Below are 55,158 nucleotides of genomic sequence, written 5' to 3' on the forward strand. Positions count from 1 at the left end.
ATCACGCCACTGCCCGCCACGCCCACCCGAGGGTGGCAACAACGGTCCGATCCGCTCCCACGCCGCGTCCGTCAACTCACCACGTCCAACCACGCCAGCATCATCGGTAACACCGACTCACATCATTCGCAGGACACGCCCTAGCCCGCCACTCGATTCGCGAGGAGCCGGAGCAAAAAACGCAGCCGGAGCAAGAAAACTCAGTGGTATGCCGGGGCAACCTTGTTCTTGGCGTCGCCCATCCGGTGCACCCGCAGCGCGTTGGTGGAGCCGGGGATGCCGGGCGGGGAGCCGGCCACGATGATGACCAGGTCGCCCTCCTCAGCGCGGCCTTCGGCGAGCAGCGTCTCGTCGACCTGCATCGCCATCATGTCGGTGTGCTTCACCTCCGGCACGAGATAGGTCTCGACGCCCCAGACCAGCGCCAGCTGCGAGCGGGTCGACTGCTCGGGTGTGAAGGCGAGCATCGGGCGGGAGCTGCGGATGCGCGCCATCCGCTTCGCGGAGTCGCCGGACGCGGTGAAGGTGACCAGGTAGCGCACGTTCAGCAGGTCGCCGACCTCGGCAGCTGCCGCGGTGACGGCGCCGCCCATGGTGTGCGGGCGGGTGCCGAGGGCCGGCACCCGGTCGAGACCGTGCTCCTCGGTGCTGTCGATGATGCGGGCCATCGTCTGCACCGCTTCGATCGGCCAGGCGCCGACGCTCGTCTCGCCGGACAGCATGATCGCGTCTGCTCCGTCGAGGACGGCATTCGCGCAGTCGCTGGCCTCGGCGCGCGTCGGCCGGGAGTTCTCGATCATCGACTCCAGCACCTGGGTCGCCACGATGACCGGCTTCGCGTTGCGCCGGCACAGCTCGACGGCGACCTTCTGCACGATCGGCACCTCTTCGAGCGGGAGTTCCACCCCGAGGTCTCCGCGCGCCACCATCACCCCGTCAAATGCGTTGACGATGGCGGCGAGGTTCTCGACGGCCTGCGGCTTTTCGACCTTCGCGATCACGGGCACGCGTCGGCCTTCCTCGGCCATAATCTCGTGCGCCCGACGTATGTCGGAAGCGTCCCGCACGAAGGAGAGCGCGACGACATCGGTGCCGAGTTGCAGCGCCCATCGCAGGTCCGCCTCGTCCTTCTCCGACAGCGCGGGCACGCTCACCGCGACACCGGGCAGGTTGATGCCCTTGTTGTTGGAGACCGTGCCACCTTCGACGACCTCGGTGTGCACGTCGGTGTCGGTCACCTCCTGGGCGCGCAGACAGACCTTGCCGTCATCGATGAGCAGCAGGTCACCGGCCCGCACGTCGCCCGGCAATCCCTTGTAGGTGGTAGAAACTCGGCTCTGATCCCCCAGCACATCGTCCACCGTGATGGTGAACTCGTCGCCCTTCGCCAGCTCGATCGGGCCGTCGGCGAATCGTCCGGTGCGGATCTTCGGGCCCTGCAGGTCACACATGACGCATACCGCCCGGCCCGACTGGTTCGACGCCTCGCGGATCGCCCGGTAGATCTTCTCGTGGTCTTCGTAGGCCCCGTGCGAGAGGTTCAGCCGGGCGACGTCCATACCGGCGTCGACGAGAGCACGGATCTTTTCGGGGCTGGAAGTGGCAGGTCCAAGAGTGGCAACGATTTTGGCTCGACGCATATCCGCAACCTTAGTGAGCCGACCGCATGCCGAGCACGTGGTCTCGGCATACGTCCCGGCATACGAGTGAGTAGTGTCGGCACGCGAAATCAGCGCTGCGGCGTCCCGAAGGCGCAACCGTCGAGAGTCCGGGACCAAAACACCGAGCAATCCCGTCCCGAAGGCGCGACCGCCGAGAGTTCGGGACGCAACCCCGCACCGCGCAACCCCGCGCCCCGCAGGCCCGCCGCTCAGACAGTGAGCGGGCGGTCGGTCGGCGCGATCGGTGCCGGGAGGTCGGAATGCCCGCCGGACAGGAACGCGTCGACACCACGCGCGGCGGCGCGACCCTCGGCAATCGCCCACACGATCAGCGACTGGCCGCGCCCCGCATCACCCGCGACGAACACGCCGGGCACCGACGACATGAAGTTGCCGTCCCGGCGCATGTTCGAGCGCTCGTCGAGTTCGACGCCGAGCTCCTCGACCAGGCTCTCAGTCAGCGGTCCGAGGAAGCCCATCGCGAGCAGCACCAGGTCGGCGCGCAACTCCCGCTCCGACCCTTCGATCTCCTCGAAACCGCTTGCGCCGGAACGCACTTCGACGACGCGCAACGCACGGAGCCGGCCGGTGCCGTCGTTCAACGCCTCCTTCGTGCTCATGGAGTAGACCCGCTCGCCACCCTCCTCGTGCGCGGTCGCGACCCGGAAGATCATCGGATAGGTCGGCCACGGGTGCTGCGGGGAGCGCTCCTCCCCCGGTCGCGGCATAATCTCCAGCGAGGTCACCGACGCGGCGCCCTGCCGGTGCGACGTGCCGATGCAGTCCGCGCCGGTGTCGCCGCCGCCGATCACGATCACGTGCTTGCCCTCGGCGGTGACCTGGTCCGCGACGTGCTCACCCAGGGCGGCCCGGTTCGCCGGCGGCAGGAAGTCCATCGCCTGCACGAAGCCGTCCAGCTCCCGTCCGTCCACCGGCAGGTCCCGCGCGACGGTCGCACCGATCGCGACGACGACGGCGTCATACCGGGACCGCAATTGCGCCCAGCTGATGTCCGTGCCGACCTCCGTGTTGCACCGGAAGCGGGTGCCTTCGGCGGTCATCTGCTCGATGCGGCGGTCGACGACAGCCTTCTCCATCTTGAACTCGGGGATCCCGTAGCGCAGCAATCCGCCTGGCTTGTCTGCACGTTCGAAGACCGCGACCGTGTGACCCGCACGCGTGAGCTGCTGCGCGGCGGCAAGTCCGGCCGGCCCGGAGCCGACGACGGCGACGGTGCGCCCGGTCAGCCGTTCCGGTGGCAGCGGTATGACGGTGCCGGTCTCGAATGCCTCCTCGATCGTGGTCAGCTCGACCTGCTTGATCGTGACAGCCGGCTCGCTGATGCCGAGCACGCACGCCGTCTCGCACGGCGCCGGGCACAGCCTCCCGGTGAACTCGGGGAAGTTGTTGGTGGCGTGCAGCCGATCGATCGCGTCCGGCCAATCCCCGCGCCAGGCAAGGGTGTTCCACTCCGGGATCAGGTTGCCGAGAGGACAGCCCGAATGACAGAACGGGATGCCACAGTCCATGCAGCGGCCGGCCTGCTCCTGCAGATCCGCGCGCTGCTGCTCTTCGTAGACCTCTTTCCAGTCGCGGATGCGCACCGGCACCGGGCGACGGGCGGGGAGGCTACGCTCCCGGACCTTCAGGAAACCGCGTGGGTCAGCCACGGGACACCTCCATGATGCGTTCCCAGACGGCTTCGCCGTCCGGGTCGAGTCCTTCGTCTGCCGCGTGTGCGCGCACGTCGAGCACCTGCTGGTAGGCCCGCGGCAGCACCAGTGAGAATCGCTCGGCACTGACCGGCCACTGCGCGAGCAGCTTTGCGGCCACTGCGGATTCGGTCCACTCGAGATGCTTCTCCAGCAAGCCGTGCAGTGCCGCGAGGTCCTGCTCGCGCAGCGGGCTGACGTCGACCAGCTCCCGGTTGACCAGGTGCTCGTCGAGGTCCAGCACGTAGGCGACGCCTCCCGACATACCGGCACCGAGATTGCGTCCGGTCGGGCCGAGGATCACTGCCGTGCCGCCAGTCATGTATTCGAGGCCGTGGTCGCCCACGCCCTCGACGACCGCGGTCGCGCCGGAGTTGCGCACGCAGAAGCGCTCCCCGACGATCCCGCGCAGGAAGAGTTCGCCGGTCGTCGCGCCATACCCGATGACGTTGCCCGCGACGACGTTCTGCTCGGCAACCAGCGACGCGTCACGTAGCGGCCGCACGACCACCCTACCGCCCGAAAGGCCTTTGCCGACATAGTCGTTCGCTTCGCCGAAGAGCCGCAGGGTGATGCCTGCCGGAAGGAACGCCCCGAGCGACTGACCAGCCGAACCGGTCAGTGCGATATCGATCGTCTGGTCCGGCAGGCCCTCCGGGTAGCGCTTGGTCACCTCGTGACCGAGCATGGTGCCGACGGTGCGGTTGACGTTGGCGACCGGCAGGTCGATGCGCACCGGGGACCGGTCTTCGAGTGCGTCGCGGCTCATCGTGATCAGCTGCTGGTCGAGTGCCTTGGCCAGGCCGTGATCCTGCGCGACGGCGTGCCGCCGCAGCGTGCCCGCGGGCAACTCGACGTCGGCGAGGATCGGCGAGAGGTCCAGGCCGGCAGCCTTCCAGTGGTCGATCGCGCGCTCGGCATCCAGCGCGCCGACCTGCCCGACAGCTTCCTCGATGGAGCGGAAACCCAACTGGGCCAACAGTTCTCGCACTTCCTCGGCGATGTACTCGAAGAACTTCTCGACAAACTCCGGCTTGCCGCTGAACCGTGCGCGCAGCTCCGGGTTCTGCGTGGCGACGCCGACGGGGCAGGTGTCGAGGTGGCAGACCCGCATCATGATGCAGCCGCTGACCACGAGCGGTGCGGTCGCGAAACCGAACTCCTCCGCGCCGAGCAGCGCGGCCACCACCACATCGCGTCCGGTCTTCAGCTGGCCGTCGGTCTGCACGACGATGCGGTCGCGTAAACCGTTGAGCAGCAACGTTTGCTGGGTCTCGGCCAGTCCCAGCTCCCACGGCCCGCCCGCGTGCTTCAGCGACGTCAGCGGCGCCGCACCGGTGCCGCCGTCATGACCGGAGATCAGCACGACATCGGCATGGGCCTTCGACACGCCGGCCGCGACAGTGCCGACGCCGACCTCCGAGACGAGCTTGACGTGAATGCGCGCCTGCGGGTTGGCGTTCTTCAGGTCGTGAATCAGCTGCGCGAGATCCTCGATCGAGTAGATGTCATGGTGCGGAGGCGGCGAGATCAAACCGACGCCGGGCGTCGAATGACGTGTGCCGGCAACCCACGGGTAGACCTTGTGCCCGGGCAGCTGGCCACCCTCACCTGGCTTCGCGCCCTGCGCCATCTTGATCTGGATGTCGTCCGCTTCGGTCAAGTAGACGGAGGTGACCCCGAAGCGGCCGGACGCCACCTGCTTGATCGACGAACGGCGCTCCGGGTCGAGCAGGCGGTCCAGGTCCTCCCCGCCCTCACCGGTGTTGGAACGCGCGCCCAGGCGGTTCATCGCGATCGCCAGTGTCTCGTGCGCCTCCTTGCTGATCGAGCCGTAGCTCATCGCGCCGGTCGAGAAGCGTCGCACGATGGCGGACGCCGGCTCGACCTCCTCGATCGGGATGCTCGGCCGGATCTGCTTGAAAGAGAACAGCCCTCGCAGCGTCATCAGCCGCTCGGCCTGGTCGTCGACCCGCTGAGTGTACTGCTTGAAAATGTCGTAGCGCCGCGAGCGGGTGGCGTGCTGCAGGCGGAAAACAGTGTCCGGGTCGAAGAGGTGCGGCGGACCCTCGCGGCGCCACTGGTATTCGCCGCCGGTCTCCAGCGTCCGGTGCGGCAGCTGCTGCCCGTTCTTGGGGTAGGCCGTCTGGTGCCGCTCGGCGATCTCGCCCGCGATCTCGTCGAGCCCGATGCCGCCGAGGCGGGACACGGTGCCGGTGAAGTATTCGTCGATCACCGACTGCGCGAGGCCGAGTGCCTCGAACACCTGCGCCCCGCGGTATGACGCGACCGTCGAGATGCCCATCTTGGACATCACCTTCAGCACGCCCTTGCCGAGCGCCTTGATGAGGTTCTGCACCGCCTGCTCCGGCGTGATCCCGGAGATGAACCCGCGACGGACCAGATCCTCCACCGATTCCATTGCCAGATAAGGGTTGACGGCGGCTGCGCCATACCCGATCAGCAACGCGACATGGTGGACCTCGCGCACGTCGCCCGCCTCCACGAGCAGCCCGACCTGCGTGCGGGTCTTCTCCCGCACCAGGTGATGGTGGACCGCCGCGGTCAGCAGCAGCGACGGGATCGGCGCGAACGCAGCCGTGCTCTCCCGGTCGGACAGCACCACGAACCGGTGCCCGTCCTCGATCGCCTGCGACACCTCGGCACAGATGCCCTTCAGGCGCGCACGCAGCGCGCTGGTGCCGCCGGCGACGCGGTAGGTGCCGCGGATGACGTAAGTCTGATAGCCGGGGAAGTCACCCTCGTTGTTGAGGTTGACCAGCTTGGCCAGCTCGTCGTTGTCGATGACCGGGAAGGCGAGCTCCACCTGCCGCGCGTGCTGTGGCCCGACCTCCAGCGCATTGTGCTCCGGCCCCATCAGCGAGCCGAGCGAGGTCACCAGCTCCTCGCGGATCGCGTCCAGCGGCGGGTTGGTCACCTGCGCGAACAACTGACTGAAGTAGTCGAAGAGCAGCCGCGGACGGTCGGACAGGACGGCGACCGGAGTGTCGGTGCCCATCGAACCGAGCGCCTCACCCCCCGAGGTCGCCATCGGGGTCAGCAGCAGCCGCAGCTCCTCATGCGTGTAGCCGAACGTCTGCTGCCGGCGCACCACGGAAGCCGGTGTGTGCCAGACGTGTTCGCGCTCTGGGCGCTCGGACAGCTTGATGATGCCGGCGTGCAGCCAGTCCTCGTAGGGGTGCTCCGCGGCCAGGTCGCGCTTGATCTCGTCGTCGCTGATCAGTCGCCCCTGTGCAGTGTCGACCAGAAACATCCGGCCCGGCTGCAGCCGGCCCTTGCGAACGACGTGCGCGGGATCCAGGTCGAGCACGCCGGCCTCCGACGCGAGCACCACCAGCCCGTCGTCCGTCACGGCATACCGCCCCGGCCGCAGGCCGTTGCGGTCGAGCACCGCGCCGACGAGCGTCCCGTCGGTGAACGCGACACACGCGGGTCCGTCCCACGGCTCCATGATCGCCGCGTGGTATTCGTAGAACGCCCGGCGGGCCGGATCCATCGTCGCGTGGTTCTCCCACGCCTCCGGGATCATCATCAGCACGGCGTGCGGCAGGCTGCGGCCGCCCAGGTGCAGCAGCTCCAGCACCTCGTCGAAGCTGGCGGAGTCGGAGCCCGAAGGCGTGCAGATCGGGAAGAGACGCTCGATGTCGCCGCCGAAAACGTCACTGCGCAAGGTGGATTCGCGTGCACGCATCCAGTTGCGGTTGCCGCGCACCGTGTTGATCTCACCGTTGTGAGCGATCAGCCGGTAGGGGTGCGACAGCGGCCAGGACGGGAAGGTGTTGGTCGAGAAGCGCGAGTGCACCAGGGCCAGTTCGGTCGTAAAGCGCCGGTCCGACAGGTCCGGGTAGAACGGCTCCAGCTGGCCGGTCGTCAGCATCCCCTTGTAGACGACGGTGCGGCAGGACAGCGACGGGAAGTAGACCTGTCGCTCGGACTCGATGCGCTTGCGCAGCGCGAAAGCCTTCCGGTCCAGCTCGACACCGGACAACTCGCCGTCCGCGGCGGCGACGAACGCCTGACGGAAGACCGGCATCACCTCACGTGCCGCAGCGCCGACCAGTGTCGGGTCGGTCGGCACGTCGCGCCAGCCCACGACCCGCAGCCCTTCCTCGGCGGCGATCTCAGCAAAGCGCTCGCCGATGTACCACTGCTCGTCGGGGTCGACCGGGAGGAAGGCGAGGCCGACGGCATACGACCCCTTGGCGGGGAGGCCGAAATCGCAGACTGCGCGGAAGAACTCGTCCGGAAGCTGGGTGAGTATGCCGGCACCGTCGCCGACCGCCGGGTCCGCACCCGTCGCACCGCGGTGCTCGAGGTTGCGCAGTGCGGTCAGTGCGTGGTCGACGATGTCATGACCGGGCGTGCCGCGCATGGTGGCGACCATCGCGACGCCGCACGCGTCATGTTCGCGTGTCGGGTCGTAGAGCCCTTGTGCCGCCGGAACTGCGGAGAAACTTCCCTGCGCCGTCAACCAACTCACCGTCCAGTCGTCCGGAACGGCACCAGCAGCGCGCCGTTCAATGAGGAACCGAACCTCGTGGACGACGCTGGCCAGCAAGGCCCGACCACCATACCTGGACGTTCCCCATGACCACAACGTGGACCCCGGCTCTCATGATGCGAGACGGGACAGTGAGTCCCCCGTGTCGCGGCCGCTAGGCCGGCGATGACCGCGAGCCCCGCCGCAGTCGCTGCGGCGGAGAGTCCCGCATCGTAGGTGATCATCTCGCTCGCACCCAGACGCAGCCCGACGGCGAGGTGGATCGCGTCGTGTGAGCGCAGCGGTGCGTGCGTTCCCGCGGAGAGCAGGTCACCGCGCGTGACGTCGAGGTTCACCACATCAAGCACGGTGGCGAGGGCAGCACCTTCGATCACCTGCGGATTCCGTCCGGCGGCACAGTGCAACTCGATGTGCAGCAACCACGACGCCACGAGCGTCCTGCCGGAACCGGTCAGCTCCCTGACCAGGGCATCGGATTCGGCCTCCTCGACGAGCAGCTTCATCGCCGCCGACGCGTCGAGGCAGGAGAGCGAGGTCACCACCGGCCGCGGGCGTCCGCGAGCAACTCGGCAGTGCTCGTGGACGATGTGCCGCGTCGGATGTCTCTCAGCGCGGTGAGGCCGCGCTTGGCTGGACGAGCCGCGCCGCGTGCTATCACGCTGTCGAGCGGATCCGCTCCCGCCGGGACGATGACGGCGACGACCCGGCCGCGGTTGCTCACCTGGAGAGACTCGCCGGCCTCGACCCGGCGCAGCACCTCGGCGCTGCTCTTACGCATCTCGCGATGGGTGCTCCTCCATGTAGCATGGAGTAGCACCCGTGACAATGCGCTGACTCGCACGCGGAACAGCGCTCAGACGACCGGCCAGCGACCGCCGCGACCCATCCGCCATACGGCCGACCAGGGCAGCTTGCCGTGCTGTTCGCCCGGTGCCCAGGGCTGCTCGGTCCAGCCCTCCCGCCAGCCGGCGAACCAGGGACGCAGGGTCTGCGGCGCCCGGCGCGAACGCGCCACCTGCACCGCGGTCCAAGTGCCGACATACGCCCAGCTCACCGGCCAGGGCAGATTGCGCCGCGCCAGCCACACCCGGTTGCGGGCGTTCTTCAGGTAGTAGTCGTCGTGCCGCCGCGGGTCGATCACCGGGTGCCCGGCGCGCAGGCTGCCGTCATACACCACGCGACTGCCGGCGCCCCAGACCCGCCAGGCGAGCTCGATGCCCTCGTGCGCGTAGAAGAACGAGGCCGGCCAGCCAAGCGTCCGCTCGAACACCTCACGGCGTATGGCGACAGCCATCTCGACGACCGAGAACACGTTGGAGGAGTGATAGGGACTCCCCTTGCGCAGCCGCGGGATCCAGCGGGTCGGCAGTTCGTGCGCCGCCGGATCCTCGATCCGCGGCTGGATCATGCCGATCGTGCGGTCGGCCGCGAACCGCGCGGCGCACTGCGCGAGGAAGTCGTCGTCCAGCAGCCAGGCGTCGTCGTCGAGGAAGAAGAGTAGGTCGCCGGCCACGTGGCCGACGCCGGCGTTGCGGCCGGCCGGGATGCCGACGTTCTCCGGCAGCGCGAGCGGCAGCACGCGGTCGGGCAGGTCGACCGGCTGCCATCCGTTGCCGACCACCACGATGTCGAGCCGGACGCCGGTCTGGCGCAGCAGCGAATCCAGGCCGCGCCGCAACTCCACGGGCCGGGTGCCCTGTGTCAGCACCACCACCCCGAAGGCAGGTATGACGTCACCTGCTCGTGCTGCGTCGCGCGCGTCACCCGAGTCGGCGGTGTCAGCTCCGGGTTCGATCGTCCTTCTCCTTCGTCGGCCCGGCCACTGCTCGCCGAGCGGGGTACATATTCACCGACCGGGGTACAACCAGCACCCGATTCCGCAGTCAGTTCTACCCCGCTCGGCGCGGAAGTACCCCGCTCGGCGGATCAGTCGTCGCCGGCGGGTTGGGCGTGCGCCGCGTCGGCGGCGGGGGCTCCATCGGCGGGTGGGTCGGCTTCATTGGCGGGGGCTCCATCGGCGGGTGGGTCGGCTTCATTGGCGGGTGGGTCGGCTCCATCGTCGCCCGGTCCCGCGTCGCCCCCGTCGGCCGTCGAGCCCGCGTCGCCTCCACCCGCCGCCTTCTTTTCGGCGGCGTCCTTCCCGACGGCCGCGAGGTGATCCGCGAGTTCCTGCGCGGCGACAGCCGAGACGGGCTCACGGAAACCGTTGGGGTAGCGGCGGGCACACATCCGGTAACCGATCACGCCGATGATGAACACCAGCACACACACCCAGACATTGACCCGCTGGCCGAGGATCCGGTTGGCCGGGTCGTCGCGCAGCCACTCCATCCAGATGCGACCGCAGGGGTATAGGGCGACATACAGGAAGAAGCACCGGCCGCGACCCAGCGTGTAGCGCCGGTCCAGCAGCACGATGAACAGCGCGAGCAGCAGCAGGAAGAGCGACTCGTAGAGGAAGGTCGGCTGGAAATACCCGGCGACGATCGGGTGCCCGGCGCTGTCGTGCACGGCGTGCCCGGCGCTTTCGTCCCACTGATAGATCTTCAGCCGCCACGGCAAATCGGTGGGGCGGCCGTGCAATTCGTTGTTGAAGTAGTTGCCCCAGCGCCCGAGCGCGTGTGCCAGGCAGACGCCCGGAGCGCCCGCGTCGGCAAAGTCGAGGAAGCGCACGCCGTGTTTGCGGCAGCCGATGTATCCGCCGATCGCGCCGATCGCAACCGCACCCCAGATGCCGAGCCCGCCGTGCCAGATCGCGAACGCGTCCCAGGGGTTGCCGCCCTTGCCGAAATAGGGCTGCGGCGAGGTGATGACGTTGTAGATCCGGCCACCGATGATGCCGAACGGCACGGCCCACCAGGCGATGTCGAAGATGACCTCACGCCGGTAGCCCCGGTCCTCCAGGCGCCGGCCGGCCACCCAGACGGCGATGACGATCCCGGTGAGGATGCACAGCGCGTACATCCGGATCGGGAACGGCCCCAGCCAGAAGACCCCGACTGTCGGGCTCGGGAAGTATGACGCTTCGGTGATCACTGACGCACTCCTTCGGCCAGCTCGGTCGCCTTCGCGGCGAGGGCAATCAGCCCGGCTCGGTTGTCCGGAGCCTGCACGAGCGTCGCGACCAGCGCGGACCCGACGATCACGCCGTCGGCGAATCCGGCCACCTCGTGGGCCTGTTCGCCGGTCGAGACGCCGAGACCGACACACAGTGGGGTGTCCGTCACCTCCCGGGCGCGGCGGACCAGCTCGGCAGCGGCGGAGCCGACCGAGGAACGCGCACCGGTGACGCCCATCAGCGACGCCGCGTAGACGAAGCCGCGGCAGGCCGCGGTAGTGGTGACCAGGCGTTCCGGGGTGGAGCTCGGCGCGATCAGGAAGACCCGGTCGAGACCGTGCGCGTCGCTCGCGGCGATCCAGTCCGCTGCCTCGTCCGGCACGAGATCCGGTGTGATGAGGCCGGATCCGCCGGACGACGCCAGGTCTCGCGCGAAGGCGTCGACGCCGTAGCGCAACACGGGATTCCAGTAGGTCATCACCTCACAGGACGCGCCTGCGCCGGCGACGGCCTCGGCCGCCCGGAAGACGTCGCGCACCCGCACTCCGGCCGCGAGCGCTCCGGTCGCGGCCGTCTGGATGATCGGGCCATCCATCAGCGGATCGGTATAGGGCACACCGATTTCCACGACGTCGACGCCCGCGCGCACCATGGTCACCATCGCCTCGATCGAGGTGTCGACGTCGGGATAGCCCACCGGTAGGTAACCGATCAGGGCCGCCCGGCGCGCACCCTTGGCGCGTGCGAGCGTCGCGGACACACCGCTGCGCTGCAGCTCTGTCGTCATACGTCCGAATCCCTCTCGTCCAGCAGGCCGAACCACTTCGCGGCCGTGTGCACGTCCTTGTCACCCCGGCCGGACAGGCTGACCAGTAGCAGTGCGTCCGGGCCGAGCTCGCGGCCGATCTTCATCGCGCCGGCCAGGGCGTGCGCGCTCTCGATCGCGGGCAGGATGCCCTCCGTGCGGGACAGCGCCTCGAACGCTGTCATCGCCTCGTGGTCGGTGATCGGGTAGTAGTCGGCGCGACCCGAGTCGCGCAGGTAGGCATGTTCCGGTCCGACGCTCGGGTAGTCCAAACCCGCTGACACCGAATGGGATTCGATCGTCTGACCCTCGTCGTCCTGCAGCACGTAGGTGAAGGCGCCGTGCAGCACGCCCGGTGTGGCCTCGCCGCTGAAGCGGGAAGCATGCCGGCCCGAGGCGGGACCGTCGCCGCCGCCTTCGAGACCGATCAGCCGAACGCCGGCGTCGTCGATGAACCGGTGGAAGATGCCCATCGCGTTCGAGCCGCCGCCGACACAGGCCAGCACCGCATCCGGCAGCCGGCCGAACTCGTCGAGCAGCTGCGCACGTGCCTCGACACCGATGATGCGGTGGAAGTCACGGACCATCTCCGGGAACGGGTAGGGTCCGGTCACCGTGCCCAGCACGTAGTGGGTGTGCTCGACGTTGGCCACCCAGTCGCGGAACGCCTCGTTGACCGCATCCTTCAGCGTGCGCGACCCGTGGTCGACCGGCACGACTTCGGCGCCGAGCAGCCGCATCCGGGCCACATTGAGCGCTTGCCGCTCGGTGTCGACGCGACCCATGTAGACCGTGCAGTCCAGCCCCATGAGTGCCGCGGCGGTCGCGGTCGCCACCCCGTGCTGACCGGCGCCGGTCTCGGCGATCACCCGGGTCTTGCCCATCCGCTTGGTGAGCAGCGCCTGCCCGAGCACGTTGTTGATCTTGTGCGAACCAGTGTGGTTGAGATCCTCGCGCTTGAGCACGACCTGCGCGCCGCCGCAATGCTCGTCACCGAACCGGCGGACCGGGGTGATGATGCTCGGACGCCCGGTATAGCTGCGGTGCAACTCGGCCAGCTCGCCGAGAAACGCCGGGTCAGCCATCGCCTTGGTGCGGTGCTCGTCGAGCTCCTCCAGCGCGGCGACCAGCGCCTCGGGGACATAGCGTCCGCCGTACGCACCGAACCGGCCGAGCGGCGGCGCTGCCTGGGTGGTGGGTTGTTCGGTCATCGGGATCCTTCGATCAGCTGCGTCACTGCCGCGCGTGGGTCGCCGCCGGTGACCAGCGCTTCGCCGACCAGCACCGCATCGGCTCCGTCCGCCACGTAGCCGGCGACATCCTGCGGGCCGCGTATGCCGGACTCGGCCACGCGCACCCGCCCGTGCGGGATGCGTGGAGCCAGCCGGGCGAACACCGCGGGGTCGACCTCGAGAGTCTTCAGGTTGCGCGCGTTGACGCCGATCAGCTGGGCGTCGATGGCGAGGGCCCGGTCGATCTCGGCTTCGTCGTGTGTCTCGACCAGCGCCGTCATACCGAGCGCCGTGGCGTGCTGGAAGAGGTCACGCAGCTGCGCGTCGTCGAGGGCAGCGACGATCAGCAGGATGAGGTCGGCGCCGTGCGCCCGCGCTTCGTCGAGCTGGTAGTGCTCGACCATGAAATCCTTGCGCAGCACCGGAATCGAGACCGCGGCACGCACGGCGTCCAGGTCAGCGAGGGAGCCGCCGAACCGGCGGCGTTCGGTCAGCACCGAGATCGCGGTTGCACCCCCTGCCTCGTATGCCGCTGCCAGTCGCGCCGGATCGGGGATGCTCGCCAGGTCGCCCTTGCTCGGGCTGCGCCGCTTCACCTCGGCGATGACCTTCACCGGCCCGGCCGCGCGGAAGACGGTCAGCGCATCGAGCGCGGGCGCAGCTTCCGCGGCGCGCCGCGCGATCTCCTGCGCGGACGTTTCCCGCTCGCGGTCGGCAAGGTCCTCCCGGACGCCGGCGATGATGTCGTCGAGGACCGTGGCCACCTAGGACGCCTGCTGCGCGTCGAGCTTGGCCTGCTCCTCCGCAGTGAGGGGCGGCGCGCTCAGCACGTGGTGGTTGCCGAAGCCCATCTTGTAGAGGACCTTTCCGGCGATGACACCGACGACGGCCAGTGCGCCGCCGAGGTAGTAGAAGGGGTGCAGACCCCAGGCGACACCGACGCCGACGCAGAGCGCGGCCACGAGCAGGAACACCACGGTTGTCCACGCGGCGACGCTGTGTCCGTGGTCCTCGTGGACTTCGTGGAATTCTTCGGCCATCAGCCGCTGCTCCTTCGATGTGTTTCTGTCACGACTTGTCCTGCCCGGCCGGTGATTCGGGCGGGCGCCGTTCGTCGATTGTGTCAGACCCGTCGGGGCGGTCGGTCGGGTCCTCACCATCCGAGAGCAGGTCCCAGTCGGAGCGGGTGCGGACCGGCTTCGACCCGGGCGCGTCATACCTGCTGGACAGGCCGGACCAGCTGCGGACGCCGGCGATCGCGAGGACCCCGGTCAGGGCCAGCAGGATGCCGCCGAACACGGCGACCCACGGCCAGATCGTCAGGCTGGTGTCGACCGTCCGGTCGCCTGTGTGCCCAGTCATCGAGGTGGCGATGTCGCCGATCGTCCGGGCCGGGTTGCGGACCGCGGCCAGCGCTGCGATGACGCTCACGACGCCGGCGAGCAGGGTGAGCACGGCCGCGATCCAGCGCGGCATACGTCCGGTGGTCAGCGTGGCCAGCACCGCCGCGGCGCCGACCAGCGCAGTCGCCAGCAGCGCGGGCGCCGCCTTGCTGCCGGAGGCGGTCGTATGGGCATGCCGGAGCACGGCATCCGTGACCGTGCCGCTGACCCAGGTGCGGCCGTTCGCCACGACCAGCAGGATCACGGCGAGCGCGCCGACGATGAGCACCGAGCGTTTCGAGGTCAGTCCCTTCGATGGACGCTTGGCGGGCTGCACGTCAGGCTCGGTGCTCACCCGATCCCCCGCATGCCGCTCGCGATCGCGACGGCGCGCAGTGCGGCCGCCGCCTTGGTGCGCGTCTCCTGGTATTCGCTCTCCGGCACCGAGTCGGCGACGATCCCGGCTCCGGCCTGCACGTAGGCGACCTGGTCCTTGATCAGCGCGGTGCGGATGGCGATGGCCATGTCGAGGTCGCCGGCGAAGTCGAAATAGCCGACGACCCCGCCATACACGCCGCGGCGGATGCCTTCCAGGCGGTCGATGATCTGCATGGCGCGCGGTTTCGGCGCGCCGCTGAGCGTGCCCGCGGGGAAGGTCGCGACGAGTACGTCGTATGCCGAACGCCCCTCGCTGAGCCGGCCGACCACGGTCGACTCCAGGTGCATGATGTGGCTGTAGCGGCGGATTCGCATGAACTCCACCGTGTCGACCGTGCCGGCGTCGCAGACCTTCTGCAGGTCGTTGCGCGCCAGGTCCACCAGCATCAGGTGTTCCGCGCGTTCCTTCGGGTCCGCAATCAACTCGTCGGCCAGGTCCTCGTCCTGCTCGGGGCTCTTCCCACGCGGGCGCGACCCGGCGATCGGGTGCGTGATGACCTGCTCCCCCGTCACCTTCACCAGTGCCTCGGGGCTCGACCCGACGATTTCGTAGGTGGATCCGTCGGGGTGCGGCAGGCGCAGCAGATACATGTAAGGGCTCGGGTTGCCCGCCCGCAGCGCGCGGTAGACGTCGAGGGCATCCGCACCACACGGCACCGAAAACCGTTGGGACACAACGATTTGGAAAGCCTCGCCGGAACGGATCTCTTCCTTCGCGACCTCGACCATGTCGTGGTATTGCTCGCGGGTGTGGGTGCTCACGGGCGACAGCTCGACCGGCTCGGGCACCGACACGGTGCTCGGCGCATCGACTGCGAGCGCGTCCTGCATGGCGTCCAGCCGGTCGACCGCGTCGGCCCAGGCCTCCGCGGCGCGGGCGTCGGTGTTGTCGTAGTTGACGGCGTTGGCGATGAGCAGCACGCTGCCGTCGGTGTGGTCGAGCACCGCAAGGTCGGTCGCGAGCACCATGCCGAGCTCCGGCAGGTGCAGGTCGTCGACGCCCGGGTGCTCCAGGCGTTCCCAGCGCCGGACGGCGTCATACGTGATCGAGCCGACGAGTCCCCCGGTCAGCGGCGGCAACCCCGGGATCGGGGGTGTGGCAAGCACCCGCAAGGTGTCCCGCAGGACGTCGGTGGGGGTCCCTTCGACGGGTACGCCGACCGGCGGCGAGCCGAGCCAGACGGCACGGCCGCTCTCCTCGGTGAGCGTGGCGCGGCTGTCGGCGCCGACGATCGAATAGCGTGACCAGACGCCGCCGTGCTCGGCCGACTCCAGCAGGAAGGTGCCCTGCCGGTCCCCGGCCAGCTTGCGGTAGATGCCGAGCGGGGTCTCGCCGTCCGCGAGCAACCGGCGCACGACGGGTATGACGCGCCGCTCCGCGGCGAGCTCCAGGAACTGTGGCAGCGTGGGCCACGTCTGGCCCCATTCGGTTTCGGCGTGAACGGTCATGCGCCGGCCACCGCCCCGAGATCGGTGAAGAAGCAGGTCCGGGCTCCGGTGTGGCAGGCGGCGCCGACCTGGTCGACGCGCACCAGGAGAGTGTCGCCGTCACAGTCGAGCGCGACCGACCTGACGTGCTGCACGTGACCGGACGTGTCGCCCTTGCGCCAGTATTCGCCGCGGCTGCGTGACCAGAAGGTCACCCGGCCGGTAGTCAGCGTGCGGTGCAGCGCTTCGTCGTCCATCCAGCCGACCATCAGCACCTCGCCGCTGTCGTGCTGCTGGATCACCGCGGGCACGAGCCCGGCGTCGTCGCGCTTCAGCCGCGTCGCGATGTCTGCATCCAGCGCCGATGAACTCACGACCGCCATTGTGCCCCACCGGATTCAGCGCCCGCCCGGCGCCGCGTGTCACCCGTTCGGCCCTATGCACGCCGCGACTGCGCCATGATGCGGGTATGGCGAAATTCGCGCGCGCCGAACGCATCGCCCTGTGCGACACGTTCCTGCAGACCGGACCCGACGCTCCAACCCTGTGTGATGGTTGGGCGGCTCGTCAGCTTGCGGCACACCTGGTGCTGCGCGAGAGCCGGCCGGACGCTGCCGCGGGGATGTTCGTGCCGCTGCTGGTCGGCCACCTCGATGCGGTGCAGCGCACGATCGCCGCGCGGCCGTGGGAGGAGCTGGTCGGCAAGCTCCGAGGCGGCCCGCCGCGGCTGAGCCCGTTTCGCCTGCCGGGCGTGGACGAGAAGGCCAACCTCGCAGAGTTCTTCATCCACCACGAGGACGTGCTGCGCGCCGGCGACGACCGGCCGGCGCGGCGTGAGTTGCCGGCGGGCGAGCAGGCTGCACTGTGGGCTGTTCTTCCCCAGATCGGGAAGATGAGTCTGCGCAGCGTCCGCACCGGAGTGGTCGCCGACTGTCCCGGCCACGGCCGCCGTACCCTGCGCGGCGCCAGGGACAACCACGGCAGCGTGGTGGTCACCGGCGCCCCGGGTGAGGTGCTGCTGCACATCTTCGGCCGGGCCCGCGTCGCCGACGTCGAGCTCGACGGCTCGGACGCGGATGTCGCCGCGTTCCGCGCGGCGACGATCGGGTTCTGATCCCGGCGCTACAGGCGTCGTGCATGTCGTTTCCCGTCCCTGACTCTCGACCGTCGCGCCTTCGGGACAGGATTCCGGCAATCTTGCGTCCCTAACTCTCGACCGTCGCGCCTTCAGGACAGCTTCCCCGTCAACTCAGCGTGCGCGCCATCGCCAGCTCCCAGCGACCGTCTCGGCCGAGTTCGCGTTCACCGGTGAACGCGAATCCACCCCGCTCATACGCTCGTATGCCGCGAGGGTTGTCCGCCATCACCCACAGCGCAAGCCTCCATGCGCCACACCCCACGGCCACGTCGGCGCACGCCGCGAGCAGCAGGTCCACCGCCCCCGTGCCCCGCGCATCCGGGTGCAGCCACATGCCCATCACACACCAGCCCGCGTCGAACTCGTAGGCTCCCGCGATCCCGACGTCTACGCCGTCGCGAACCGCGAGAAACGTCGCCGGGCGCTCAGCACGCCTGCGCCACTCGCCCTCATCGAAGGCGATCTCGCGCTCGTAGGTCGAGCCGAACATCTCGGGCGCATCCTGCAGCGCCGCCAGGCGCACCGCGCGGTAGCGCTCCCAGCCGTCGGGCTCCACCCGCACGACCGACACCTCGGGCAGCTCGCAGTGCCTCGCGGCCTTCACCGCACCTCGTGTCCGGCGGCGCGCAGGGCGTCCTTGACCTCGCCGATGGTGAGCTGACCGAAGTGGAAGACCGACGCCGCCAGCACCGCGTCCGCACCGGCGTCGATCGCCTCGACGAAGTGCTCCACGCGTCCGGCTCCCCCGCTGGCGATGATCGGCACGTGCACCTCCGATCGCACCGCCCGGATCAGTTCCAGGTCGAAACCGTCCTTGGTGCCATCCGCATCCATCGAGTTCAGCAGGATCTCACCCACGCCCAACTCCGCTGCGCGAGAGCACCATTCGATGGCATCGAGATCCGTCGACTTGAGACCACCATGCGTGGTGACCTCGAAATTGCCGTGTTGCGAACGCCGTACATCGGCGGACAGCACGAGCACCTGCGCCCCGAACCGGTCGGCGATCTCGGCGATCACCTGCGGCCGGGCGATGGCGCCGGTGTTGATCCCCACCTTGTCCGCGCCGGCACGCAGCAGCCGGTCGACATCGTCGACGGTGCGCACGCCGCCGCCGACGGTGAGCGGGATGAAGACCTGCTCCGCGGTGCGGCCGACGACGTCGTATGTCGTCTCCCGGCCGGCCGAACTCGCAGTCACGTCAAGGAAAGTCAGCTCGTCCGCGCCCTGGCGGTCATAGCGCTCCGCGAGTTCGACCGGGTCGCCGGCGTCACGTAGGTTCGCGAAATTGACGCCCTTGACGACACGTCCGGCATCGACGTCCAAGCAGGGAATCACGCGCACCGCAACCGACATGGCAGCAGCGTAGCCGTGCCCCGCAGCGCCTCTCCCGGTTAGGTTCTCTGGTGTGTATGACGACTCACCGCACCTCGACCGGGTGGCCGCGCTCGCGCGCGCGGCCGCACGCCGGCCTGTCGTCATTGCGGTCGACGGCCGCAGCGGGGCCGGCAAGACGACCTTCGCCGAGCGGCTCGCGGACCGGCTCGAGCGTTCGCTCGTGATCCATGTCGACGACCTGTGTCCGGGGTGGGACGGCTTGGCCGCCATACCCGCGTTGCTGACCGCCCAGGTGCTGGTGCCGCTGCGGCGGGGTGAGCCCGCGGCATACCGCCGATTTGACTGGTACGCAGACGAATTCGCTGATCTCGTGCCACTTCCGGAGACTGCAACCGTCATTGTGGAAGGTGCTGGAAGCAGCGTGTCACCCGCGCGCGGCTATGTCGACGTCCGGGTCTGGCTGGAAGCCGGCGAACCGGAACGCAAGGAGCGTGCGCTGGCCCGCGACGGTGAGACCTACCGCCCCAACTGGCGCCGCTGGGCCGACCAGGAGGACCGGTTGTTCGCCGCCGACGACACCCGCGCGCACGCCCACGTCGTCGTGCACACCACCTGACACCGCCGGCTAGTCCGCGCCCCCGGGCGTCCGGTTGTTGACCTCGACCAGTGCTGCCAGCCGGCGTGCCTCGGCCTCGGCGAAGGTGCCGTCGGAGCGCTGCACGGCCATGACCGCGAGCGTCTCGGTGTCACTGAGCTCCAGGGTCAGCCAGGGCGCGCCGTTGCCGAACTGCACATTGACGATCTCGGCCCACTCCAGGTGACGCGAAACGATCAGGTTGCGCACCTCCAGGCCTCGCGGCGTGGGTGTCGCGCGCACCAGCGCATAGCGCAGCAGGAATGCCGCGACAGCCACCGCGAAGACGACCATCGCGACCGAGTCCGGCGTGTTCCAGCCGGTGACCCCACCGCGCGGGATCCGCACCGCGACCACCGTGAAGACGACGACCAGGGCCACCGCGACGGTCAGGCTGACGAAGCGCGACCGCCGTGGCCGGAACGTCGCGTAGGCGTCCTGCTGCCCTCCGGTCACAACCGGCACGCCGCGATCTCGGTGACCAGGATCGCGCGCGCACCGATCTCGTAGAGCTGGTCCATGACGGTGTTGGTCGACCCGCGCGGCACCATCGAACGCACCGCGACATATCCCTCGCGGTGCAGCGGCGAGACGGTCGGCGACTCGAGGCCGGGCGTCAGCGCGCACGCCCGCTCGACCAGTTCGACCCGGATGTCGTAGTCCATCATCACGTAGCGGTGCGCTGTCTGGACGCCCTGCAGCCGCCGGACGAGTATGTCGACCGTCGGGCTCGGCTCGGTTCGCTCCTGCGGGCGGATCAGCACCGCCTCACTGTGCAGGATCGGCTCCCCGAAGACCGCCAGTCCGGCATTGCGCAGGGTGGTCCCGGTCTCGACGACGTCCGCGATGACGTCAGCGACGCCAAGCGTCACCGCGGTTTCGACCGCACCGTCCAGGCGGACCACGGTCGCCTCGAAACCCTTGTCCGCCAAGTCTTTCCGGACCAACCCGGGGAAGCTCGTCGCGATCCGCTTGCCGCCCAGTTCGTTCGTCGAGGTGACGTCTCCCGGGCGCGCCGCGTAGCGGAAGGTCGACGCGCCGAAGCCGAGCTGCATGACCTCGCACGCCGGTGCACCCGAGTCGAGCAGCAGATCGCGGCCGGTGATGCCCACGTCGAGGTGACCGCGGCCGACATACACGGCGATGTCGCGCGGTCGCAGATAGAAGAGCTCGACCTGCTGCTCGGCGTCGACGACCACGAGCTCCTTGGCCTCCCGGCGGACCCGGTAGCCGGCCTCGCGCATGATCTGCGCGCTGGCGTCGGCCAGGGCGCCCTTGTTGGGCATGGCGACGCGCAGCCGCTCAGAGGTGGGCATAGACGTCCTCCAGGGTGATGTCCTGGGCAACCATCAGCACCTGCAGGTGGTAGAGCAACTGGCTGATCTCCTCGGCCGCGCGCTGCGTGCCCTCATGCTCGGCCGCCATCCACACCTCGGCGGCCTCCTCGACGATCTTCTTGCCGATGAAATGCACCCCGGCGTCGAGTTCGCGCACGGTGCCGGAATCGGCCGGCCGGTCCTGGGCTTTGGCAGTCAGCTCCGCGAAAAGCTGCTCGAACGTCTTCACGTCGGTCAAGGCTAGTTGCTGCCGGCCCGCGTCCGGCGACCCGGACCACTCCCCGAACGCCGCGCAGCGCCCGTGACCGCGTGCAGCAGATGCGCGCCGGCTCCGGCTGCAGGGCGCCGCACCCCGAAGTAGCGCTCGATCCAGTCGGCGGTCGCCAGGTCCTCGACCGCCGCGAAGCCGCGATCGGCGAGCAGGCAGCGCATCTCCTCCGGTGTGTATGACGACAGCCACGGCTCGCCGAGAGCAGCCACTCGGCTGGCGCGCGCGGCTCGGACCTGCGCGACGCGCCCGCTGAGGTCCTCGGTCGGTTCGGGGTAGTCGAAGACGAGATCCACCGGAGCCGTCGCAAGTCCGGACAGTTCGGAGACAGTCGCCTCGATCGCGGGCCTCGTGAGATAGACGAGGACGCCGAGCCAGACGACGACCACCGGCCTGGCCGGGTCAAGGCCGGCCGACTGCAGCGCAGCGTGCACCGACTGCGTCTCGAAGTCGACGCCGACGTATGCGACGGGCAGCGTGGGAAAGATGCCTTCGCGCGTCAGATGCTCCCGTTTCCACGCGCCGGTCGCGGGATGGTCGACCTCGAAAACCCGCACCACGTCGTCGGATTCAGGACCGCCTCGGTATGCCGTGGTGTCCAGCCCCGCACCGAGCACCACGACCTGGACCGGATCGCCGGCACGTTCGGCCGCGCGGCGCACGACGTCACGCGCGAACTGGTGGCGCGACGCGATGAAGAAGCGCATCCCGCGCCGCTCGGGATGCCGCGCGACGTCCTGCTCGATGCGGCGCCGTGACCACCCGGTCATCGGCACCGCCATCGGATCGTCGAAAACGCTTGCTCGGTCGACGATCTGGTGTGCTGCCCGATGCATGGCAGCCGACCAGGCCGTGCGGCTCGGCTTACCCGGAATCATCGCCGCAGGTTAACCTTCGCCGCTGGACGGCGCCTCAGTCCCGGCGAGCGTCACCGCGGTGGCAACAGCAGCTGTCGCCGCCTCAAACCCCTTGTCCTCGGCCGATCCCGGCAGCCCGGCGCGGTCGAGCGCCTGCGCATCGTCGTCGCACGTCAGCACCCCGAAGCCGACCGGCGTGCCGGTGCGCACCGAGACCTCAGTCAGTCCCGTGGTGGCCGCCGCACACACATAGTCGAAATGCGGTGTGCCACCGCGGATCACGACGCCGAGCGCGACGAGGGCGTCATACGACGGGGCGAGGCGGGCGCACGCGACCGACAGCTCGAACGTGCCGGGCACCCGGATCAGCGGCGCCCCCTCGATCCCGCACGCCGTCAGTCCGCGCTGCGCACCATCGACCAGGCCGTTCATGACCTGCTCGTGCCACGACGCGGCGACGATCGCCACCCGCAGCCCTGACCCATCCGCCACCGTCACCGGTGCTCCCTCTCCGCTCACGACGGCCCCCTCCTTCGTCGGGTTCCGTCGTTCGCCCCGTGTTCTTTGGTCGCTCCGCTCACGACGGGTCCTTCCTTCGTCGGGTTCCGTCGTTCGCCCCCGTGTTCTTTGGTCGCTCCGCTCATGCCGGGTCCTTCCTACTCGTGGAATAGGCCACCGATGGACTCGCTCCCGCGTCACCCAGCCGGTGGCCCAGCCGGTCCCGTTTGGTGTCGAGATAGCGACTGTTGTTGACCGTGCGACCGGTGAGCAGCGGCACCCGCTCGACCGTCAATCCCAGCGCCGCCAGCTGCGTCTCCTTCTGCGGGTTGTTCGTCAGCAGCCGCAACGACGTGACACCGAGATCGCGCAGGATCGCTGCAGCCGCACCGAACTCGCGGTCGTCGACCGGCAGCCCGAGCTCGGTCTGCGCGTCCACGGTGTCGAGTCCGGCGTCCTGCAACTCGTAGGCGCGCAGCTTGTCGAGCAACCCCACCCCACGCCCCTCGTGCCCGCGCAGATAGATCAGCACGCCACCCTCGGCGCCGATCAGGCGCAGCGACTCGGCGAGCTGCGGCCCGCAGTCGCACCGCGCGGAGCCGAATGCGTCGCCCGTCAGGCACTCCGAATGCACCCGCACCACAGGCGATTCCGTCGGTATGCCGTGCTGCGACACGAGCGCGACGTGATCGTGACCGGTCAGCAGGTCGTGGTAGCCGAACATCGTGAAGGTGCCGTTCGGTGTCGGCAGCTTCGTCCGCGCCTGGCAGACCACCCGGTCGTGACGCCTGCGCCATACGACCAGGTCCTCGATCGTGATCACCGCCAGCCGCTCGCGCGCAGCGAGCAACTCCGCGTCGCGCAGCCGCATCATCGACCCGTCGTCATGGACCAGTTCGACGATCGCACCCACCGGCGCGCAACCCGCCAGCCGCGCCAGATCCACCGCGGCCTCCGTGTGTCCGGCGCGCTCCAGCACCCCGCCGTCGCGCGCACGCAGCGGGAAGACATGGCCTGGACGGGTGAAGTCGACCACCTCCGACGCCGGGTCGGCCAGCGCCGCAAGCGTTTTCGCACGTTCGGCAGCGCTGATGCCGGTCGTCAGGCCCGTTGCGTCGACCGAGACCGTGTATGCCGTCCCCTTCGGGTCCTGGTTGTCGCGCACCATCGGCGGCAGGTCGAGCCGGTCCGCGATCGCGTGCGTGATCGGTGCGCAGATGACGCCTGACCCGTGCCGCACGGCCCAGCCGACCCAGCGTGCATCGGCGTGCTGCGCCGCCATCACGAGGTCGACCTCGTTCTCCCGGTCGGCGTCGTCGGCGACGAGCACCGGTCTGCCGGCTGCGATTTCGGCGAGTGCGGTCTCGATGGTGTCGGTCATGTCGCTACCGCCTTGGTCGGAGTAGGTGCGGTGCTCTCGGACGACTGGCGGGTGATGCGCAACCAGACGAAGAAGCCCCAGATCACGAAGCATGCGTAGACGGCATACAGGACGGCTGACGGGTAGTGCTTGAAGTAGATGAGTTCCGGCACGCCCACCAGGTCGACGGCGATCCACGCCAGCCAGAAGTCGGTCCAGCCACGCGCCATCGCGTAGGTGGCGACGATGGACCCGACGAAGATCCAGGCATCGGCCCAGAAGTACCAACCCGGAGGCGACCAGCCGACGCCGATGAGACGCGACAACCACTGGCACACCAAGACACCGACAATCCAGAACCCCACATAACCGAGCCGCTCCGCGCCGGTCGCCCACCGTGGTTGCACTGCCGGGGTGTCCTGACCGGCGCTGTTCCGGGTGCGCAACCAGGCCCACCACCCGTAGACAGAGGTAATGATGAAGAAGACCTGACGGCCGGCCTGGCCGTACATGACGTGATCGCCGCCATTGGTCGCACCGAATCCGAAGAAGACGACGAACAGCAGAGCATTGCCCACGATGCCGATTGGCCACGCCCAGACCTTGCGCCGCATGCCGCCGATCGCAGAGCCGAGTCCGAAGAGATTGCCGATAATCTCGGTCCAGAGGACTTCCTCATTCCCGATGCGCTGTGACGCCTGCGCCATCCACTCGAACCAGTTCACCGCTGCCCTCCCTGCACACCGAGCATGCGCTCCACGTACTTGGCCAGGACGTCCACCTCGATGTTCACCGGGTCCCCGACGGCTCGCTCGCCGAAGGTCGTCAGCGCCAGCGTCGTCGGGATCAGGCACACCGTGAAGCTGTCGTCGCGCACGCCCGCCACGGTCAGCGAAACCCCGTCGAGCGCGACCGACCCCTTCTCCGCGACGTATGACGCGAGCCGCTCCGGCAGCGACAGCCGCAGCTCGGTCCAGTGCTCGTGCTCGGTGCGGTCCTGCACCTCGACGACGCCGTCGACGTGTCCCTGCACGATGTGACCGTCCAGCCGCCCGTCAGCCCGGACCGCGCGTTCGAGGTTGACGTGTCCTCCGGGAACGAGTGCGCCCAGGCTGCTGCGGTCGAGAGTCTCGGCCATCACGTCGACGGTGAATTCTTCGGCGTCGTGGCCGACCACGGTCAGGCAGACACCGTTGACCGCGATCGACGCACCGTGCTGGACGCCGTCGAGGACGTGGTTTGCCTGCAGCGTCAGTTGAGCGGAATCCCCTTGGCGCACCAGGTCTTTCGCTGTGCCCAGCTCTTCGACAATGCCGGTGAACATGTCACTTCCTCCGATAGGTGAGGCGTAGGTCGTCATCGATCCGCACCAGGTCGTGCAGGGTCCAGGTCGGGGCGTCCGCGAGCGTGCGCACGCCGAAGTCGGCGACTGCGGGGGCACCTGCGCCGAGCAGGAGCGGGGCGGCGTAGACGATCGCCTCGTCGATCACGCCGGCCCGCAGGAACGCGGCGGCCAGCATCGGCCCGCCTTCGAGCAGCACGGACCGGATGTCGCGGGCGTGCAACTCCCGGAGCACGACAGCGGGATCGTGAGTCCGCAGCTGCACAGTCGGGGCTGCGCCGTCCAGGACGTGTGCGGCTGCCGGAAGCTCGCGATCGCCGACGACCACCCGCAGTGGCTGCCAGCCGAGGGTCGCACCATCCGCCGTGCGTGCCGTGAGTCGCGGATCATCGGCGAGCGCCGTGCCGGTGCCCACCACGATCGCGCCGACTCGCCGGCGCAACTCATGCACATCGGCCCGGGACCGCTCGTTGCTGATCCACTGGCTGGTGCCGTCGAGGGCAGCCGTCCGGCCGTCCAGGCTCATCGCGAATTTCCAGGTCACCCAAGGCCGTTCGTGCGTGACGGCAAAAGTCCAGGCGGGGTTGAGAGCTTCAGCCTCCGGAGCCAGCACTCCGCCATACACCTCGACTCCGCTGTCGCGAAGCAGTGCCGCTCCCCCGCGCGCCGCCGGGTTGGGGTCCCCCTGGCCGAAGACGACCCGGGCCACGCCTGCGGCTCGGAGCGCCTCGGTGCACGGGCCAGTCCGGCCCTGGTGCGCACACGGCTCCAGGGTGACGTATGCCGTGGCGCCCTTCGCCCGCTCACCCGCCTCAGCGAGCGCGATCACTTCGGCGTGCGGCGTGCCGGCACCGGCATGCCAGCCGCGACCGACGACGATGCCGTCGCGTTCGATGACGCAGCCGACCCGCGGGTTGGCATCGGCGATCGGGCCACGGACGGCGAGATCGAGGGCAGCACGCATCGGCTGCTCGAAAGCTGCGGGTGTTGGCACCGCTCGCCACTCCTTCCGGTCCGGTCTCACCGGCTCCGGGGGTGACGGGCGATTGCGGAAGACACCGGCATCGGTGTCGTCGCCGCCTCAGACGTGCCCGAGGGCACGCCTGACGTGCTGCCTCCCATCCGGACTGTAACCGTCGGTCCTGGAGTTCCACCAGGTCAGCCGACTGCCGAAGCAGCCGGGTCGCGGACTATCACCGCCGGCTCGGAATTTCACCGACCCCGGAGCACGTTCGCAACCATTCTGACACAGCCGTCAAGCCCGCTCCCCGCCAGCATCACCCACCTGTCGGCCGACCGACGCTCCACCACACCCGATCGAGCGGCACACATCTGCATTGACCGGCACACTTAATGGGCCCGTTTTTCTGTGCCGCTCGAGACGGTTGTGTACCTCTCGATCAGGAGGGGTGCGCGCAGGCAGTTGCGAGGTCGCGCAGCTGATCCACGGCCGCGGCCGCATCCTCGGCGCCGTACACCGCTGAGCCCGCGACGAATACGTCAGCACCGGCCTCCGCACATTGCTCGATCGTGGCAGCCGAGACTCCCCCGTCGACCTCGATGAGGATCTCGCCGCCGCGCCGCGCCACCGCTTCGCGCACCTGGCGCACCTTCGGCAGCTGATCGGCCATGAAGCTCTGCCCACCAAAGCCGGGCTCGACGGTCATCACCAGCACCATGTCGACGACGTCGAGCAGCTCCTCGTACGGCGCAAACGGCGTGCCGGGCTTGAGCGCCATACACGACCGGGCGCCGGCAGCCCGCAGATCCGCGGCGAGCTTGCGCGGATCGTGCGCCGCCTCGATGTGGAAGGTCACGCTGTGCGCGCCGGCCTCCGCATACGCCGGCGCCCACCGATCAGGGTCGTCGATCATCAGATGGCAGTCGAGCGGGATCGGCGTCACCCGCAGCAGTGCTTCGACGATCGGCAATCCGAGGGTGAGGTTGGGCACGAAATGGTTGTCCATGACATCCACGTGCGCCCAGTCGGCATTCGCGATGCGCTGCAGATCACGCTCCAGGTTGGCGAAATCGGCCGACAGGATGCTTGGTGCGATCAGCACGCTTCCTCCAAAGCTCTCAGGTGGTGAATGCCGTTGTGGTCGTGTGGTTTTCAGCTCGTCACAGTCTTGCGCAGCAGTGCGAAGAACATGGCGTCGGTGCCATGCACGTGCGGCCACAGCTGCACCGTCGGGCCGTCGCCGAGGTCGCTGATCTGCGAGCCGGACGCGTCCCGGAACAGTCCGCGCGCGTCCTCGACGGTCGCGTCGCCTCGCCCTTCGGTCACCGAGTCGACCACCGCCGTGGTCTCCGCGACGTGCGGGCTACAGGTCACATAGGCGACGACTCCACCCGGCTTGGCCGCATCCAGTGCCGAGGCCAGCAACTCGGCCTGGATCGCCGTCAGCTCGCCCACATCAGCGGGTGTGCGGCGCCATCGTGCCTCCGGACGGCGACGCAGCGCGCCGAGCCCGGTGCAGGGCGCGTCGACGAGGATCCGGTCGTAGGTGTCCGGTTCCTCGGCACCCAGCTCGCGCCCGTCACCGGTGCCGATCATCACTTCGGCGCCCGCGTCGATTGCGGCACGCATGGTGCGCCGGACCAGCTCGGTCCGGTGCTCGTTCACCTCGTTGACGAAGACCGTCACGTTCTGCTGAGAAGTCGAAAGTGCTGCCAGCAGAGCGGCTTTCCCGCCCGGCCCGGCGCACAGGTCGAGCCACTCCTGTGGGCCGTCGCCATCCCGGGGCGCCGCCGCAAGCGCGAGCGCCACCAGTTGCGAACCCTCGTCCTGCACCGCTGCGCGGGTCTGCCGCACTGCGGGTATGTCGGCGGGATCTCCGCCGGGCAGGACCGCCCCCACCGGTGACAGCTGTGACGCCTCGGCGCCCGCCTCGACCAGCTCGGCCACCGTCGCCAGCCCCGGCCGGGCGACCAGCGAGACCGCGGGCGCCGCGTTGTCGGCTTCCAGCAGCGCGACCAGAGCATCCTCGAGGTGCGCCTCGTCGGTGACGCCCCCCGAACGCAGCGAGCCCCGCAATGCGCGCACCACCCAGGCAGGGTGCGAGTGCTCGACCGCGAGCGCTTCGTCCCGTGGCCGGCCGGCGGTGACCTCGCGGATCCATTCCTCGCGGGTGCGCTCGGTGATCCGCCGCAGCACGGCGTTGACGAAACCCGAGGCACCCGTGCCGTTCACCTCGCGAGCGAGCGCGACCGTCTCGGACGCGGCGGCGTGCGGCGGCACCCGCATCCCGAGGATCTGGTGGGCGCCCAGCCGCAGTGTGTCCAGCACAGGCGGGTCGATCTGGCTGACCGGGCGACCGGAGGCGAACTCGATGATCGCGTCGTAGAGGCCGCGCATCCGGATCGCGCCATACGTCAGCTCGGTCGCGAACGCCGCGTCCCGGCCGTGCAATCCGGCCGCCCGCAACACCTTCGGCAGTTCCAGGTTGGCGTAGGCGCCACCTGCCACCGCACGACTGACCTGCCAGGCGGCCTTGCGGGTCGGGTCACCTCCGCGGCGGCGATCCGCGGGTCGCACGGCCGTGCGGTTCTTGCCGCCGGCCCGGCGGGACTCCGGTCGCTGCCGGCCGCGCTCGTCGCGGTAGCCGCCGCGCTGCTGTTCATCGTTCACGCGAGGGTCTCTCCTTCTGCGACACGCACACCACGTGCCCAGTCTGCTGCCGGCATTGCCTTCTTGCCATGCGGTTGCACCGTGTCCAGGCGTATGGCGCCCGTGCCGGTCCCGGCATACACCGCGTTCTTGGTCGCGTGCAGCGCACCCGGCGCGAGGGCCACGTCCTCGGGCGCGCGTGGTTCCGCCCGGATCACCTTGAGCCGTGCACCACGGAAGGTCGTCCACGCACCCGGCGCCGGCGTGCAGCCGCGCACACGCCGGTCGATCGCGAATGCCGGCTCCTGCCAACGGATTTCGCCATCGGCAACGGTGAGTTTCGGGGCGAGTGACACACCATCGGCAGGCTGCGGCACCGGCGTGATCGCACCGTTCTCCAGCCCGTCCAGGGCGGCCACGAGCAACCCGGCGCCGGCGTCGGCCAGCCGGCCGAGCAGGTCGCCACTGGTGTCCGTCGGGCGGATCGTCTCGGTCATCGTGCCCAGGATCGGACCGGTGTCCATGCCTTCCTCCAGCAGAAACGCCGTTGCACCGGTCACCTCGTCGCCGTGCAGGATCGCGTGCTGCACCGGCGCCGCACCGCGCCACGCGGGCAGCAGCGAGAAGTGCAGGTTGACCCAGCCGAAGCGCGGCACGTCCAGCACCGGGCGCGGCACGATCGAGCCGTAAGCCACCACCGGGCATACGTCGGGCTCCAACTGCGCGAGCTCGACCGCGAACCCGGGCTCCTTGGCGGAGCGTGGTTTCAGCACCGGCAGGCCGAACTCAGCCGCGACCGCGGCCACGGGCGACGGGCGCAGCGTGCGACCGCGGCCGGCCGGCGCGTCGGGGCGAGTGACGACACCGACCAGCTCGTGCGGGGATGCGGCAATGGCCCGCAGGCTCGGCAGCGCGGCTTCCGGGGTGCCGGCGAAGACGACGCGCATCTCAGGCTCCGTAAGAGGGGTTCGCGTGCGGGCTGTCGCGGATGATCGGACCGGGCAGCCCGGCCCATTCGGCGGCACGAATCTCCTTCAGCGCCAGGCGACGCTGCTCCTTGTCCAGCCGGTCGATGAACAGCACGCCGTCGAGGTGGTCGGTTTCGTGCTGGATGCAGCGTGCCAGCAGGTGACTGCCTTCGAGCATGACGGGCTCGCCATACATGTCGACGCCGTGCGCGACCACCGAGAGCGCGCGTGGGGTCGGCCAGGAGAAGTCCGGGATCGACAGGCAGCCCTCGTCGTCGGTCTCCTGCTCACGGGACAGGTCCAGGTCGGGGTTGACCAGATGGCCGACCTCGCCGTCGACGTAGTAGGTGAAGACGCGCAGCCCGACGCCCAGCTGCGGCGCGGCGAGCCCTGCGCCGGGTGCGTCCAGCATTGTCTCGGTCAGGTCCTGCACGAGAGTGCGCAGCTCCTTGTCGAAGACGGTGACGGGCGCGGCGGGGGTGCGCAGCACCGGGTCGCCATACAGCCGGATGGGGGTGATCGACATGAAACTCCTACTGCCCGACCGGAAGTCCACGCACCAGCAGATCCGCCCGCAGTTCCTCGGCGCTGGTGAACGCGATCGCGTCCATGCCGGCGGCGGTGGCGGCCTGCACGTTGGCCAGGCTGTCGTCGATAAAGATGCAGTCGTCCAGACTGCCGAGATGGCGGATGCGGTCTTCGAGCTCCTCGAAGATCTCCGGGTCCGGCTTGGCGACGCCCTCCTCGCCGGACACCACGATGTCCTCGAAGAGGTCGAGGAAGTCAAACGTGTCCAGGGCGATCGGGAAGGTCTCCGCGGACCAGTTGGTGAGCGCGACCAGCGGGATCTGCGCGGCGTGCAGCTGCTTGAGTATGGCGACCGTCCCGTCGATGGGGCCACGGAGCGATGCGGCGAAATTCGCACGGTACGAACGGATCTCGTCCGCAAGGTGCGGGTATGCCGCGGTGGCCTCAGCCTCTCCGTCGGCGAAGGTGCGGCCGGAATCCTGCGCGTGATTCCAGGCGTGGAAATCGAACTCGCCGCACGTCAGGAAGGCCCGCGCGCGCTCTTCGCCGACGCCCGCGGCGATCGCCGGAGCGGGGTCCCACTGGATGAGCACGTTGCCCAGGTCGAAGACGACCGCGTCGACCGGCGACGGATCGAGATCGCGGTCAGTGGAGCGCTCGGTCTGCTGCTGGGTCACCACTCAGACACTAGCGACGCCGCAGCCGCGTAGGACTTGCGGGTCCGCCTACAGGTAGGCGCCGCTGGGTTCGACCCGAACCGTCACGGTGCCGGGCAGCTTGCGCGCACTGCGGATGGCGCGTGCAGCTGACACGGCCCGCGCAGCCGCGTCTGCGTGGTCGCGCGAGGTTCGCAGCAGCAGTGCGGTGCCGGGCTGCCCACCCGGTGCCGGCATCGGTCCGAGCGTCTCCAACGGCACGTCGTCGTGCACGGCGTGCCGGGTGGCTGCCGCGAACGCCTCCAGGTCGGCCAGCTCGCCGGTGAGCAGGGTCATCCACGCGGCGGGCGGCAGGTCGAGCTCCCGTCGGGCGGCGAGCTCCCGCTCGGCAAAGGTCGCGGGCGCCCAGCGCGCCACCGCTTCGACCGGTGCGAGCGTGACGCCCGGGGCTGCGCCACAGATCACGACCGCGCCACCGTCGGACGCGGCACGAGTGAGTGCCGCAGCTGCTAGCCAGCGCCGCACGGTCTCCTCGCCCGCGTCCAGCGCCGCGCGATCGAGCAACGCCCAGGCGTCGAGCAATAGCGTGGCGGCATAACCTGTTTCGGCCACGGGCTCCGCGCCCGGGGTCGCGATGACGAGCCTCGGCTGGGCCCCGACGCTGCCGAGCACCTCGCCTGCACCGGACCGGATGACAGGCGTGCCCGGAAAGGCCCGGCCGAGTTCCTCGGCGGTCCGGCGCGCGCCGATCACTGCCGCGCGCAGACTCGTCGCGTAGCAGTCGGGGCATCGCCATGGCGTCGCCTCGCGAGCGCACCAGCGACAGGTCGCGGGAGCGGTGGGTGCCGGGAGCCCGAGCGGGCCGTGGCACTCGGGACACCGGGCGACCTGCCGGCACTGTCCGCATCGCAGGGTGGGCAGATATCCGCGGCGGGGCACCTGGACCAGCACCGGGCCGTCGGCGAGCGCCGCGTGCGCGGTCGACCAGGCAACAGGTGGTAGATGAGAGTGCGCGGCGGCGCCCGCCCGCTCGACTTCCCGCTCGTCGCCGGCGACGACCACCCGCGGCACGTTCGCGGGCGACGTGCGGGTGCTGACGTCGCGCACCGCGCCGCTCTCCAGCCATGCCTGCACCGGCACCGATCGCGCAAAACCACCGAGCAGCAACGCTGCCCGCTCCCGCACCGCCCGCACCCGCAGCACCTCGCGCGTCTGCGGGTATGGCGAGCGCGGCTCCGCCAGCAGGTCGTCGCCGTCGTCCCAGCAGGCCAGCAGCCCGAGGTCACGGACGGGTGCCCAGGCGGCGGCACGCGTGCCGATCACACACCGCACGTGTCCGCGCAGCACCTTCAGCCACGCGGTGTAGCGAGCCTGGGGTCCCTGCTCGGCGGTGAGCCGCACATGCTGCCCGTCGCCCAGCTCCCCCACGACGGCCGCCTCGAGCCGGTCCAGGTCACGGTGATCGGGCACCACGATCAGCGCGCCGCGGTCACCGGCCAGGGCCGCATGTGCCGCCTCGGCGAGTGCCGCAGGCCAGTCGAGGACAGGGTCCACGGTCGGCGCGGCCAGCCAGGAGGCTGCTGGAGCGTCGCCGGTGGCCACTCGGTGCAGGAAGGCATCCCCTGCCGGATATCGTTGCCAGGCAACGGATTTGCCGACTGTCGGCCGCTGCCGGTGTGGCGCGTCCTTCGCGTCGAGCGCCTTCTCCGCGCCCGCATGCCGGGGCGGCACCGCGAGCCGGAGCACGTCGGCGAGTGACCCGGCGTAATGGTCGGCGATGGTGCGCGCCGCCGCCAGCACGGCGGGCGTCAGCACCGGTTCCGGGCTGACCACCCGGCGCAGCCGGGTGAGCTTGCCAGTGTGCTCCGGGACGTCGGTGCGCGCGATCACGAATCCGGAGACGTCCTTGCCGGCGAACCGGACCTTGACCCGCGTGCCGGGCACCGCGGCCGGAGCCAGTTCGGCGGGCACCGCATATTCGAACGGCCGATCCAGATGCGCCAGCGGGACATCCAGCACCACGCGAGCGACTGGCTGCGGCACCTGCGGCAGGTCCGGGGTCGCCGCCACCCGCTCGGCCTGCCGCGGCACTGCCGCGTGCACCAGCTGCAGCTGCTCGTCGGACGGTTGCATGCCCACGTTTATACGCGACCCGTCGGACACAGCATGCGTCGTGCCCAGCGCATCCGCCGGTCAGCGGCGGAGCCTCGTTCGACTCAGCGCCGCGACCAGCGCAGACCAACCCCAGCACCCCACCAGCCAGCCCGCGCGCAGACGACGACCAAGACAGCGCCGAGCCCGGTCGAACGTGTTCGACCGGGCTCGGCGCTGTCTTGCGAGGAGTCGCAGCAATCAGATACTGCTCCGCAGTTGCTCCACTCGGTCGGTGCGCTCCCAGGTGAAGGCGCCTTCGACGCCGTCGGCCTTGGTGCGCCCGAAGTGACCGTATGCCGCAGTCGGCTGGTAGATCGGCCGGAGCAGGTCCAGCTCCTCGACGATCGCGGCCGGGCGCAGGTCGAAGACCTTCGTGATGGCGTCCTGGATCTTGTCCAGCGGCTTGGTTTCGGTGCCGAACGTCTCGACATACAGGCCGACGGGCTGGGCCTTGCCGATCGCGTAGGCCACCTGCACTTCGCAGCGTTCGGCGAGGCCGGCGGCGACGACGTTCTTGGCGACCCACCGCATGGCGTATGCCGCGGACCGGTCGACCTTCGAGGGATCCTTGCCGGAGAAGGCGCCGCCGCCGTGGCGCGCCATACCGCCGTAGGTGTCGACGATGATCTTGCGGCCGGTCAGTCCGGCGTCGCCCATCGGGCCGCCGATCTCGAACTTGCCGGTCGGGTTGATCAGCTTGCGGTAGGACGAGGTGTCCAGGGTGTTGCCGGTCGCCGCGAGTTCTTCCAGCACCGGCTTGATGACGTGAGTGTCGATGTCCGGCTCGAGCATGCCTTCGAGCGAGATGTTGGGCGCGTGCTGGGTCGAGAGGACGACCGTGTCCAGCCGGACCGCCTTGTCACCGTCATAGCTGATGGTGACCTGCGTCTTGCCGTCCGGCCGCAGATAGGCCAACTCGCCGCTCTTGCGGACGCTGGTCAGCCGCTCGGCGAGCCGGTGCGCGAGGAAGATCGGCAACGGCATCAGCTCGGCCGTGTCGGAGCAGGCGTAGCCGAACATCAGGCCCTGGTCGCCCGCGCCCTGGCTGTCGAGCGCGTCGGTGCCGCCCTCGGCGCGGTGCTCGTGCGCGGTGTCGACGCCCTGCGCGATGTCTGCGGACTGCTCGCCGATGGAGATCGAAACGCCACAGGATGCGCCGTCGAAACCCTTCAGCGACGAGTCGTAGCCGATCTCCACGATGGTGTCGCGCACCAGCTGCGCGATCGGGACGTAGCTCTGGGTGCGGACCTCGCCGGCGACGTGCACCAGGCCGGTGGTCACCATCGTCTCGACCGCGACCCGCGAGGTGGGGTCGTCCGCCAGCATGGCGTCCAGGATCGCGTCGCTGATCTGGTCGCAGATCTTGTCGGGGTGTCCCTCGGTGACGGACTCGGAGGTGAACAAACGTGCCACAGGTTGCTCCTTATATGTGCAGCGGCTGCTGGCTGGCCCGGTGATGTCGCGGGCCGCTTTGGATCTTAGCCGGTGGTGAGCCGCGCCTCGACGGCATCCCAGACGGCTGCGGCGAGCGTCACCTTGTCGGCCGGACCGACCTGGTGCTCCCCGCCGTCCCGGCTCAGAATGTGTATGGCGGAGGTGTCCTGCCCGAAAGTGATTCCGGGCCCGACCTCGTTGACGACCTGCAGGTCGCTGCCTTTACGGGCGAATTTCGCCCGCGCATGGTCCAGCACCGATGCGGTTGCGTCGCCCGTCTCCGCGGCGAAGCTGACGATCAGCGGTGTCGTGGCCGTGCCGCGCGCGGCGACCAGGCCGCGCACGATGTCGGGGGTCTCGGCGAACCGCAGCACTAGGTCATCGCCGGTGCCGGACTTCTTGATCTTGTGGTCGGCGTATGCTGCCGAGCGGTAGTCGGCGGGGGCCGCCGCCATCACGATCACGTCCGCGTCCTTGCCGGCCGCGGTCACTGCGTCCTGCAGCTGCACCGTGGTCTCCACCTCGACCACCTCGACTCCGGCGGGTGCCGGCAGCGACGCGTTGGCGCTCACCAGCGTGACGCGCGCGCCCCGCTCGGCGGCGACAGCGGCGAGGGCGTAGCCCTGTTTCCCGCTCGACCGGTTGCCGATGAAACGCACCGGATCGATCGGCTCGCGCGTGCCCCCGGCGGACACCACGACGTGACGGCCGGCAAGGGAACCCGCCTCAGACTGCACCAATCCCAAAGCGTAGGAAGCGATTTCGTCCGGTTCGGGCAGTCGGCCGGGGCCGGTGTCGGCGCCGGTGAGCCGGCCCGAGTCGGGGTCGATCACGTGGACGCCGCGTGCGCGCAATGTCGCGACGTTGGCGACGGTTGCGGGGTGCGACCACATCTCGGTGTGCATCGCGGGCGCCAGGACGATCGGGCAGCGCGCGGTCAGCAACGTATTGGTGAGCAGGTCGTCGGCCAGGCCGTGCGCCGCCTTGGCGATGAGGTCGGTCGTGGCGGGTGCGACGACGACCAGGTCGGCTTCCTTGCCCAGGCGCACGTGCGGGACCTCTTCGACGCGGGTCCACACGTCATCGGCGACGGGCTTCCCGGACAGGGCAGCCCAGGTGGGTGCGCCGACGAAGCGCAGCGCCGCCGCGGTCGGGACGACCGTGACGTCGTGTCCGGCCTCGGTGAACCGGCGCAGCAGCAGACACGCCTTGTAAGCGGCGATGCCCCCGCTGACCCCGAGAACGATGCGCATGAGGCGGCGACTACCGAGAAACCGGGCTCGGGGTCGGGGCCCCCGCGAAGTATTCGGAGGAGCGCAGCGGGGGAGAAACTTCGTGGGGCAACTCAGGCCTCGAGCTTCTCGATGGACAGGAGGCCGTCGTTGATCTCGCGCAGCGCGATGGACAGCGGCTTGTCGTTGACCTGGCTGTCGACGAGCGGCCCGACATACTCCAGGAGGCCCTCGGACAGCTGCGAGTAGTAGGCGTTGATCTGCCGGGCCCGCTTGGCGCCGTAGATGACCAGCGCGTACTTGGAGTCGGCGACCTGCAGCAGGTCGTCGATCGGCGGGTTGGTGATGCCCTCGGGGGCAGCCTTGGTGCCAGACACGAAAAATTCTCGCTTCAGTCGGTGGGTGGTTGTTCGTCAGCACGGGCGCCGTCGGAGACCACGCAGATGTGCTGCTGCATCAAGTGTACGAGTTCCTCGGCCGCACGCCGAACGTCGTCGTTGACGATGGTCGTGTCGAACTCCGCCTGGGCGGCCAGTTCGCGCCGCGCGGTGGCGAGGCGCACCTCGCGCTCCGCCTCGCTCTCGGTGCCGCGACCGACCAGCCGGCGGACGAGTTCGTCCCAGCTGGGTGGTGCCAGGAAAACGAAGTAGGCCCCGGGCAGTTGCTCGCGGACCTGGCGCGCGCCCTGCAAGTCGATCTCCAGCAGCGGAAGTTTCCCTTCGGCCGCGGCCTGCAGCACCGGGCCGCGCGGCGTGCCGTAACTGGCCCGCCCGTGCACGACCGCGTGCTCCAGGAACTCGCCGTCGGCGACCATCGCGTCGAATCGCTCCTGGGTGATGAAGTGGTAGTGCTTTCCGTCGATCTCCCCCGGCCGTGGCGGCCGGGTCGTCGCCGACACCGACAGCCACACCTCGGGGTAGTGCTCGCGGATGTATGCCGAGACGGTGCCCTTGCCGACCGCCGTCGGGCCGGCGAGCACGACCAGCGGCGCACAGTCGGAGCGCCGGGCACCCGTCCCGCCGGAGACCTGGTCCGCAGTCACGAATCCCGTCCGTCGTCGAAATGAGCCAGCAGCCGCTGCACCTGGTTGGCGCCGAGGCCGCGCACCCGCCGCGTCTCGGCGATGCCGATCTCCGCCATGATCTGCCGCGCACGGACACGACCCACGCCGGGTAGCGACTCCAGCAGTGCGGAGACCTTCATCTTGCCGATGACCTCGTTGCCCTTGCCCGCCTCAATCACCTCGCGTAGCGAACCCTGGGCGTACTTCAGGCGATTCTTGACCTCGGCACGTTCCCGTCGCGCAGCAGCCGCCTTGGCGAGTGCCTCTGCGCGCTGTTCCGGCGTCAATTGCGGTAAGGCCACGTGTCAATCTCCTGCGTTCATCGGATGCCAAGAACTGGTTGTCGGCGGGCACGATGCCCCTCCCCCGCGAACCTAGCGACTGTTCGCGCAATTCGGCAACGAGGGGTGCAGGTCGGGCGGGTATGGTGAAGGATGACTTCCGGCATACCCGACCCCATCGACCTCGTCGACACCCGCGCCAGGTCGCGGCTGTTGCGCACCTGGCGCAACCTGTCACCCACGCAACGACGGCTGGTGATCACGGTGGGGGCACTCGAAGCCGCTGCCAAGGCAGCCGCGCTCATCGACCTCAGCCGGCGACCCGCGTCCGAGATCCGGGGCCCGAAACTGCTCTGGGCGGTGGCGTTGCCCACGGTCAACTCGGCCGGGCTGCTGCCCGCTGCCTATTTCCTGGTCGGCAGGCGTCGCTGACAGTGCGGTGAGCGCGCCCGCCGCGGCGCACTCAGCGGATGACGGCAACCGGGCAGGGAGCGCTGGTGATCAGCCGCCTGCTGACCGAGCCGAGCAGCAGCGACCGGAAGCCGCCGCGCCCGCGGCTGCCGACGACCAGCAGGCCTGCTCCGTTCGCGGCCTCGGCGATGACCGCACCTGCGTTGCCGCGCAGGGCATCAGTGGTCACCTCCAGGTCAGCGTGCGCCTGCTGCGCCCGCTCCTGCGCCGAGTCCAGATCGGTCCGCACTGCGTCGATGATGTCGCCGTTCTCACTGATCTCGGCGACACCGGCCAGATCCACCCAGGCACTGACGATGTGCAGGCTCGCACCGGCGTCGTGCGCGGCGGTCGCTGCGAAATCGACAGCACGCCCCGACGCCTCTGATCCGTCGTAGGCAACAACGACCCGGCCCAGCGGGGACACCGACTCGCCCCGCACGATCACGGCGGGGCACTTCGCGTGCCCCGCGAGCGCGAAACCGACCGAACCGAGCATGGTTTCGAGGAACTGGTGGTGTCCCCGGCTGCCCACCACCACCAGGCTGGCGTCCTCCGACGCCTCCACCAAGGACTGTGCTGGGTTCGCGACGACGCCGCGGGCCCCGACATCCGTCGCACCCTCGGCGCGAGCCACTTCCTCGCCTGCGGCGGCCACCGCCACGGACTCGTCGGTGAATTCGCCCTGGGCGTCGGCCGGGAGGAACTCACTGCCGTAGACCACGGGCATCGGCACCGCAGCCAGGATCTGCAGCGGTTGTCGACTGCGCACCGACGCCTGTGCTGCCCACCGAACAGCGGCGGTCGATTGCTCCGAACCGTCATACCCGACAACGATCATCAGCGTCATTCCTTCTGCTCCGGCCCACCACTCAGTGGGCACTCCGTCCCAACAACGCCCATGCTACTACATTTCGTAGTAATTGGTCGTTCTGCCCTGAGGACGCTATCCGTGCCTACTCGCCGCCGTACGAGCCGGGTCGTAACGTTGCGGCCTCGTGCTGAACTTCGCGCAGTGCCGACCGCAGGGCGACCGGGTCCGGGCCTGCTGCCAGGACCGCGCGGGAGGTCGCGGGCAGGACGAGGTGACTCGCCGGGCCGAAACCACCCGCGATGTCCTCGACAGTCGCACCCTGGGCGCCGAGCCCCGGAGCCAGCAATGGTGCCCTTGTCTGTGCGAGCCGCTCGGTGACGCCGAGCTCGGCAATGTCCTTGCCGACCGTCGCCCCGACGACCATGCCGACGTCGCCGTAGCCGCCCGCGGGTGTGAGGCAGTTCGCGTCCGAGACGGCCTCGATGATCGCGCCGCTGACCGTGTCTCCGTCCCAGGTTGCGTGCTGCACGGTGGCACCCTCGGGGTTGGAGGTCATCGCGAGCACGAACACGCCGCGTCCATTGCGTCGAGCAATGTCGAATGCCGGTGCGAGAGAACCGAATCCGAGGAACGGGCTGACGGTGATCGCATCAGCACGCAGCGACGACGACTCGTCGAGGTAGGCCTGCGCGTAGGCCAGCATCGTCGAGCCGATGTCACCGCGCTTCACATCGAGCAGGCTGAGCGTCTCCATCTCGCGCAGCCCGGCGAGCACGTCCTCCAGGACCTCGACCCCGGCAGCGCCGAAGCGTTCGAAGAAGGCGCTCTGCGGCTTCACCAGGGCAACCGCACCACCGAACGCCTCGACCGCCACCTCCGCGAACAGGCGCAGCCCTTGCACCGTCACCGGCAGGTCCCAGGCCTCCAGCAGCTGCGGATGCGGGTCGATGCCGACGCACACCGGGCCGTGTAGCGCGACGGCAGCTTCCAGCCGGATCCCGAACGGCTCCAGCGAGTTTCGTCCCGTCATAGCTGCTCCTGGACGCGCGCGTAGAGGTCGAGGTCGCGCGCATGATCCTGCAACGGCTTGACGCGGAACGGTCCGGCCAGCTGCGCCTCGATGCCCTGCACCGCGGCGGCCAATTGCTGCACGGTGGTGATGATCGGCCGGTCCATGCTGGTCGTCGCGGCCCGGATGGCATAGCCGTCTTCGCGCGCACCCTGGCCGGAGGGGGTGTTGACCACCATCGCGACCTGCCCGTCGAGGATCCGCTCGACAATGGTCGGCTCGCCGCCCTTGCTCGTCCCCTGGCTGTGCTTGCGCACGACCTGAGCCTGGATCCCGTTGCGCCGCAACACATCAGCGGTACCGCTCGTTGCCAGGATGTCGAAGCCGAGGTCGGCGAGCCGCTTGACCGGGAAGATCATCGCGCGTTTGTCGCGATTGGCGACCGACACGAAGATGGAGCCCTCGCGCGGCAGACCGGTGGCCGAGAGAAGCTGGCTCTTGGCGAAGGCCGACCCGAAGTCGTCGTCGAAGCCCATGACCTCGCCGGTGGAGCGCATCTCCGGCCCGAGCAGACTGTCGACCACGTCACCCTCGCGCGTCCGGAAGCGCTTGAACGGCAGCACCGCCTCCTTGACCGCGATCGCCGAACCGGGCGGCAGCATCCCGCCGTCGCCGACCGGGGGGAGCAGCCCTTCGTCGCGCAGCCGCTGGATCGACGCACCGAGCATCACCCGGGCGGCCGCCTTGGCGAGCGGCACTCCAGTGGCCTTCGCCACGAACGGAATCGTCCGGCTGGCACGGGGATTGGCCTCCAGCACGTAGAGCGTGTCGTGCGCCAGGGCATACTGCACGTTGATCAGCCCGCGAACGCCAACGCCTTCGGCCAGCGCCCGGGTCGAGTTGCGGACGCGCTCGATCTCCTCGGCTCCCAGCGTCACCGGAGGCAGGGTGCATGCCGAGTCCCCGGAGTGGATGCCGGCTTCCTCGATGTGCTCCATGATGCCGCCGAGGTACATGTCGGTGCCGTCGAAGAGTGCGTCGACGTCGATCTCGATCGCGTCGTCGAGGAACCGGTCGACCAGCACCGGATGGTCGCCCGACGCGCGAGTCGCCCGCGTGACGTATTCGGTGAGGGTCGCGTCGTCATACACGATCTCCATGCCGCGGCCACCGAGCACGTATGACGGCCGCACCAGCACCGGGTAGCCGATCTCGCGGGCCACCTCCAGCGCCTCCTCGGCGCTGTATGCCGTGCCGTGCTTCGGCGACGGCAGACCCGCCTCGGCGAGCACTCGCCCGAACGCGCCACGGTCCTCGGCCAGGTCGATCGCCTCGGGAGTGGTGCCCACGACCGGGACACCCGCATCCTTCAGCGCCTGCGCGAGGCCGAGTGGCGTCTGCCCGCCGAGCTGCACGATGACGCCGGCGATCGGCCCGGCCGCACGCTCCGCGTGCACGACCTCCAACACGTCCTCCAGCGTCAGCGGCTCGAAGTAGAGCCGGCTCGAGGTGTCGTAGTCGGTCGACACCGTCTCCGGGTTGCAGTTGACCATGATCGTGTCGAATTCCTTGTCCTGCAAGGCAAACGACGCGTGCACACACGAGTAGTCGAACTCGACTCCCTGCCCGATCCGGTTGGGGCCGGAGCCGAGGATGATCACGGCCGGACGTTCGCGGGGCTGCACCTCCGACTCCTGGTCGTAGCTGGAGTAGTAGTAGGGGGTCTGTGCCGCGAACTCGGCCGCGCAGGTGTCGACGGTCTTGTAGACCGGCCGCACGCCGAGCGCGTAGCGCAGCCCGCGCACGACCGCCTCCGGCATCCGCGACAGCTGGGCGAGTTGGGCGTCGGAGAAGCCGTGCCGCTTGGCGAGCGTCAGCAGCTCAGGGGTCAGCTGCTCCGCGTCGGCGATCAGCTCGGCCACCTTGTTGATCAGCTGGATCTGGTCGAGGAACCACGGATCGATCTTGGTGCCGTCGAAGACCTGCTCGACGGTCAGCCCGGCACGAAGTGCCTGCTGCACCAGCACAATCCGGCCGTCGGTCGGCGTGCCTCCCTGCTCCAGCAGGGCCAGGCCCATCTCCTTGCTCGGTGCGCTGTCCGGGTCCCAGTGGAAGGTCGCGCCGGCGCGTTCCAGGGAGCGCAGCGCCTTCTGCAGCGCCTCGGTGAAGTTGCGGCCGATCGCCATCGCCTCGCCGACCGACTTCATCGTCGTCGTGAGAGTCGGGTCGGCGGCCGGGAACTTCTCGAAGGCGAAGCGCGGGACCTTCACCACCACGTAGTCGAGGGTCGGCTCGAAACTGGCGGGAGTCTCCCGGGTGATGTCGTTGGGCACCTCGTCGAGGGTGTAGCCGATCGCCATCTTCGCAGCGATCTTCGCGATCGGGAATCCCGTTGCCTTGGAAGCCAATGCGGACGATCGGGACACCCGCGGGTTCATCTCGATGACAATGATCCGGCCGGTCTCGGGGTCGATCGCGAACTGGATGTTGCAGCCGCCGGTCTCGACGCCGACCTCGCGGATCACGGCGATGCCGATGTCGCGCATCCGCTGGTATTCACGGTCGGTGAGGGTCAGCGCGGGGGCGACGGTGATCGAGTCGCCGGTGTGGACGCCAACCGGGTCGACGTTCTCGATGGAGCACACGACGACCACGTTGTCGGCGTGGTCGCGCATGACCTCGAGCTCGTACTCCTTCCAGCCCAGGATCGACTCCTCCAGCAGCACCTCGGTGGTCGGGCTGGCGTGCAGTCCGGCACCGGCGATGCGGCGCAGGTCCGTCTCGTCATACGCGAACCCGGAGCCGAGACCTCCCATCGTGAAGGACGGCCGGACGACCATCGGATAGCCGAGTTCCCCTGCCGCAGCGATGCATTCGTCAATCGTGTGGCAAATGATCGACTTCGCCGACTCCGCGCCACACCGCTCGACGACGCCCTTGAACCGCTCGCGGTCCTCCCCCAGCTCGATCGCTTCGACGCTCGCGCCGATCAGCGGGCAGTTGTACTTCTCCAGCACACCCGCCTCATGCAGCGCGATCGCCGTGTTGAGCGCGGTCTGGCCACCGAGGGTCGCCAGCACGGCGTCAGGGCGCTCCGTGGCAATGATGGTCTCGACCACCTCCGGGGTGATCGGCTCGACGTAGGTCGCGTCCGCGAACTCCGGGTCGGTCATGATCGTCGCCGGGTTGGAGTTGACCAGGATGACCCGCAACCCCTCCTCGCGCAGCACCCGGCAGGCCTGGGTGCCCGAGTAGTCGAACTCGCAGGCCTGGCCGATGACGATCGGCCCGGACCCGATCACCAGCACGCTGTTGATGTCGTCCCGCTTCGGCATGTTCAGTTGCTCCCCTTGCTGGATTCGATCAGCTGCACGAACCGGTCGAAGAGGTATGCCGCGTCGTGTGGGCCGGCAGCGGCCTCGGGGTGGTATTGCACCGAAAAGGCAGGAAGGTCAACGCATTCCAGGCCCTCGACCACATCGTCGTTGAGGCCGATGTGCGAGACCCGCACCCGGCCGAACTGCGCACCGGCCGGTGCCTGCACCGGCTCGCCGTCGCGTGGCGCATCCACGGCGAACCCGTGGTTGTGCGCGGTCACCTCGACCTTGCCGGTCGTGCGGTCCAGCACCGGCTGGTTGATCCCGCGGTGCCCGTATTTCAGCTTGTAGGTGCCGAAGCCGAGCGCGCGACCGAGCAACTGGTTGCCGAAGCAGATCCCGAAGAACGGGATGCGCGCCTCCAGCACCTGCTGCAGGAGATCCGCCTGCGGCGCCGTCGAGGGGTCGCCAGGCCCGTTGGAGAAGAAGACGCCGTCGGGCGAGGTTGCCGCAATCTGCTCGAAGGTGCAGTTGGCCGGCAGCACGTGCACCTCGATGCCGCGTTCGGCCATCCGCTGCGGGGTCATCGCCTTGATGCCGAGATCGACCGCGGCGACGGTGAAGCGCTTGGTGCCCTCGGCGGATACGACATAGGTCTCGTCGGTGCTCACCTCGGAGGCGAGTTCGGATCCGGCCATCAGCGGCTGCTCACGCACCCGCTGCACGAGCGTGTCGACCGGCGCGTCGCTGCCGGCGAAGATGCCCGCCCGCATCGCGCCCGATTCCCGCAGATGCCGGGTCAGCGCGCGGGTGTCGATGTCGCAGATGCCGACGACGCCCTGCTCGGTGAGCTCGTCCTCCAGCGTTCGTTGCGAGCGCCAGTTGGAGGGCCGCAGCGCAGGATCGCGCACGACATACCCGCTCACCCAGATCCGGCGTGACTCCGAATCCTCATCATTCACACCGGTGTTGCCGATGTGCGGGGCCGTCATGACGACGATCTGCCGGTGGTAGCTGGGGTCGGTCAGGGTCTCCTGGTAGCCGGTCATCCCGGTCGAGAAGACGGCCTCTCCGAAGGTGTCGCCGGCGGCGCCGTAGGACAGGCCGCTGAAGGCGGTGCCGTCCTCAAGCACGAGCGTCGCGCGGCCGCGCCCGGTCAGTGGGTCGGCGGTCGTCATTCCTGGATCTCCTCGTTGAGTAGGGTCGGGCGGCCGCGCAACAGGGTGGCGTGCACGCGACCGGTGAGTGACAAGCGGTGCCAGGGGTTGTTGCGGGAGAGCGAGTGCGACGCGGCACCATCGACGGTGACGGTCGCCACCGGGTCGATCAGGGTCAGGTTGGCCGGCTCGCCGACGGCGATCGGGCGACCGTGCCCGTCGAGGCCGGCAATGCGTGCCGGCGTCACCGACATGACGTCGGCGACCTGGGCCCAGGTGAGCAGGCCGGGCTGCACCATCACGGTGTTGACGACCTGCAGCGCCTGCTCGAGACCGAGCATCCCGAATGCCGCTTCCGCGAACGCGTGCTGCTTGTCGTGCCGCGCGTGCGGTGCATGATCGGTGGCGACCGCGTCGATCGTGCCGTCTGCCAGCGCTTTTCGCAGCTCGGTGATGTCCTCGGTGGGACGCAGCGGCGGGTTGACCTTGAAGGTCAGGTCGTAACCGGTCAGCAGGCTGGTGTCCAGCATCAGGTGGTGGGGGGTCACCTCGGCGGTCACCGCGATGCCCTGGGCCCTCGCCCACCGGATGACCTCGACCGACCCGGCAGTCGACACGTGGGCGACATGCACGCGGGAGCCGGTATGGCGGGCCAGCATCACGTCGCGGGCCACGATGACCTCCTCGGCGACACCCGGCCAGCCGGGCAGGCCGAGCCGCCCGGACAACTCGCCCTCGTGGCAGCAGGCAAACTGGTCGGCCAACCGCGGCTCTTGCGCGTGTTGCGACACGACCCCGCCGAATGCCTTGACGTATTCCAGCGCCCGCCGCATCAGCCGGGCATCGTGCACGCAGCGGCCGTCGTCGGAGAAGACCCGCACCGCGGCCCGGCTGCGGGCCATCAAGCCGAGCTCGGCCAGCTGCTCGCCAGCCAGGCCTTTGGTCACCGCACCGACCGGCTGCACGTCGACCAGCCCGTAGTCGCGGCCCAGGTCAAGCACCCGCTCGGCCGCTTCCGCGGTGTCGGTAACCGGGCTGGTGTTGGCCATCGCGAGCACGGCGGTGAAGCCACCGGCGGCCGCCGCGGCCGAACCTGTCGCGATCGTCTCGGCATCCTCGCGACCGGGCTCGCGCAGGTGGGCGTGCAGGTCGACCAGCCCGGGCAGGGCGATCAGGCCGTCAGCCTCGATGACGGTGGCGTCCTGCGCGTCCGGCGTGCCGACCTCGGCGACGACGCCGTCGCGCACCAGCACGTCCTGGCGGCCGGCACCGAGCAGGTCGGCACCCTTGATCAGGTAGGTGTTGGCATCGCTCATGATTCGGCGCCTCCCAGCAGGTGATAGAGGACGCTCATCCGCACGGCGACCCCGGCGGAGACCTGGTCGAGGATAAGCGATCGGGCTTCGTCGGCCGCGTCGGCGGTGATCTCCAGGCCCCGGTTCATCGGCCCGGGGTGACAGATCACCGCGTGCTCCGGCAGCACCCGCAGCCGGTCGCGAGTGAGGCCGTAGCCGACGGTGTATTCGCGCGGCGTCGGGAAGAACCCTCCCGTCATACGTTCCTTCTGGACGCGCAGCATCATCACGGCATCGAGGGTCGGCAGCACTTCATCGAAGTCGTATCCGTAGGAAAACCCTTCGGCCGCAGCCCAATCCGCGATGCCGCTCGGCATCAGCGTGGGCGGCGCGACGAGGGTGACATGGGCGCCGAGGGTGCGCAGCAGGATGAGGTTGCTGCGCACGACCCGCGAATGCGTCAGGTCGCCGACGATGCCGACCCGGCGCCCGGCGAGGTCGCCGAGCTTCGTACGCATCGTGTAGGCGTCCAGCAATGCCTGGGTCGGGTGCTCGTGCGTGCCGTCGCCGGCGTTGACGACTGTTGCGTCGACCCAGTCGGTGACCTGAGCGGGCGCGCCGCTCGCGTGATGCCGGATGACGAGGGCGTCGACCCCCATCGCAGCGACCGTCATCACCGTGTCGCGCAGTGACTCGCCTTTGCTGACCGACGAGCCCTTCGCCGACACATTGATGACGTCGGCGGACAGCCATTTTCCGGCGATCTCGAAGGAGGACCGGGTGCGGGTGGAGTCCTCGAAGAAGAGATTGACGACGGTCCGGCCGCGCAGCACCGGCAGCTTCTTGACCTCGCGGCGCTGCACGTCGTGCATCTGCGCCGCAGTGGTCAGCAACTGCTCTGCGTCGTCGCGGCTCAGGTCGGCCGCCGAGAGCAGGTGTTTCATCGGATTCCCTCCGACCCGGATGCCGCAATCCGGACTTCTTCGACCCCGTCGTGTTCGGCCAGCCGCACGCTGACCCGCTCCGATCTCGCGGTCGGGAGATTCTTGCCGACGTGGTCGGCGCGGATCGGCAGCTCGCGGTGTCCGCGATCGACGAGTACGGCGAGGCGCACCGCACGCGGGCGGCCCAGGTCACCAAGGGCGTCGAGCGCCGCGCGGACAGTGCGGCCGGAGTAGAGCACGTCGTCGACGAGAACGACCGTGCGATCGTCGATGCCGTCTCCGGGGATCGAGGTGTGCCCCACCGCGCGGGTCGGCTGGCTGCGCAGGTCGTCGCGGTACATCGTGACGTCGAGCGAGCCGACCGGCACGTCGGTGCCTTCGATCTCGTGCAGCAGCCGCTCGATGCGCTGCGCGAGCACTTCGCCACGGGTCGGTATGCCGAGGATCACCAGGTCCTGCACACCCTTGTTGTGCTCGATGATCTCGTGCGCGATGCGGCGCAGCGCGCGGGAGATGTCGGCTTCGGTGAGGACGATGCGACCCGAGGCGTTCGCCGCGTCGGGTCGGGGCACTGCTGTGTCAGGACGCTCCATGCGTCGTAGACCTCCTTCGCCGCCTCACAGGACGGAATCGTTAAAGGATGTCGAACGCCGCCAACTCTACCGCGCCGGCCGATGTGCCCTGCACCACGGTCCGGTGGTCGGTCATGCGCGGGACCGGGCGACCAGCCAGAGCACGCCGAACACGATCGGCTGGTGCAGCAGGTAGATGGCGAGGGTATGGCGCCCGGCGGTGGCGACCCAGCGGGCCGGTTTGAATGCCGGCTGCCACGACCGCAATTTCGCGGAGGCCGCGGCGTGCTCGCTGCCGGGCCGGCCCGGGGACAGCAGCCAGCGCATAACGCCGACACCCGCGAACGCCAGCGCCAGCCAGGGCAGCACCGGCTGCCAGTCGAGTGTCGGACGCGTTCCGTCGGCCAGCCCGGTCCAGGAGCTCCAGGACGAGCGACCGGGCAGGTGGATCATCCACGGCAGGGCCACCGCGACCAGGGCCGCTGCCCACGCCGTCCAGCGTGGACCGCGCATGGCGGGCAGCACGAGCAGCGAGGCCGCTGCGATGGAGTGCAGAATCCCGAAGGTGATCACCTCGCGCGGCTGGTAGACCCAGCTCGCGGCGGTCAGCAGCAGCGCGCACGCGACCAGCTTCAGCTCGCGTCGCCAGAACGCCGGCCACCGGCTGCGCCGGCCGTGTGCCAGCACCAGTGACGCGCCGGTGAGCACGAGGAACGTGCCGGCGATGGTGTGGGCAAGTGCCGTCCCGGCGAAGTGCTCGCCGATGTTCCAGCGGATCAGCCGGAGATTGCCGAGGTCCCAGGTGGTGTGGAACGCGACGACGGCAACGATGGCGACACCGCGGGCAAGGTCGATGGCCGCCCATCGCGCGGGGCGCTGGCTGTGGGTAGGCGCGGTGACGGCGCGGGTCCCCGGATCCGCGGCATTGGGTACGGCGACAGTTCGGCTCGGCGTAGGCGAAGCCGCACCGTGTGCGGGGAGAGCACGGGCCCGCCGCACGCAGGCGGGGTCATATGCGGGAACAGCGCGAGGAAGCGAAGCCCCCGCCCCAGGTGCCGCTCTCGTCATACTTCCTGGGACTCCGCCGAAACCGATCCGGCTCCCTCGGATCCACGATCTGGCCGACCGGGGAACATCCGCACCAACCGGGGTAGATATCTGGCACTCGGACACTGCAATCCTGGCCAGCGTTCTACCCCCTCGATGGAAAAGTACCCCGCTCGGTGTGGGTCGCCCGAGGGTTCCGGACGCGAGGTCCGGGCGCGAAGAGGACCTCCGCATAGGCGGGACCCGATACGGTCGTGGTGACGGCGCCGCCCAGCGATGTGCAGGCAACCAAGCGTGGCACTCGCCGGATGGAGTCGCCGAAGTTACATCGATCCCGACGGCCAGCCCGCAGATTGCCGATCGTCATGACGAACGTCACCCAGACATCGGCGTGCCGGTCACCGTCGTCGTCGCGGAGGCGATTGCCGCATCGCCAGACGACCCTTATCTACTGTCGAGCACGACCTGGGAACTGCGCACTATTCAGGCAAGCGAAAGCAGGGCACCCGAACACTTAGATGCCCTGCTCTCGTGCGTACGACGCGTCTCCGGTCGTCTGTTAAGGTGCCGCTGGCGACACGGTCGACGTGCCACTGTAGGACTGAACGCTTGAGCCGGCAGGGCCAGCAGCCGTAAAGCTGTAGGTGCCCGGATCTGCGTACGTTCCAGACACGAATCCCATCACCCCAGCCGGGAACGACACCGTGGGCGGCGCCTGCGAAATGATGGTGGCACCTGCCGATAGCGAAGACGGGTCAATCGTGAAGCCATCCGTGAATGTGATTGTAGTCCCGTCGGGGTACTCCGCTCCGGGATGAGCTGACGAGTCGAAGCCTTGCAATGTGTAGCTGAAGGTGTCACCGACCGAACCGCTCTGGCCCAGGACGCCGAGCCGAACTGCCTTCGGCGGCGGCGGCGTCGTCGAAGCCGAGGCGGCGGGTGCGGCGGCGCCAATGGCGACGACTGGCGCTGCCCACGCGGCGCCCTTGGCGATGGTGCGGCGCGACGGACGCAGCCCGTGCGCAGTCTTCTCTGTCTGCGTGCTCAAGAGTGTTCTCCAATTCTCCCGTGCTCGGCGACCGCGTGCAGGCGAGGCATCTGCCCCGTGAGTCCGGCGTCACGACCCGACGAACCGCGTAGTCCATTGATGTGGCTTACCCCCCACGCCACGCGCAGGAGCCCCATCCCGGCAATGACCTGAACCCTGGAATGCCTGGTGACACCGACCCATGGCCAGAGCACCTGACACGTGTCATGCGCCGGGATGATGTGACCAGAATGGCGGTTGAACAGCGGATCGAGCGAACAGTTCGCCGATTTTTGAAATAGCTTCCCAGCGCCGCAAAAAGACAACCGTCAAGGCCGGCTGACGCCGGTCAGCGGCCGAAGAGATTGAGCAGACTCTCCCCGCGCGCCGTACGCTCGACGACTACTCGATTGCCCTGTCGCTGGCGAACGATCACCCCGGTCCGCTCCAGCTGCTCCACGTGATACGTCGCCCGGCTGGGCGTGAGCTGGACCGCCTTGGCAAGTTCGCCCATCCCGAGCGGCCGGTCCAGCGCCGTCAGCACGGACGAGCGAATGCTGCCGACCAGAGTTTCCAGCGGCCGCTCGGGCAGCGCGTGCCCCGTTTCGTCGATCAGCGTGCTGAGTCCCGGCAACGGGTAGCCGATAGCGACCGCAATGCCTTCGTGCGTCTGTGGCGAACCCGCCGGCCACGGCTCCATGACGACGAGGGACGCCGGTGCACCGGCAAGCACCGGGAAGAGCTCGACTCTCCGGGCCAGGCGTGCCTTGATGCGAGTGCCCGACATGCCACGCAACCAATCGCCGTCCAGCCGCGTGGTCGGCAGCAGCCCCGCAAGGATGGCGGCACTGTCCGGCGCGCCTCGCATCAGATCGACCCGCCGCTCCTCATGGTCGAGCAGCGTGGCCGCCCGCGGCCAGAACTCGCGGGTGACCGAGGACGAGTCCCGGATGCTTCGCACCGCCGCCTGGTGGAATCGAGGCTGATTGTCGATCATCTGCCGCACGCCGAGCGGGAGCTTCTCGGCGAAGTGGTGCGCGGCGCCCAGCAGGTGAGGGTCCACCGGTGCATCAGCGATCTGCCGCAGCTTCTCGTCGATCGATAGCGGCGCGGTGTAGATGTCCTCGGAAAGCGACTCCGGAACCACGTAGCGCAGGAGCTGCAAATGCGGAATGTGGGGCCGAACCAATCGGTGCAGTTCTTGCCGCCATACACCGGGCATGCCGACCGGCATGGCGCCGGCCGTACCTGCGACGTGCAATAGCGCCGACGCAAACGGCCGCCGAGCGAAGACGAACTCCACCTCGTGAAGATTCCGCAGATCGACATCGACAAACATGTGAGATCACTGCCCCTCGAACGGGGCGTCCCAGAGCGCACAGAATCGCCATAGCTACGACGACCCCCGTAACTCCATTTAGGGAAAAGGGTATCCACCTAAAGCCGAGCGTGGAGGTGGATTACCAATATCCGAGACCGTACGCAACTTCACACGCGTCGAACTGCGTGCCCACCGAACCTCATACCAGCGACTGTTTGACTCCGGCGATCTTGTCGAGCAGGCCGTTGACGAACTTCGGCGAGCTGTCGGTCGACAACTCCTGTGCCAGCCGCACGGCCTCGGTGATGACGACCGGGCTGTCGACGTCGCCCCAGACCAGTTCCCAGGTCGCGGCCCGCAGCAGCGCGCGATCGACGGCCGGCATCCGCTCGGGCGGCCAGTCGCTGCTGCCGTAGATCTGCAACGCGTCGTTGATCGCCGCCCAGTGCTCGACGACGCCGCGGACGATCTGCACGGTGTAGTCCGGCAGCGGTGTCTGTGTGGTCGGAGCGGCGACGCGCTGGTCGACCAGTTCGCGCGCGTTGACGCCGCGCTGTTCCGCTTCGAAGAGCAGGTCGAGCGCCTTCTTGCGCGCCTTGGTCCGCGAGCCGTGGCGGGCAGGAGTGTCCGGCATCGTCAGCTGACGCGGCCGAGGTAGGAGCCGTCGCGCGTGTCGACCTTGACCTTGGTGCCCTGCTCCAGAAAGAGCGGTACCTGGATCTCGGCGCCGGTCTCCAGGGTCGCCGGCTTGGTGCCGCCGGACGAACGGTCACCCTGCAGGCCGGGCTCGGTGTGGCTGATCTCGAGGACGACCGAGGCAGGGAGCTCGACATACAGGACGGTGCCGTCGTGCTGCGCGACGATCGCCTCCTGGTTCTCCAGCAGGTAGTCGGCAACCTTGCCGACGGTCTCCGCCGGGATGTTCAGCTGGTCGTAGGTCTTCGTGTCCATGAAGACGTAGTCGTTGCCATCCTTGTAGAGGTACTGCATGTCGGAGCGGTCGACGCTCGCGGTCTCCACCTTGACGCCCGCGTTGAAGGTCTTGTCGACGACCTTGCCGGACAGCACGTTCTTCAGCTTGGTGCGCACGAACGCCGGGCCCTTGCCGGGCTTGACGTGCTGGAACTCGACCACGGACCACAGCTGGCCATCGATGTTGAGGACCAGGCCGTTCTTCAGGTCGTTGGTTGACGCCACGTTGTTGCTCTTCTCTTTCGGAGGGCCTGGCCGACGCAGCGGCGCCGGAGGTATGACGACCGCACCCAGCGTGTGCCACCGGCATCAGGGCGTGCGGCAGCCGCTCGGAGCGGCGGAAGGACACCAGTCTACCGAGCGGCCTCGAAAGCCGCGAGCGCAGACTCGGAGAACAGCGCGAACGTCACCTGCTCGACCGCGGTCCGCGTGGACCGGACGGTGTGTATGGCGATGCGCGCCGCGTCATCCATCGGCCAGCCGTAGAGGCCCGCGGACACCGCCGGAAACGCCACCGAGCGGGCGCCGAGGTCATCGGCGACCCGCAGCGAGTTGCGGTAGCAGTCGGCGAGCAGTCCGGAGCGGTCCTCGCGACGGGAGTAAACCGGCCCGACAGCGTGGATCACCCAGGTCGCCGGCAGGTTGCCGGCCGTGGTCGCCACTGCCTGGCCGGTCGGCAGCCCGTCGGGGTAGTCGGTCGCGCGCAGCTGGCAGCAGGCCGCCAGGATCTCGGGTCCGCCCGCGCGATGGATCGCGCCGTCGACTCCCCCGCCGCCCATCAGCGACGAATTTGCAGCATTGACAACGGCATCCACGTCCAGTGTGGTGATGTCCACCAATACCGTCGTGAGCTGCACCTGCGCCACGCTACTCGCGCACTGCGTCGTATGCCGCCCGCAGCAGCCGCTCGTCGGGGCCGGTCAGCCGGGTCGGCTGGGCGATGCCGGTCAGCGCGACGAAACGCAGCGTCGACCCGCGGGTCTTCTTGTCGCGACCCATGGCCGCACGCAGCGCCGTCCAGCGTTCGTCGACGTCCCCGTCGACGGGGTATGCCGTGGGCAGTCCGACCGCCTGCAGCGCGAGCCGGTGCTGAGCCACCAGTTCCTCGTCGATGAGGCCCGCGCGCCGGGAGAGCTCGGCGACATACACCATCCCGACGGCCACGGCATCGCCGTGCCGCCAGCGGAACCCCGACACCTGCTCCACCGCATGCGCGAAGGTGTGCCCGTAGTTCAGGATCTCGCGCAGTCCGGCCTCTCGCAGATCCGCGGACACGACGTCGGCCTTGACCTGCACTGCCCGCGAAATGAGTTCCGGCAGAACGGATGCCGCAACATCGGTGGCCGCGTCGGCGTCGGCCGCGAGCTCCAGGATGCGCGGATCGGCGATGAAGCCGCACTTGATGACCTCGGCCATGCCGGCAACCAGATCGGTGTGCGGGAGCGTCCGCAGCAGGTCCAGGTCGCAGACCACCGCCGCTGGCGGGTGGAACGAGCCGACGAGGTTCTTGCCCTCGGGGATGTTGATGCCAGTCTTACCCCCGACCGCGGCATCCACCATGCCGAGCACGGTGGTGGGCACCTGTACCACCGGCACTCCGCGCAGCCAGGTGGCGGCCACGAAACCGCCGAGGTCGGTGGTCGCGCCACCGCCGATCGCGATCACCGCGTCGGTGCGGGTGAAGCCGGCCTGCGCGAGCACCGACCAGAGCCGTACAGCAACGTCCGCGGTCTTCGCGGCCTCGGCGTCGGGGAGCTCCTCGACATACGGTGTCAGGCCGGCGGCCGACGCGGCCGCGGCGACGGACCCGGCAGCCTCCGCCAGCACGGGTGCGTGCACGATCAATATGCGCTGCGCGCCGTCCGGCACATGCTGCACCACCTGGTCGAGCACGCCATTGCCGATCACCACGTCGTAGTCGTCACCGACGCGAATCATCTTGGTATCACTCATGATTCCGCACTTTCGCGACAATCTCGGCTGCCACATCAGCGGGTTCGCGGCCCTCGGTCGACACGATCCAGGTCGCCAGCCGCTCGTAGGTCGGACGCCGCTCCCCCATCAGCCGCGTCCAGGTGGCGCGCGGGTTGACGGCGAGCAGCGGACGGGCGCCGGAAAAGCCCACTCGTCCGGCGGCATCGGCGATCGACACGTCGAGGAAGACCACGGGCAGCGGCGCCAGCAGCTGCGCAGTCGCCTCGGTCATCGGCGCTCCACCACCAACCGCGACCACGCCGCCGGCCGAGGTCGCCCGTGCGACGGCATCGGCCTCCAGCTCGCGGAAGTGCGCCTCGCCCCGCTCGACAAAGATGTCGGAGATCGTCAGCTGCTGCTCGGTCTCGATGAGTTTGTCGGTGTCGATGAACTCGGTGCCCAGCTGCTCGGCGACCAGCCGCCCGACGGTGGTCTTGCCCGCGCCGGGCGGGCCGATCAGCACCGCGACGGGAGTGGTCATTTCATCAGCTCCGGGATGGCGGCGAGGTATGTCGCCTGATTGCGCGACACCTCGGGCACGCTGTCGCCGCCGAACTTCTCCAGGGCCGCCTGCGCGAGCACCAGCGCGACCATCGCCTCGGCAACGACGCCGGCCGCCGGCACGGCGCACACATCCGATCGTTGATGGATGGCGGTGGCCTCTTCCCCGGACGCCACATCGATCGTCTTGAGCGCGCGCGGCACCGTGGAGATGGGTTTCATCGCGGCACGGACGCGCAGCACCTCGCCGGTCGACATACCGCCCTCGGTGCCGCCGGAGCGATTGGTCTCCCGCCGGATCCGGCCGTCTTCACGGACGATCTCGTCGTGCGCCGCCGACCCGCGGCGCGCGGCGGTGCGGAAGCCGTCGCCGACCTCGACACCCTTGATCGCCTGGATCCCCATGAGTGCGCCGGCCAGTTGCGCGTCGAGCCGGCGGTCGCCGTGTACGTGCGAGCCGAGACCCGGCGGCACGCCATACGCCAGCACCTCGACGATGCCCCCGAGGGTGTCTCCGTCCTTCTTGGCCGCGTCGATCGCGGCAACCATGCGCGCCGAACCGTCCGCGTCGAGAGTGCGCACCGGGTCGGCGTCGAGGGCGGCGACGTCGTCGGGCCCTGGCAGCGGAGCGTCGTCGGAGACCTCCTGCCCGCCGATCGCGACCGTGTGCGAGACCAGCCGGATGCCGAGCGCCTGCTCCAGGAACGCCGCGGCCACCCGGCCGAGCGCGACGCGGGCGGCGGTCTCGCGGGCCGAAGCTCGCTCCAGCACCGGCCGCGCCTCATCGAAGCCGTATTTCTGCATCCCGGCGAGGTCCGCGTGCCCGGGCCGTGGACGAGTCAGCGGGCGGTTGCGGGCCAGTTCACCGGACGCGCCGACGTCCGCGGCAGCCGCCATCGCCGCGGGGTCGACCGGCTCGGGACTCATCACCGTCTGCCACTTGGGCCACTCGGTGTTGGCGATGGTGATCGCGATGGGCGAGCCGAGGGTGCGACCGTGCCGGACACCGCCGGTGAACGACACCTCGTCCTGCTCGAACTTCATCCGGGCGCCCCGGCCATACCCGAGCCGGCGCCGCGCGAGCGCCTCCGCGAGATCGCGCGCGGTGACAGTGACACCCGCTGGGAGTCCGTCGATCACGGCGGTCAGTTCCGGTCCGTGGGATTCGCCTGCAGTCAACCAACGAAGCATGCGTCGATCCTTCCATGCGGCCGCATCGCGCGCCCCGCGCCATCGGATGGCGGACTGAGCCGCTCGCTGTATGCCGGCCGGGGCGGACTGGAAGTGCGCAGCGGCGCGCGCACCCCTGGCCGGCCGAGTAGCTCGGAAGATGCCTGTCCCAGTGGAGGAGTGAAGCGGGGAACGTACGGAGGGCGCCGAGGAGTGCTTCCAGACCCCGCCGCGCCACGGCTGACGGCCGAAACGGCCGATGACGGTCCGGCAGCGACGTCAGCGGTGGTTTCGGGCGTCAGCGAACACCTCGACCGTCAGTCGGCGGAGCGAATTTTCTCATGAACGGCCATCGGCCAACCGGTGGCCGACCGAGTCGCTCGGGGAAGCCTGTCCTGAGTAGTGGAGGAGCAAAGCGGGGAACGTAGCGAAGGGCGAAGCGCAGGAAGGCGTCGCGGTCGTCCTCGGCCTCCTCGGCTCGTGTCGAGGACCCAGCGCCTTCTCGCCGAGCGGGGTACTTCGGCATCGAGCGGGGTAGAAATCCGGCCGTTGGGCGTGCGTGGTTGTACCCCGGTCGGTGGGCTTCTACCCCGCTCGGTGAGAGGAGCGCGCAGCTCGAGGTCGTATGCCGGTCGGCGGGTTTGTACCCCGC

General features: G+C 69.3%; 55 protein-coding genes and 1 riboswitch. Of the genes, 3 read left to right on the forward strand and 52 right to left on the reverse strand.

The genetic code is table 11. The features are described 5' to 3' along the window. Window positions 1-200: 200 nt before the first annotated feature. The 14 genes from pyk to hisI all read right to left on the reverse strand — a co-directional run bounded on the left by pyk (window position 201) and on the right by hisI (window position 16,621). A complete protein-coding gene (pyk, locus tag EFY87_RS18210) occupies window positions 201-1,640 on the reverse strand; it encodes a pyruvate kinase (RefSeq protein WP_123272913.1) in 1,440 nt (479 codons plus the stop codon). 230 nt (window positions 1,641-1,870) lie between these two features. After that, a complete protein-coding gene (locus tag EFY87_RS18215; protein WP_123272914.1) occupies window positions 1,871-3,331 on the reverse strand; it encodes a glutamate synthase subunit beta in 1,461 nt (486 codons plus the stop codon). Continuing rightward, entirely contained in the window at window positions 3,324-7,874 is a 4,551-nt protein-coding gene (gene gltB, locus EFY87_RS18220) for a glutamate synthase large subunit (RefSeq protein ID WP_245988743.1), read from the reverse strand. The genes EFY87_RS18215 and gltB overlap by 8 nt, the downstream gene beginning before the upstream one ends. Next, complete coding sequence (locus EFY87_RS20565) at window positions 7,871-8,437, reverse strand: type II toxin-antitoxin system VapC family toxin (protein ID WP_181445519.1); 567 nt, start codon at window positions 8,435-8,437, stop codon at window positions 7,871-7,873. The genes gltB and EFY87_RS20565 overlap by 4 nt, the downstream gene beginning before the upstream one ends. After that, on the reverse strand, window positions 8,431-8,673 hold the full coding sequence (locus tag EFY87_RS18230; RefSeq protein WP_123272915.1) for a type II toxin-antitoxin system Phd/YefM family antitoxin: 243 nt from the start codon (window positions 8,671-8,673) through the stop codon (window positions 8,431-8,433). The genes EFY87_RS20565 and EFY87_RS18230 overlap by 7 nt, the downstream gene beginning before the upstream one ends. Before the next feature lie 75 nt (window positions 8,674-8,748). Continuing rightward, the gene (locus EFY87_RS18235) at window positions 8,749-9,606 is read right to left on the reverse strand and encodes a glycosyltransferase family 2 protein (RefSeq protein ID WP_245988744.1); all 858 of its coding nucleotides are present in this window, start codon (window positions 9,604-9,606) and stop codon (window positions 8,749-8,751) included. A 215-nt stretch (window positions 9,607-9,821) separates the two neighbouring features. Beyond that, on the reverse strand, window positions 9,822-10,931 hold the full coding sequence (lgt, locus tag EFY87_RS18240) for a prolipoprotein diacylglyceryl transferase (protein ID WP_245988745.1): 1,110 nt from the start codon (window positions 10,929-10,931) through the stop codon (window positions 9,822-9,824). Further along, window positions 10,928-11,740, reverse strand: a complete 813-nt coding sequence (gene trpA / locus EFY87_RS18245) for a tryptophan synthase subunit alpha (protein WP_123272917.1) — start codon at window positions 11,738-11,740, stop codon at window positions 10,928-10,930. Before trpA ends, lgt begins: the two co-directional genes overlap by 4 nt. Then, on the reverse strand, window positions 11,737-12,969 hold the full coding sequence (gene trpB, locus EFY87_RS18250; RefSeq protein ID WP_123272918.1) for a tryptophan synthase subunit beta: 1,233 nt from the start codon (window positions 12,967-12,969) through the stop codon (window positions 11,737-11,739). Before trpB ends, trpA begins: the two co-directional genes overlap by 4 nt. After that, window positions 12,966-13,754: an indole-3-glycerol phosphate synthase TrpC gene (gene trpC, locus EFY87_RS18255; RefSeq protein WP_123272919.1), complete on the reverse strand. Its 789-nt coding sequence runs from the start codon at window positions 13,752-13,754 to the stop codon at window positions 12,966-12,968. Before trpC ends, trpB begins: the two co-directional genes overlap by 4 nt. Beyond that, entirely contained in the window at window positions 13,755-14,030 is a 276-nt protein-coding gene (locus EFY87_RS18260; RefSeq protein WP_123272920.1) for an HGxxPAAW family protein, read from the reverse strand. Window positions 14,031-14,058: 28 nt separating this feature from the next. Beyond that, window positions 14,059-14,727: a Trp biosynthesis-associated membrane protein gene (locus tag EFY87_RS18265; RefSeq protein WP_158607709.1), complete on the reverse strand. Its 669-nt coding sequence runs from the start codon at window positions 14,725-14,727 to the stop codon at window positions 14,059-14,061. After that, a complete protein-coding gene (locus EFY87_RS18270) occupies window positions 14,724-16,259 on the reverse strand; it encodes an anthranilate synthase component I (protein ID WP_123272921.1) in 1,536 nt (511 codons plus the stop codon). The genes EFY87_RS18265 and EFY87_RS18270 overlap by 4 nt, the downstream gene beginning before the upstream one ends. Further along, window positions 16,256-16,621 (reverse strand): phosphoribosyl-AMP cyclohydrolase, encoded by a 366-nt coding sequence (gene hisI / locus EFY87_RS18275; RefSeq protein ID WP_123272922.1) that lies wholly within the window; start codon window positions 16,619-16,621, stop codon window positions 16,256-16,258. Before hisI ends, EFY87_RS18270 begins: the two co-directional genes overlap by 4 nt. A gap of 86 nt (window positions 16,622-16,707) precedes the next feature. Here hisI and EFY87_RS18280 point away from each other — a divergent pair, with 86 nt between their 5' ends. Further along, on the forward strand, window positions 16,708-17,352 hold the full coding sequence (locus EFY87_RS18280) for a TIGR03085 family metal-binding protein (protein ID WP_123272923.1): 645 nt from the start codon (window positions 16,708-16,710) through the stop codon (window positions 17,350-17,352). A 130-nt stretch (window positions 17,353-17,482) separates the two neighbouring features. On the opposite strand, the gene EFY87_RS18285 is transcribed toward EFY87_RS18280, so the two are convergent. Continuing rightward, a complete protein-coding gene (locus EFY87_RS18285; RefSeq protein ID WP_123272924.1) occupies window positions 17,483-17,980 on the reverse strand; it encodes a GNAT family N-acetyltransferase in 498 nt (165 codons plus the stop codon). Then, window positions 17,977-18,732, reverse strand: coding sequence for an imidazole glycerol phosphate synthase subunit HisF (gene hisF, locus EFY87_RS18290; protein WP_123272925.1), 756 nt, complete (start codon window positions 18,730-18,732; stop codon window positions 17,977-17,979). The genes EFY87_RS18285 and hisF overlap by 4 nt, the downstream gene beginning before the upstream one ends. A gap of 52 nt (window positions 18,733-18,784) precedes the next feature. Between hisF and EFY87_RS18295 the strand changes: the two genes are divergently transcribed. Beyond that, a complete protein-coding gene (locus EFY87_RS18295; protein ID WP_123272926.1) occupies window positions 18,785-19,330 on the forward strand; it encodes a nucleoside/nucleotide kinase family protein in 546 nt (181 codons plus the stop codon). A gap of 9 nt (window positions 19,331-19,339) precedes the next feature. Here the strand turns inward: EFY87_RS18295 and EFY87_RS18300 are convergent, their stop codons facing one another. The 20 genes from EFY87_RS18300 to mihF form a co-directional block, all read right to left on the reverse strand. Beyond that, window positions 19,340-19,813, reverse strand: coding sequence for a PH domain-containing protein (locus EFY87_RS18300; protein ID WP_245988746.1), 474 nt, complete (start codon window positions 19,811-19,813; stop codon window positions 19,340-19,342). Next, the gene (gene hisG, locus EFY87_RS18305; protein ID WP_123272928.1) at window positions 19,801-20,664 is read right to left on the reverse strand and encodes an ATP phosphoribosyltransferase; all 864 of its coding nucleotides are present in this window, start codon (window positions 20,662-20,664) and stop codon (window positions 19,801-19,803) included. The genes EFY87_RS18300 and hisG overlap by 13 nt, the downstream gene beginning before the upstream one ends. Then, window positions 20,651-20,914, reverse strand: coding sequence for a phosphoribosyl-ATP diphosphatase (locus EFY87_RS18310; RefSeq protein WP_123272958.1), 264 nt, complete (start codon window positions 20,912-20,914; stop codon window positions 20,651-20,653). Before EFY87_RS18310 ends, hisG begins: the two co-directional genes overlap by 14 nt. A gap of 11 nt (window positions 20,915-20,925) precedes the next feature. Then, complete coding sequence (locus tag EFY87_RS18315; RefSeq protein WP_123272929.1) at window positions 20,926-21,831, reverse strand: class I SAM-dependent methyltransferase; 906 nt, start codon at window positions 21,829-21,831, stop codon at window positions 20,926-20,928. A 9-nt stretch (window positions 21,832-21,840) separates the two neighbouring features. Next, window positions 21,841-22,329 (reverse strand): 6,7-dimethyl-8-ribityllumazine synthase, encoded by a 489-nt coding sequence (gene ribH, locus EFY87_RS18320; RefSeq protein ID WP_123272930.1) that lies wholly within the window; start codon window positions 22,327-22,329, stop codon window positions 21,841-21,843. Between the two features lie 121 nt (window positions 22,330-22,450). Then, window positions 22,451-23,689: a GTP cyclohydrolase II gene (ribA, locus tag EFY87_RS18325; RefSeq protein WP_123272931.1), complete on the reverse strand. Its 1,239-nt coding sequence runs from the start codon at window positions 23,687-23,689 to the stop codon at window positions 22,451-22,453. After that, window positions 23,686-24,393 (reverse strand): nicotinamide mononucleotide transporter family protein, encoded by a 708-nt coding sequence (locus EFY87_RS18330; protein ID WP_342769142.1) that lies wholly within the window; start codon window positions 24,391-24,393, stop codon window positions 23,686-23,688. The genes ribA and EFY87_RS18330 overlap by 4 nt, the downstream gene beginning before the upstream one ends. Continuing rightward, window positions 24,390-24,992 carry a riboflavin synthase gene (locus tag EFY87_RS18335; protein WP_123272932.1) on the reverse strand — a complete coding sequence of 201 codons (603 nt, stop codon included), beginning with the start codon at window positions 24,990-24,992 and terminating at the stop codon, window positions 24,390-24,392. The genes EFY87_RS18330 and EFY87_RS18335 overlap by 4 nt, the downstream gene beginning before the upstream one ends. Window position 24,993: 1 nt before the next feature. Further along, complete coding sequence (gene ribD, locus EFY87_RS18340) at window positions 24,994-26,004, reverse strand: bifunctional diaminohydroxyphosphoribosylaminopyrimidine deaminase/5-amino-6-(5-phosphoribosylamino)uracil reductase RibD (protein WP_425459373.1); 1,011 nt, start codon at window positions 26,002-26,004, stop codon at window positions 24,994-24,996. 110 nt (window positions 26,005-26,114) lie between these two features. Continuing rightward, window positions 26,115-26,244, reverse strand: a riboswitch (FMN riboswitch). A 166-nt stretch (window positions 26,245-26,410) separates the two neighbouring features. Next, window positions 26,411-27,073, reverse strand: coding sequence for a ribulose-phosphate 3-epimerase (gene rpe, locus EFY87_RS18345; protein ID WP_123272934.1), 663 nt, complete (start codon window positions 27,071-27,073; stop codon window positions 26,411-26,413). A gap of 50 nt (window positions 27,074-27,123) precedes the next feature. After that, window positions 27,124-28,641 carry an RsmB/NOP family class I SAM-dependent RNA methyltransferase gene (locus EFY87_RS18350; RefSeq protein ID WP_123272935.1) on the reverse strand — a complete coding sequence of 506 codons (1,518 nt, stop codon included), beginning with the start codon at window positions 28,639-28,641 and terminating at the stop codon, window positions 27,124-27,126. Continuing rightward, complete coding sequence (gene fmt / locus EFY87_RS18355; protein WP_123272936.1) at window positions 28,638-29,567, reverse strand: methionyl-tRNA formyltransferase; 930 nt, start codon at window positions 29,565-29,567, stop codon at window positions 28,638-28,640. Before fmt ends, EFY87_RS18350 begins: the two co-directional genes overlap by 4 nt. A gap of 1 nt (window position 29,568) precedes the next feature. After that, window positions 29,569-30,114, reverse strand: a complete 546-nt coding sequence (def, locus tag EFY87_RS18360) for a peptide deformylase (RefSeq protein ID WP_123272937.1) — start codon at window positions 30,112-30,114, stop codon at window positions 29,569-29,571. A 7-nt stretch (window positions 30,115-30,121) separates the two neighbouring features. Next, window positions 30,122-30,793: an HAD family hydrolase gene (locus EFY87_RS18365; RefSeq protein WP_123272960.1), complete on the reverse strand. Its 672-nt coding sequence runs from the start codon at window positions 30,791-30,793 to the stop codon at window positions 30,122-30,124. A gap of 48 nt (window positions 30,794-30,841) precedes the next feature. After that, window positions 30,842-32,905: a primosomal protein N' family DNA-binding protein gene (locus EFY87_RS18370; RefSeq protein ID WP_158607710.1), complete on the reverse strand. Its 2,064-nt coding sequence runs from the start codon at window positions 32,903-32,905 to the stop codon at window positions 30,842-30,844. 219 nt (window positions 32,906-33,124) lie between these two features. Next, the gene (gene metK, locus EFY87_RS18375) at window positions 33,125-34,339 is read right to left on the reverse strand and encodes a methionine adenosyltransferase (RefSeq protein WP_123272938.1); all 1,215 of its coding nucleotides are present in this window, start codon (window positions 34,337-34,339) and stop codon (window positions 33,125-33,127) included. Window positions 34,340-34,404: 65 nt separating this feature from the next. After that, on the reverse strand, window positions 34,405-35,613 hold the full coding sequence (coaBC, locus tag EFY87_RS18380) for a bifunctional phosphopantothenoylcysteine decarboxylase/phosphopantothenate--cysteine ligase CoaBC (protein ID WP_123272939.1): 1,209 nt from the start codon (window positions 35,611-35,613) through the stop codon (window positions 34,405-34,407). A 92-nt stretch (window positions 35,614-35,705) separates the two neighbouring features. Further along, window positions 35,706-35,969: a DNA-directed RNA polymerase subunit omega gene (gene rpoZ / locus EFY87_RS18385; RefSeq protein WP_123272940.1), complete on the reverse strand. Its 264-nt coding sequence runs from the start codon at window positions 35,967-35,969 to the stop codon at window positions 35,706-35,708. A 14-nt stretch (window positions 35,970-35,983) separates the two neighbouring features. After that, window positions 35,984-36,634, reverse strand: a complete 651-nt coding sequence (gmk, locus tag EFY87_RS18390) for a guanylate kinase (protein WP_245988747.1) — start codon at window positions 36,632-36,634, stop codon at window positions 35,984-35,986. After that, window positions 36,631-36,957: an integration host factor, actinobacterial type gene (gene mihF / locus EFY87_RS18395; protein WP_123272941.1), complete on the reverse strand. Its 327-nt coding sequence runs from the start codon at window positions 36,955-36,957 to the stop codon at window positions 36,631-36,633. Before mihF ends, gmk begins: the two co-directional genes overlap by 4 nt. Before the next feature lie 132 nt (window positions 36,958-37,089). Between mihF and EFY87_RS18400 the strand changes: the two genes are divergently transcribed. Next, window positions 37,090-37,368 (forward strand): hypothetical protein, encoded by a 279-nt coding sequence (locus EFY87_RS18400; RefSeq protein WP_245988748.1) that lies wholly within the window; start codon window positions 37,090-37,092, stop codon window positions 37,366-37,368. 31 nt (window positions 37,369-37,399) lie between these two features. Here EFY87_RS18400 and EFY87_RS18405 read toward each other — a convergent pair whose 3' ends face one another. The 16 genes from EFY87_RS18405 to aroC all read right to left on the reverse strand — a co-directional run bounded on the left by EFY87_RS18405 (window position 37,400) and on the right by aroC (window position 54,527). Beyond that, entirely contained in the window at window positions 37,400-38,236 is an 837-nt protein-coding gene (locus EFY87_RS18405) for a universal stress protein (RefSeq protein ID WP_123272942.1), read from the reverse strand. A gap of 106 nt (window positions 38,237-38,342) precedes the next feature. After that, the gene (gene pyrF / locus EFY87_RS18410) at window positions 38,343-39,230 is read right to left on the reverse strand and encodes an orotidine-5'-phosphate decarboxylase (protein ID WP_123272943.1); all 888 of its coding nucleotides are present in this window, start codon (window positions 39,228-39,230) and stop codon (window positions 38,343-38,345) included. Beyond that, window positions 39,227-42,544: a carbamoyl-phosphate synthase large subunit gene (carB, locus tag EFY87_RS18415; protein WP_123272944.1), complete on the reverse strand. Its 3,318-nt coding sequence runs from the start codon at window positions 42,542-42,544 to the stop codon at window positions 39,227-39,229. Before carB ends, pyrF begins: the two co-directional genes overlap by 4 nt. A gap of 2 nt (window positions 42,545-42,546) precedes the next feature. Further along, window positions 42,547-43,704 (reverse strand): glutamine-hydrolyzing carbamoyl-phosphate synthase small subunit, encoded by a 1,158-nt coding sequence (gene carA, locus EFY87_RS18420; protein ID WP_123272945.1) that lies wholly within the window; start codon window positions 43,702-43,704, stop codon window positions 42,547-42,549. Beyond that, window positions 43,701-44,999 (reverse strand): dihydroorotase, encoded by a 1,299-nt coding sequence (locus EFY87_RS18425; RefSeq protein WP_123272946.1) that lies wholly within the window; start codon window positions 44,997-44,999, stop codon window positions 43,701-43,703. The genes carA and EFY87_RS18425 overlap by 4 nt, the downstream gene beginning before the upstream one ends. Further along, window positions 44,996-45,922, reverse strand: a complete 927-nt coding sequence (locus EFY87_RS18430) for an aspartate carbamoyltransferase catalytic subunit (protein WP_123272947.1) — start codon at window positions 45,920-45,922, stop codon at window positions 44,996-44,998. The genes EFY87_RS18425 and EFY87_RS18430 overlap by 4 nt, the downstream gene beginning before the upstream one ends. After that, window positions 45,919-46,515, reverse strand: a complete 597-nt coding sequence (gene pyrR, locus EFY87_RS18435) for a bifunctional pyr operon transcriptional regulator/uracil phosphoribosyltransferase PyrR (RefSeq protein ID WP_123272948.1) — start codon at window positions 46,513-46,515, stop codon at window positions 45,919-45,921. The genes EFY87_RS18430 and pyrR overlap by 4 nt, the downstream gene beginning before the upstream one ends. Before the next feature lie 111 nt (window positions 46,516-46,626). Further along, the gene (locus EFY87_RS18440) at window positions 46,627-47,493 is read right to left on the reverse strand and encodes an acetyltransferase domain-containing protein (RefSeq protein ID WP_158607711.1); all 867 of its coding nucleotides are present in this window, start codon (window positions 47,491-47,493) and stop codon (window positions 46,627-46,629) included. Between the two features lie 607 nt (window positions 47,494-48,100). Further along, a complete protein-coding gene (locus EFY87_RS20110; protein WP_148043399.1) occupies window positions 48,101-48,589 on the reverse strand; it encodes a hypothetical protein in 489 nt (162 codons plus the stop codon). 328 nt (window positions 48,590-48,917) lie between these two features. Continuing rightward, a complete protein-coding gene (locus EFY87_RS18445) occupies window positions 48,918-49,907 on the reverse strand; it encodes a winged helix-turn-helix domain-containing protein (protein WP_123272950.1) in 990 nt (329 codons plus the stop codon). A gap of 181 nt (window positions 49,908-50,088) precedes the next feature. After that, window positions 50,089-50,523, reverse strand: coding sequence for a transcription antitermination factor NusB (nusB, locus tag EFY87_RS18450; protein WP_123272951.1), 435 nt, complete (start codon window positions 50,521-50,523; stop codon window positions 50,089-50,091). Between the two features lie 2 nt (window positions 50,524-50,525). Next, the gene (efp, locus tag EFY87_RS18455; protein ID WP_123272952.1) at window positions 50,526-51,086 is read right to left on the reverse strand and encodes an elongation factor P; all 561 of its coding nucleotides are present in this window, start codon (window positions 51,084-51,086) and stop codon (window positions 50,526-50,528) included. Between the two features lie 128 nt (window positions 51,087-51,214). Then, window positions 51,215-51,718, reverse strand: coding sequence for an O-acetyl-ADP-ribose deacetylase (locus EFY87_RS18460; protein ID WP_123272964.1), 504 nt, complete (start codon window positions 51,716-51,718; stop codon window positions 51,215-51,217). A gap of 10 nt (window positions 51,719-51,728) precedes the next feature. Continuing rightward, window positions 51,729-52,814: a 3-dehydroquinate synthase gene (aroB, locus tag EFY87_RS18465; RefSeq protein ID WP_181445520.1), complete on the reverse strand. Its 1,086-nt coding sequence runs from the start codon at window positions 52,812-52,814 to the stop codon at window positions 51,729-51,731. Next, on the reverse strand, window positions 52,807-53,316 hold the full coding sequence (locus EFY87_RS18470; RefSeq protein WP_123272954.1) for a shikimate kinase: 510 nt from the start codon (window positions 53,314-53,316) through the stop codon (window positions 52,807-52,809). The genes aroB and EFY87_RS18470 overlap by 8 nt, the downstream gene beginning before the upstream one ends. Beyond that, window positions 53,313-54,527 (reverse strand): chorismate synthase, encoded by a 1,215-nt coding sequence (gene aroC / locus EFY87_RS18475; protein ID WP_123272955.1) that lies wholly within the window; start codon window positions 54,525-54,527, stop codon window positions 53,313-53,315. Before aroC ends, EFY87_RS18470 begins: the two co-directional genes overlap by 4 nt. Between the last annotated feature and the right edge of the window lie 631 nt (window positions 54,528-55,158).

Origin of the sequence: Flexivirga caeni (assembly GCF_003724155.1) — a bacterium.
GTDB classification, from domain to species: Bacteria; Actinomycetota; Actinomycetes; order Actinomycetales; family Dermatophilaceae; genus Flexivirga; species Flexivirga caeni.

Coding starts and splice junctions, on each gene's coding strand:
- EFY87_RS18280 (WP_123272923.1), top strand. CDS start 16,708: ATGGCGAAATTCGCGCGCGCCGAACGCATCGCCCTGTGCGACACGTTC.
- carB (WP_123272944.1), bottom strand. CDS start 42,544: ATGCCGAAGCGGGACGACATCAACAGCGTGCTGGTGATCGGGTCCGGG.
- carA (WP_123272945.1), bottom strand. CDS start 43,704: ATGACGACCGCCGACCCACTGACCGGGCGCGGCCGCGCGACGCTCGTG.
- coaBC (WP_123272939.1), bottom strand. CDS start 35,613: ATGCGCATCGTTCTCGGGGTCAGCGGGGGCATCGCCGCTTACAAGGCG.
- fmt (WP_123272936.1), bottom strand. CDS start 29,567: ATGCGCGTCGTCTTCGCCGGCACCCCGGAAGCCGCGCTGCCGAGCCTG.
- EFY87_RS18470 (WP_123272954.1), bottom strand. CDS start 53,316: ATGACCACTCCCGTCGCGGTGCTGATCGGCCCGCCCGGCGCGGGCAAG.
- ribA (WP_123272931.1), bottom strand. CDS start 23,689: ATGACCGACACCATCGAGACCGCACTCGCCGAAATCGCAGCCGGCAGA.
- hisF (WP_123272925.1), bottom strand. CDS start 18,732: ATGTCGGTTGCGGTGCGCGTGATTCCCTGCTTGGACGTCGATGCCGGA.
- EFY87_RS18335 (WP_123272932.1), bottom strand. CDS start 24,992: ATGTTCACCGGCATTGTCGAAGAGCTGGGCACAGCGAAAGACCTGGTG.
- EFY87_RS18425 (WP_123272946.1), bottom strand. CDS start 44,999: ATGAGCGATGCCAACACCTACCTGATCAAGGGTGCCGACCTGCTCGGT.
- pyk (WP_123272913.1), bottom strand. CDS start 1,640: ATGCGTCGAGCCAAAATCGTTGCCACTCTTGGACCTGCCACTTCCAGC.
- EFY87_RS18445 (WP_123272950.1), bottom strand. CDS start 49,907: ATGTTTGTCGATGTCGATCTGCGGAATCTTCACGAGGTGGAGTTCGTC.
- pyrR (WP_123272948.1), bottom strand. CDS start 46,515: ATGGAGCGTCCTGACACAGCAGTGCCCCGACCCGACGCGGCGAACGCC.
- nusB (WP_123272951.1), bottom strand. CDS start 50,523: ATGCCGGACACTCCTGCCCGCCACGGCTCGCGGACCAAGGCGCGCAAG.
- aroB (WP_181445520.1), bottom strand. CDS start 52,814: ATGAGTGATACCAAGATGATTCGCGTCGGTGACGACTACGACGTGGTG.
- hisI (WP_123272922.1), bottom strand. CDS start 16,621: ATGGCGGTCGTGAGTTCATCGGCGCTGGATGCAGACATCGCGACGCGG.
- EFY87_RS18270 (WP_123272921.1), bottom strand. CDS start 16,259: ATGACCGTTCACGCCGAAACCGAATGGGGCCAGACGTGGCCCACGCTG.
- trpB (WP_123272918.1), bottom strand. CDS start 12,969: ATGACCGAACAACCCACCACCCAGGCAGCGCCGCCGCTCGGCCGGTTC.
- trpA (WP_123272917.1), bottom strand. CDS start 11,740: ATGACGACAGAGCTGCAGCGCAGCGGTGTGTCCGCGACGCTCGCACGC.
- EFY87_RS18400 (WP_245988748.1), top strand. CDS start 37,090: ATGACTTCCGGCATACCCGACCCCATCGACCTCGTCGACACCCGCGCC.
- EFY87_RS18315 (WP_123272929.1), bottom strand. CDS start 21,831: ATGATTCCGGGTAAGCCGAGCCGCACGGCCTGGTCGGCTGCCATGCAT.
- def (WP_123272937.1), bottom strand. CDS start 30,114: ATGTCGATCACCCCCATCCGGCTGTATGGCGACCCGGTGCTGCGCACC.
- EFY87_RS18260 (WP_123272920.1), bottom strand. CDS start 14,030: ATGGCCGAAGAATTCCACGAAGTCCACGAGGACCACGGACACAGCGTC.
- EFY87_RS18430 (WP_123272947.1), bottom strand. CDS start 45,922: ATGAAACACCTGCTCTCGGCGGCCGACCTGAGCCGCGACGACGCAGAG.
- aroC (WP_123272955.1), bottom strand. CDS start 54,527: ATGCTTCGTTGGTTGACTGCAGGCGAATCCCACGGACCGGAACTGACC.
- EFY87_RS18370 (WP_158607710.1), bottom strand. CDS start 32,905: ATGCAACCGTCCGACGAGCAGCTGCAGCTGGTGCACGCGGCAGTGCCG.
- hisG (WP_123272928.1), bottom strand. CDS start 20,664: ATGCCCACCTCTGAGCGGCTGCGCGTCGCCATGCCCAACAAGGGCGCC.
- EFY87_RS18405 (WP_123272942.1), bottom strand. CDS start 38,236: ATGACGCTGATGATCGTTGTCGGGTATGACGGTTCGGAGCAATCGACC.
- EFY87_RS18230 (WP_123272915.1), bottom strand. CDS start 8,673: ATGCGTAAGAGCAGCGCCGAGGTGCTGCGCCGGGTCGAGGCCGGCGAG.
- pyrF (WP_123272943.1), bottom strand. CDS start 39,230: ATGACGGGACGAAACTCGCTGGAGCCGTTCGGGATCCGGCTGGAAGCT.